Source organism: Paenibacillus sp. FSL R7-0273 (assembly GCF_000758625.1).
Classification (GTDB): domain Bacteria; phylum Bacillota; class Bacilli; order Paenibacillales; family Paenibacillaceae; genus Paenibacillus_AQ.
This window is the reverse complement of sequence record NZ_CP009283.1, coordinates 4,849,078-4,906,748: the sequence shown is the minus strand read 5'-3', so window position 1 is coordinate 4,906,748 and position 57,671 is coordinate 4,849,078. Positions and strand designations below refer to the sequence as shown.

Sequence of the window (57,671 nt, the reverse complement as noted above, 5' to 3'; positions counted from 1 at the left end):
GCTGGGACTGGCTAATATTGCGGCCCTGCCGCCGCTTGAGCCGGTGGCCGAGCCAACCGGTTATTACGGTAAGATGCAGGAGGTATCCGTAGGCAAGGATACGATGACCGGACACTGGGAGCTGATGGGACTGAAGATCGAGGTTCCTTTTAACGTCTATCCGGACGGCTTCCCGGCAGAGCTGATTGAGAAATTCGAAGCGGCAACCGGCCGCAAGGTCATCGGCAACAAACCGGCCTCCGGCACCGAAATTCTGGTTGAATACGGCGAAGAGCAGATGAAGACCGGAGCCTGGATTGTGTACACCTCGGCAGACAGCGTGTTCCAGCTCGCCGCCCATGAGGATGTGATTCCGCTTGAGGAGCTGTACAGTGCCTGCAAAATCGCCCGTGAGCTGACGATGGCTCCGGAATTCTCGGTCGGCCGCGTTATTGCCCGCCCGTATGTCGGCGAGCCGGGAGACTTCAAGCGCACTCCTAACCGTCATGACTATGCCGTTAAGCCCCCTGAGCCTACGGTAATGAACGAGCTGCAGGATATCGGCAAGGATGTCATTGCCGTCGGTAAAATCAATGATATTTTCACCGGGGAAGGGGTTACCGCCTCGTATCCGACCAAGAGCAATGAGCACGGCATCCAGATCACGATTGATGAGCTGCGCAAGCCCTTTGACGGCTTCCTGTTCACCAATCTGGTGGACTTTGATTCCCTGTACGGCCACCGCCGTGATCCGGAAGGATACGGACGTGCGCTGGAGGTCTTTGATGAGGCCATTCCTGAGCTGCTCTCCACCCTGGGCGAAGACGATTTGCTGATTATTTCCGCTGACCACGGCAACGACCCGGTCCACAGCGGAACGGATCATACACGTGAATATGTGCCGCTGCTTGTATATAGCCCGCGGTTCAAGAATCCAGGCAGCCTGGGCATCCGCCAGACCTTCTCGGATGTGGCGGCAACGCTTGCCGACAATTTCGGGGCGAAGGCGCCGCAGTACGGGACAAGCTTTTTGGCAGAACTGAAATAGAACCCAGCCCGGAGCACTCCGGGCATACCCTCAAGGAGGCAACAAACCATGGCAGTAACTCAAAACCATATTCAAGAGGCAGTAGCCTATATTAAAGACCAATGCACAGTAGCGCCGGAAATCGGACTGATTCTCGGCTCCGGACTCGGTGTGCTGGCAGATCTGATTACAGATGAAGTAGTTATTCCGTATAACGAAATTCCGCATTTTCCGGTATCGACGGTTGAAGGACACGAAGGCGAGCTGCTGATCGGCCTGATCGAAGGGCGCCGGGTAGTGATGATGAAGGGCCGCTTCCACATGTATGAAGGCTACGGTCCGGAAACAACGGCTTTCCCGGTACGGGTCATGAAGGAGCTGGGTGTAACTAGCCTGCTCGTGACCAACGCCGCCGGCGGTGTGAACAAGGACTATACCCCGGGCGATCTGATGCTGATTACCGACCATCTCAACCTGACCGGCCGCAATCCGCTGATCGGACCGAACGATAACGCGCTCGGCGTACGTTTCCCGGACATGTCGGCTGCTTACAGTCCTCGTCTGATCGCAGTAGCTAAGGAAGCTGCGGCAGCGCAGAATTTTGAGTTCAAGGAAGGCGTCTATGCCGGCCTGCTTGGTCCTAACTATGAAACACCTGCCGAGATTGTGATGCTGCGTGTTCTGGGCGCGGACGCTGTAGGGATGTCTACTGTTTCGGAGACCATTGTAGCCCGTCATGCAGGCCTTGAGGTGCTGGGCATCTCCTGTATTACCAACATGGCTGCCGGTATCCTGGACCAGCCGCTGAACCATGCCGAGGTTATGGAGACGGCAGAGCGTGTGCGCGAGCGCTTTTTGAAGCTGGTGCTGGCCTTTATCCCTAAGATGTAGGCTGAGCCGTTACCGGCGCATTCTGTTTTAGCTGTAAACTAAATCTACCGGGCTCGTAAGAGCCTTTATCCGTGGGGTGCAAATATAATGCGTGCAGTTGATCTGATTCAGAAAAAAAGAGACGGCGGTGAGCTGAGCCGTGAAGAAATTGCTTTCCTGATCCAGGGCTACAGCAAAGGTGAGATTCCGGATTACCAGATTTCCGCCTGGGCTATGGCTGTGTACTTCCGGGGAATGAACGCGCGGGAAACCGGCGATCTGACACTGGAGATGGCAATGTCCGGGGACCAGGTGGATCTTAGCCCGATCGCCGGTATTAAGGTGGACAAGCACTCCACCGGCGGCGTCGGCGACAAGACGACTGTGGTGCTTGCGCCGCTGGTGGCGGCAGCCGGAGTACCGGTCGCCAAAATGTCCGGCCGCGGGCTGGGACATACCGGCGGTACGCTCGACAAGCTGGAGTCGATCTCCGGCTTCTCGGTGGAGATGGGCCGTGAGCAATTCTTCGCTCAGGTCGGGGAGATCGGCGCGGCCGTTATCGGACAGTCCGGCAACATTACCCCGGCCGATAAGAAGCTGTATGCACTTCGTGACGTGACCGCGACGGTGGAATCCATTCCGCTGATCGCAAGCTCCGTCATGAGCAAAAAAATCGCCGCCGGTGCAGACGCCATCGTGCTTGACGTCAAAACCGGCAGCGGGGCCTTCATGAAAACGCTGGATGATTCAATCGCTCTGGCGCAGGCCATGGTCGATATCGGCACGCATCTCGGCCGCAACACAGTGGCCGTCATCAGTGATATGGACCAGCCGCTGGGCTTCGGCATCGGCAACGCGCTGGAGATCAAGGAAGGCATCGAGACGCTGAAGGGCCAGGGGCCGAAGGACCTGCAGGAGGTCTGCCTCATTCTGGGCAGCCAGATGCTGGTGCTGGGCGGTAAGGCTAAGGATGAAGCAGAGGCACGCTCAATTCTGCTGTCGCACATCGAGGACGGCAGCGCTCTTGAGAAGTTCAAGCAGATTGTATCCGCGCAGGGCGGGGATGTTACGCAGGTGGAAGCACCGGACACGCTGCCGTCGGCGGGCCGCTTCATCGAAGTGAAGGCTGCTTCGGCAGGCTACGTGGAGAGCATCCAGGCTGAGGAGATTGGCGTAGCTGCCATGCTGCTCGGTGCAGGCCGCGAAACCAAGGAATCGCAGATCGACCTGGCTGTCGGCATCCAGCTGTCCCTCAAGGTCGGTGATGCTGTAGCCGCTGGCGACACGCTGGCTGTGCTGCATGTGAACAATGCGGGCGAAAGCAAGGTGCAGGAAGCGGAAGCCAAGGTGCTGGAGGCTTACCGCATCTCTGCTGAGCCGGTTCCGCCGCAGCCGCTGGTGTTCGCACTGGTGACCAAGGACGGCGTTACACGGTACTAGGCTGAAATTTAAAACAAACGTACAGGATAACAATGATCCCGTACGTTCAGACTGCCGGGCGGCTGCCCGGCAGTTTTTTATTTTATTTTCGCAAAATCCACCTGATAGGCCGCCGCCAATTGCTGATCTTCATCCAGATAGATCAATTCGGCGGGTCTGCTGAAATCGATCCTGCTTGTATCGAAATAAGGGATCAGGATTTTGGAGTAGCCTGTGTGTCCGGCCACAGCACTGTCTTCATCAGCCCGTTCATCCTTTCCGGTGATGCTGTCAGGCTGCATTACAGTTGAACCCTGCTTCAGCGTTATGGTGACACGTTCAGTGAAACGGGCGTTATCTCCGGAAGCCTTTACGCTGAACCCCAGCTGCCCTAGGCCGGAAAATTGTTTATTGAGCTTTTTGGCCTCGCTGAGTGTATACTTTCGGCCTTGACTATAAGCATTGTGAGACATCATCGCAATATAGTAAAAGGGCGTATTCACGTTGACTGCCGGCTGCGGACCGGTCATCGAATTTTCGAGTATGGGGAGGCTTTGCCCGGAACGGAATTCCGTGATTGCCTCCGGCTCCTGTTGCCCGATTGCGATGGCTTCCTTCATCTGCCGTCCGGACAGATCAAATATTCTGTTGCGGATCTGCCGGTCAGCAGACCCTTGACCCTCCGCAGTTCGATAGTAGGATTGCGCAAAGGTCAATAAAGACGTGATAAGTGAAAGAATCATGATGGCCATTACCACTTTGTTTTTCACAATGCAGACACCTCAGCCTTCTCTTCCGCTGTTCAGCCAATTTTCCACAGCCTGCTGCATCCGGTAAGCTCCCCGGCTCTCGTTGCAAAGGACTACAGCGGTAGTTCCGCTGACCGGATAGTGGGCGGAGTGGAAGGATACCCCGGGATCATAGCCCATCACATGATATTTATACACACCGCCGTCACGCTTCGTAATCCACACGCCGTAGCCATAGTAATCGTCCTGATCTTCGTGAATATGCGGCGTCAGCAGCAGGGCGGTCATTTCAGGCCCCAGCAGCCTGTGCTGAAGCAGCCCCTCCCACAGCAGCAGCATATCCGGAGCGGTCACGAACGCGCCGCCGTCAGCGCCCCCTTTTACCGGAATGGAGTAGATATTCGTGGTCTGCGTGCCGTCCTCCTTCACAATGTAGCCCAGGGCCGTATTGCCGGGGAGAGCGTCCAGTGTAAAGTATCCTGAATGGTTCATTCCGCACTTTGCAAAAATCTGCTGCTCCACATAACCGGTAAAGGTTAATCCGCTAAGCTTCTCAATCAGCAGTCCGAGCATAATGTAACCGGCGTTATTGTAGTGGAACCTGGTGCCCGGCGGGGACAGCATCGGCAGTCCGCTGAACATCGGCACAAAATCCCGGGGCCCCCGCAGCAGATACATCGGCCGGGTTTTCCAGAGCTCCGCGAAATCCTCCATCGTCTCCTCATCAAAATAATCCGGAATACCGGAGCTGTGCGTCAGCAGCTGATGCACGGTGAAATCCGGACTGAACTGAGGGAAAACGGTCCGGTCCAGCACATCCAAGACCTTGTCTTCGAGCGAGAGCTTGCCCTGCTCAATGATCTGGCAGACAGCAATCGCAGTGAACAGCTTGCAGCCTGAGGCAATGCCGAAGCGTGTGTCAGTCCGGTTGGGGGTTATGTCTGCTTTATTGGCGTATCCGAACGCGCCGGTTATGGCGGTTTTGGTGGTATTTTTTACAAGAAAGGCTCCTGAGAATGCTGCAGCCTCCGCTTCGGATTTCATAGCGGCCTCCAGCTGTTGATGTTGCATGAAATGACCTCCAGACACCTGATTTATTAGGAAGGAATAATTGCTGTCCATATGCTTCTTAAGCTACCATATCACGGCTGTACCTGAAAAGGTATGCCGAGTTCTTGTATAAAACGTCTACGGCCGGTAAGAGAGCATACGCGTGACGTAAGGTTTATCTGCAAAGGACAAGAAACCGGCGATAGTTTTGGCAGGGCGGTACATTGTGGACATTTCGGCATTTAAGCTAGTATAAATTCTAACATTACTATCTTAGAGAATGACATCCGGGGAGGAATTGATATGGCACTTCAGCAAACGATTACGGTAATGAACATTATGGACAGCGCTTATGTAAACGGGGAGCAGGTCAAACAGCTTTTTTCTGCTTATCCGGGGATTGCCGTGGAGGTAAGAAAGGTGGAGGGTGAAAAGGGCAGCACCGAATTTGTCAAAATCACTGTTCCGGGCAGCAGCGGCAAGCTTGGCGGAGGCACTGCGCCTACATTCGGTATTGTCGGACGTCTTGGCGGAATCGGCGCCAGGCCCAGCCGGATTGGAATCGTCTCTGATGCTGACGGGGCGGTTGCGGCAGTTGCTGCGGCGCTCAAGCTGGCGGATATGCAGGCTAAGGGGGATGTTTTAAAAGGAGACGTGCTCATTACGACGCATATTTGCCCGGATGCTCCGACGCTGCCGCATGAGCCGGTGGATTTCATGGATTCTCCGGTGGATATTCTGCAGATGAACGAGCATGAGGTGCTGCCAGAGATGGAAGCGGTCCTGTCAATCGACACAACCAAGGGCAACCGCGTGGTGAACCATAAAGGCATTGCTATCTCGCCTACTGTGAAGGAAGGCTACATTCTCCGGGTCAGCGAGGATCTGCTGCGGATCAAGGAGATGACGACCGGCCAATATCCGGTTACTTTCCCGGTGACGACCCAGGATATCACCCCTTACGGCAACGGCCTGTACCATATCAATTCGATCCTGCAGCCTGCGGTTGCCACATCGGCACCGGTTGTCGGCCTGGCCATTACAGCCCAATCTATGGTTCCGGGCTGCGGCACCGGGGCAAGCCATGAGGTGGATATTGCCCAGGCGGTTCGTTTTGCGATTGAAACGGCCAAAGAGGTGACGCAGGGAACCTGCTCCTTCTATAACGAAGAGGAGTTCGCACGGATTATGGAGCTGTACGGCCCGATGAATGTCCTGCAGACGCTGGGCAAGCCGGCAATGGCATCTATTTAACATTATAGGAGACGGTGGCGCTGAAGCGGTTCAGCGCCATTTGTATATTATAGTGCGGACACCGGCACAGAGCGGAAACAATCACAGAAAACGACAGGAGGGAACAGCTTGAAGCAAATCGGCTTGATCACGATCGGACAGGCGCCGAGGTCTGATGTGGCCCCGATAATCGAACAATATCTGAAGGGGCAGGCAGAGCTGGTGCAGGCAGGTGTGCTGGACGGCTATACCGCTGAGCAGGTTGGTAAGCTTTTTAGCCCGCAGGCCGGGGAGTACGTGCTTACTACCCGCATGGCGGACGGCTCGGCGGCAGTGATTTCACGGGAACGGATCGTATCGGTGCTGCAGGGGAAGATTGATGCCATGGAGGGCGCGGGAATCACTACGATTCTGCTGGCCTGTACCGGTGTATTCCCCGGACTGCACGCAGCCCGGGCCCATTTAATAGAGCCGGACCGGATCATTCCACCTGTTGTGCGGGCTATGCTGGGCGGACGCCGGCTGGGGCTAATCGGCCCGCTGCCGGAGCAGGAGGAGAGCATGAGAGTTAAATTCGCTGCTTCGGGCGGAAGCATTCCCTTTGCCGCGGCTTCCCCGTATACGGGAACGGAAAAGGATTTCCGTGCTGCTGCGGAGCGGCTGCGGGGCGAGGCAGATGTCATAGTACTTGACTGTATGGGCTATGTGGAGCAGCATAGACAGTGGGCAGCCTCCGCAGGCGTGCCCGCAGTACTGTCGAATGCCCTGATGGGCAAGCTGATAGCAGAAATGGTGTAATCAGGAGGAACTTAAGATGAGTGAAGCAAGAATAGTAATCAGCATGAATGTCCTGAAGGATTGTCTGGGGCTCGGCAGCGGCGAGCTGCTGGCAGTTGTAGCCGATGATGACAAGCGTGAGCTTGCCGAATCCGTCTACGAGGCAGGCAAGCGGCTCGGAGCCGAATCGATGCTGCTGATCATGCAGCCGCGCAGCAGATCCGGTGAAGAGCCGCCTGCTCCGGTTGCCGAAGCGATGGCTAAGGCGGATGTGGCGGTATGCATTACGACACATTCGATGACACATACGGCGGCCCGCAAGCAGGCTGCTGCTGCAGGAACCCGGGTGGCGACCATGCCGGGGATGACTGATGATATGTTCAGCCACGGGGCGATTACCGCCGACTACGGCCAGGTCAAGGAGCTGACTGAGCAGGTAGCTGGGCTGCTGTCCGCAGGCCGTGAGGTCCGGGTGGAGAAGGAGGGGCTCAGCCTCAGCTTCTCCATTGACGGCAGAGACGGTGTGCTGAGCACCGGATTATATTTGAATCCGGGCGAATCCGGCAACCTGCCATCCGGAGAAGCTTATATTGCGCCGCTGGAAGGCACTGCGGCAGGGCAGATCAAGGTGGACGGCTCCATCGCCGGAATCGGTGCACTGAACAGCCCGCTGGTGCTGACCGTTGAGCAGGGCCGTCTGACTGCGGCCGAAGGCGACGGCGGGGACAAGCTGCTGGAGATGCTTGGTGCAGGGGACGGGCGCCTGCTCGGGGAATTCGGCATCGGAACAAACAATAAGGCGAGAATTACCGGTGTGGTGCTGGAGGATGAGAAGGTCTACGGGACGATCCATGTAGCCTTTGGCAGCAATAATACCTTCGGGGGAACTGTTGCGGCGGGAGTCCACATTGATGCTGTGGTAATGAAGCCGGATGTTTATATTGACGGTAAGCTTATAATGCGTGCCGGAGAGCTTTTGTAGGCGGTGCTGCTGCATAGTGGATATGGTAGATCGCAGGTTCAGCGTGAACGTAAGTAGCAGAAAATACAGGCTGTGTGTATGTGCGGACGTGATCAGCTGAACAGACATGGTATGGATATGTGAACGTAAACAGCTGAAAGATGGACTGTTAGGATGCTTAAATGGCAGCATTGAAATAGATGGACTGTTGCAGTCTAATCAGGGGGGATAAGGATGCTTGGAATGATACGTGTGATTACGCTGGAGGACGAGCCGGCAGTCCGGCTGCACGGTGCGCTGGTTGAGCAACGGTTCGGCCTGCCGGTGCTCAGCCGCTGTATTCCGGATCAGCCCCGGGGTGTATACAATGAGGAGACGGAGGCAGAGTCGGTGCCGAAGATCATTGAGCTTGCCCGGCAGCTTGAAGCAGAGGGCTGTACAGCAATCGGCATCAGCTGTGCTGCTGACCCTGCGCTGCTGGAAGCAAGGGCAGCCGTTAAGGTTCCAGTATTTGGCGCTGGCTCCTGCGCTGCCCATCTTGCACTGACCTGCAGCAGCAGGATTGGCGTTCTGACGATCCTTACGGAGGTTCCGCCGTTCATCCGCAGTATTCTGGGTGATGCCTATATCGGCATGGACCGCCCGGACGGCGTAACGACGACGCTGGACCTCGGTACGCCAGCCGGGCGGGCCGGTGCCCTTGCCGGAGCAGCGCGGCTCGTCGAGCGCGGAGCCGATGCGCTGGTGCTGGCGTGTACCGGCTTCGCCACCATCGGGCTTGCCGCCGAGCTGGAGGAGAAGCTCGGCATCCGCGCATTCGACCCGATTCTGTCTCTCGGCGCAGCCGCGGCCTCTGCCGCATCCCTGCCGGACATTGTGCGGCGCTGATTGAGCCGTATTCATGTCTTGCTAAATAGTGCCTAATGCGTATCTAATGCGTGCATAGTGAGTGCCGGGGGAGTGCTAGTACGTGCTGAGTGCATGCCAAGTGTGTGCTGGGTGCGTGCTGGGTGTGTGCCGTGTGTGCGTGCCAAGTGTGTGCTGGGTGTGTGCCGTGTGTGCGTAGTGAGTAACAAATGTGTGTCGAATACGTGCCGAGTAAGTATACTAAGTGTGTGCTGAGTGCATACCTGGTGCGTGCGGAGTTAGTAGCAAGCGAATGCGGGTGCGTGCCGAATGCGTGCCAAGCGTTTGCTAAATGCATGCCTAATGCGTACCTAATGCGTACCTAATGCGTACCAAGTGGGTTCTGCGTGCATGCTCAATGCGAAGACCAAGAATACACGTTGTGTAAAGTATAGGAATGGTCTGGTGAAACACTCGCTATGTAAGCATATTGGCTGCTGATGCTTTAGCTCCGCAGCTTGTAGTTAAGCCGTCCCCCGGAATGATTGTCGGGGGACGCTTTTTTGTTGTCAGACAAATTTGAGTTTCTGTGTTGAGCAAGCTTGGAGAGCTATTAGAGTAACTTAACTTGCTATGGCGGGTGGAGGAGAACAGGACGTTGAAGCGGGGCAAAAGGTTAGGAGAGATAGCGCTGTGATCGTAATAATTAGCTTCCTGGGGTGAGGGGCAGGGCAGAACGGCCGGTTACTGAAAAGAATTGGGATATGAGGACTTCAAGTAACTATTAGCTTGTCCCACTCTGCTACCCGGGAGTTTCTTGGCGGCTTTAGCGTTAGTGGTAAAGCTACCGGTGACTCATTACCGCCGAAAAGGCCTAACCGGCTGAAATGAAAGGCAAAAATGCCTCTGAATCCGCGGAATAGCCTAGCCGGCCGAAGTGAAGGGCAAAAATGCCCTTGAATCTGCCGAAATAGCTTAGCCGGCCGAAATGAAGGGCAAAAATGCCCTTGAATCCGCCGAAAAGGCTTAGCCGGCTGAAATGAAGGGCAAAAATGCCCTTGAATCCGCCGAAATAGCCTGGCCGGCCAAAATGAAAGGCATAAATGCCCTTGAATCCGCCCAATGGCCCGCTCCGCGCCGCCGCTACGCCTTTACAGACGGAAAGTCTCTGCAATTTGCTATATTTTCCTGTGGTAAACGGCAGATGTCTGGTACACTAGCGTGACGAATTGCGCAATGGGCGCATGATGAATAGTGTGGCATATTTCAGGAAAAATCATGAAATACTGTAGACAGCAGAGGGAGGCAGAGGCGTTGAAGACACGTGGAATAACATTAAGAGAACTAATGCAGCTGTCCGTGCTCGGCAAGGCGAGGGTAGTGAGCGGTGAGCAGGGGCTGGACCGGGTGGTCCGGTTTGTAGACATCATGGAGGTTCCTGACCTGAAAGGCTGGATCAGCGAAGGGGTTATGCTGCTGACAACTGCCTACTCCATCCGTCATGACCCTTCGCTGCTGGCGGAGCTGATCTATACGCTGGATAATCTGGGCGCGGCGGCACTGGCGATTAAGCCGGCCCGGTTCCTGAAGGAGATTCCGCAAAGTGCAATTGATGCCAGCAATGATTGCGGTCTGCCGATTGTGGAGATTCCCCCGGAGATACCCTATACGGACATCACCCAGCCCGTAACGGAGCTGCTGCTCGGCAGACAGGCGATGCTGCTTCGCCGGGCGGAGGAGGTCTACCGCACTCTGACAACGATGGTACTGGAGAATAGCGGCATCCAGGCGGTAACCGACAATGTGGCAGAGTTTCTGAAGGCACCGGTGGCGCTGGTTGATCCGGAGCGGAAGATTATCGTCTCCTCCCCGGCAGATTATGAATGGCAGCAGGAGTCTGTGCCGCTGAACTGGAGTATCCATGTGGACCGGCGTACGGTAGCCAAGCTGCTGGTGGATAAGGAACGGCTGGATGACATGGAGGAAGTGGGGATTGAACAGGCCCGGCTGGTGTTCGCGCTTGAGCTGATGCGCCGAAAGGTCGCCGAGGATACGGAATTCCGGCTGCGCGGCAATTTCATCGATGAGCTGCTGACCCCGCCGCTGCCTACGCGCCATGAGGTGGAGCGTCGGGCAAGGCAGCTGGGTATGAACCCTGAGCACAAATGGGAGGTAGCAGTCATTGAGGGGGAGACGGCCCCCAGCGAGGAGACGGTGAACCGTCTGCTGGAACAGGAAGCGAAGAAACGCGGCGTCGCCCCCCATGCCGAGTACCGTTCCAGCAGAGCTGTGCTGTTCCTGCCGACGCAGGAGGGACGTAAGCTTACCGCCGCTGAAGATATACAGGAATCGTGGTCCAAGACGCTGGAGGGCTGGCTGCTTGACAAAAGCAACGGCCTCACCAATTACCGGACCGGCGTCGGCACCCCGGAATACCTGTGGGACATTTATACCAGCTACAACGAAGCGCGTAAGGCGCTGTCTGTCTCAAGACGGCTGGGGCAGGGCACGGGCAGCGTCACCCGCTACGAGGAGATGGAAGTGTATCACCTGCTCGAAGGGCTTGGCGGACCGGGCTTTGAGCGCCTGTTCGAGCGCAAGCTGGGCAAGCTGCTGCAGTATGACCAGGAGCATGACAGCAACATGCTGCTGACGTTCTATCATTATCTGGAGTGCCGGGGAAGTCTGATTGATACCGCCAACAGCTTGTACATACACCGCAATTCGGTTAAATACCGGCTGGAGCGGATCCGTGACATAACAGGGTTTGATCTGAATGATCCGCGTGAGCAGTTTGTCTGCCATTTGTGCCTGATCTACTACTATCTGCAGGAAAAATAGGCGGCGCTGGGATTTATATGGAATATGATGTTAGGAAAAGTGACGTTCTCGCGTTGCAGTAGTGCACAACCGACAAATGGTTGTGCTTTTTTTTAGTTAAACGGGACGTAGAGCAGGCGTTGAAATCTATGTAGAATTAGCACAACCACTAAAGATACATTGAAACAGCACAGTACCTGACATGGAACTTTGGTTCCGCCACAAAGATAAGGCTCAGAGCAGCATTGCGACTGATGCCGTAAGGGGGTTGATTCATTGTTTGCTTACACATTAAAAAGACTGGCACAGATGGTTCCGACCCTGCTCGGAATTATCGTCATCACCTTCATCCTTTCAAGAGTACTGCCTGGTGATCCTGCTATTATGCTGGCGGGGGAGCAAGCCCCGGATGAAATTGTGGACAAGATCCGCCAGGATATGGGGCTGGACAAGCCGCTGTATATTCAGTTCTTTTCCTACATCGGGCAGCTGCTCAAAGGGGATATCGGCTACGCATACCATACCGGGCATTCGGTAGCCAGCGATTTGGCCACACGTTTTCCGGCCACAATTGAACTGACACTGGCCAGCATACTGATCGCGATTCTGGTGGCTATCCCCGTCGGGATTGTAGCTGCTACCAAAAAGGAATCGGTTCTGGATCATATCTCCCGGGTGTTCTCACTGATCGGAGCCTGTGTGCCGATTTTCTGGCTGGGCCTCATGTTCATTTATATCTTTTATTCCATCCTCGGCTGGGCGCCGGCACCGATGGGCCGCATTAGCGGCGATCTCAACCCTCCAGTGCATCTGACGGGATTGTACGTGCTGGACAGTATCCTGTCCGGAGACATCATCGCTTTAAAAAGCAGTCTGGCCCACCTTCTGCTCCCGGCGATCTGCCTCAGCACCGGCACCATGGCCATTGTGGCCCGTATGACCCGCTCCAGCATGCTGGAGGTGGTGGATCAGGATTTTGTCCGCACTGCACGGGCCAAAGGCTTGCGTGAATCAGCTGTCGTGTACAAGCATGCACTGGTTAATGCGCTGATTCCTACATTAACTGTACTCGGACTGCAGTTCGGCTTTCTGATGGGGGGAGCGGTTATTACGGAGACGATCTTCTCCTGGCCGGGAATCGGCGGTTACGTTACGGATTCCATTCTGGCTGCGGATTATGCGCCGATCCAAGCGTTTACCCTGGTCAGTGCCGTGCTCTATTGTGCAATTAACCTGGCTGTCGATCTGATCTACGGCTTCATTGATCCACGGATCCGCTATGAATAGCACCGCTTGTGAGGAAGGAGGAGATTTACGTTGAGCACTGCAGCACATTCATCGCATTCATCGCATTCATCACAGGGTAAACCGGCGAAGCCGGCAGCTGCGGCCAAGCCCAGAACCTTATGGTCCCTGCTGCTGCGTAACCGGCTTGCCGCCATCGGGCTGACCTTTATTCTAATCTGGACGGTCATCGCCATTATCGCCCCGTGGATTGCCCCGCATGATCCTTATGCGACCAATATGGCGAACAAGCTTCAGGCGCCTTCGGCCAGCCACTGGTTCGGAACCGACAATTTCGGCCGGGATATTCTCAGCCGGGTGCTCTACGGAGCCAGAATCAGTATCTGGACCGGTCTGATTGCGGTCGGCATCTCCTTCGTAATCGGTGTGCCGCTCGGCGGAATTGCCGCTTACTATGGCGGCCGCACCGGTACCATTATTATGCGCCTGATGGACATCCTGCTGTCCTTCCCGTCGCTGGTCCTGTCCATGGCGATTGCCGCTTCGATCGGAGCCGGCCTGACCAGTGCGATGATTGCCGTCGGGATCGTCGGCATTCCGGAATTTGCCCGGCTGATGTTCGGGCAGACGGTCTCACTCCGCGAGAAGGAGTATATTGAAGCAAGCCGGGCAATCGGCGTGAAAAATACAGTCATCCTGTACCGCCACATTTTGCCGAATGCCCTTGCACCACTGATGGTGCAGGCAACGCTCGGGATGGGCTTTGCCATCCTGACAGCCTCCAGTCTCAGCTTTCTCGGGCTTGGCGTTAAGCCGCCGATAGCCGAGTGGGGCGCGATGATCTCCGAAGGCCGGGAATACATTATTTCCGGGCAATGGTGGCTGGTTACTTTTCCGGGACTGTCCATTGCCACTTCAATCTTAGGCTTTAACCTGCTCGGTGACGGCTTCCGAGATGTGCTTGACCCGCGGTTGCGTTCGGGCAAATAAAGCAGAGGAGGGGGCTAGGTCTCCTTCCTCCGCAGAATCCCGGTAAATATAGATCAGGGAAGCCCATGGCATGGTGCACTACCCGGCCGCCAGCGGCGTATGATCGCAAGCAGCACCCGTGTTATTTTGCAGGCAGGATATAGAAAAGGGAGGAACTACTGATGAAAAGATTCAAACTGATGTCCACGCTCGTCGCTTTTTCCATTATGCTCGCCGGCTGCGCAAGCAGCGCCAATCCTACGAATCCCGCTTCCACAGCGGCTACAGGGAACACAGGAACGGCTGCTGCTGTCAAAAGCAACCTGACGGTTGCCTATTCCGAAGGCGGCACTACGCTTGATCCGGCAGAAGCCAATGACCTTACCTCCGATACTCTCGTGCTTGCCGCATATGATCAGCTGGTCACCTACGGCATCAAAACCGAAGACGGCGCTAACATCGCCAACACCGAAGACATCCAGCCGATGCTGGCTGAGAGCTGGGAAGTATCGGATGACAATACTGTATACACATTCAAGCTGAAGCAGGGCGTGACGTTTCAAAGCGGTAATCCGGTGGATGCCGAGGCGGTTGCGTACTCTTTTGACCGTGTAGCGAACTCAAGCTCCGGCAGCTTCCTTTATGGAATGGCCGCAATTAAATCCGTAGCTGTAGTGGATGATTCCACCGTTGAAGTTACACTGACTAACGCCAATCATAATTTCCTGCAGATCATCGCCATGTACACCTTCTCCATTGTGGATCAAAAGACTGTAGAAGCACAGGGGGCCGACTACCTCAAGACCAATGCAGCAGGCTCCGGCCCGTTCACGCTTGAGAAATGGGACCCGGCAACAGAAGCGGTCTTTACCGCTAACGAGTCCTACTGGCAGGGTGCGCCAAGCCTCAGCAAGGTTACTATGAAGTTCACCAAGGAAGCCTCCAACCGTGTGCTGCTGCTCGATAAAGGTGATGTGGACATGGCGATCGAGATTCCTCCTAAGGACGTAGCTTCCCTCCAGAGCAACACGGACCTGACGGTCGCTTCCAATGCAAGCAACCGGATTCTGTTCTTCGCAATGAACAACAACGTGAAGCCTTTTGACAACGTAAAAGTCCGCCAGGCGATCAATTACGCCATCCCTTACGATGAGCTGCTGAGCGGCGTTATGTACGGACAAGCCAAGCAGATGAAAAGCTCTGTAGCGAGCAACACGCCGGGCTTCACCGATGCAGGCTTCGTCTACGAGCATAACCTTGATAAAGCAAAAGAGCTGCTGGCTGAAGCCGGATATGCTGACGGCTTTACCTTTGACTTCACGCTGGGCTCCGGCTTCGACGACTGGGAGGATGATGCGGTACTGATTCAGGCTGAGCTGGCCAAAATCGGTGTAACGATGAACATCAACAAGCTGGCCCGTGCCCAGTTCCTGGAGCAGCAGAAAACAAATAACCTGACCTCTTACATCTCGAAATGGACATCGTTTGTTAATGACCCTGGCTACCACCTCGGCTTCCTGCTCTATGGCAAAGGCTCTTCTAACTACATCAACTACAGTAATGCAGAAGTAGACAAGCTGTGGGAAGAAGCAAACGTTGAGACAGATGCTGCCAAACGGACAACGCTCTACGAGCAGGCACAGGAGATTATTACAACCGAAGCGCCTTGGGCGTACCTGTACGAATATAACCGCATTGTCGGCATGAGCAATAAGATCAGCGGCTATGCGTTCTATCCGGATGAAGTAATCCGCTTCTACCCGCTGTCGTTTGAACAATAAGAAGGTTGGCTGAAACGGTACCGTCCTATAAAGGGCGGTACAGCCGTTTCTGCTTGCTCAATTTCACAAATTCATATAATCCTCCCTGGCCCCGAGTGTCAGCAAGGAGGACCTAAAGGAGCGCAACAGGCAATGACAGACTGGAAAAGCAAGATACTGCAGGCGATTGACGATGAGCAGGACCAGCTACTGGAGCTGTGCTCACAGCTAATCCGTTTTCCTTCGGAGAACCCGCCGGGCGATTCGCGCGACATCAGTGCTTTTATTATCAGCTATTTAAAAGAGGCCGGGATCGACACGAGCATTCATCCGGCGACCGATACGATGCTTAATCTCGTTTCTACTCTGAGTTCGGGAGCAGATGAGCCGTCCGGCAAAAATCTCATTTTCTGCGGCCACACCGACGTTGTTCCTGCCGGTGACCGCTCCCGCTGGGAGTTTGATCCGTTCTGCGGCGATATTGTTGACGGTTATCTGCTCGGCAGAGGCGCTTCCGATATGAAGGCCGGGCTAGCCGGACTGATCTACGCAACAACCCTGCTGGCCAAGCTGGGTGTTCCGCTAAAAGGCGACCTGTCACTGCTGATCGTGCCGGACGAGGAAACAGGCGGCCATCTGGGTGTGCCGTGGGTGCTGGAGCGCGGGCTGATCTCTGGAACGGCAGCGGTTATCGCCGAGCCGTCCGGTCCGCTGAATCCGACTATCGGGCAGAAGGGCAGCTGCTGGTTCGAATTCACTGTTGAAGGCACGCCGGGCCACGGCAGCCTGTCACCGGTCGTCGGGGATAGCGCGATCGTTAAGGCTGCCAAAGGAATCGAGGCGCTGCAGCGCCTGTGGGACATCAAGCCGGATATTCCGGAGGAAGTCAAGGAGATCATCCGCATCTCGCAGGACTATGTGAAGCAGCGCGAAGAATACGGTGAAGTTGCTTACCAGGTGTTCGATCATGTAACAGTGAACATCGGGACGATTCAGGGCGGAACCAAAGTGAACGTTGTGGCGGACCGCTGCACGATCCAAGTCGATTCCCGAGTACCGTTCGGTGTAGATTACCGTGATGTGCTGGACCGTGCCCGGTCCCTGCTGCTTGAAGCTGGCATTGAATCCGAGGTAAAAGGCTTCGGCTTCCAGGGCAACGCCAACTGGACAGCTCCCGAGGAGCCGGTTGTCAGCGATCTGGTACAGAGCATCTGCGAAGTCAGCGGAGAGGAAGCCTACGGTGTACTGCAATGGGCTTCAAGCGATGCGCGTCATTTCCGGACCCATAACATTCCCGTGCTGCAATACGGACCGGCCGAGCTGTCAACCATCCATAACTTCAATGAAAAAGCGCCGGTCTGGCAGATCATCCAGTGCGCCAAAGTCTATGCGCTCACTGCTCTTAAATATCTGGGTGTGGAAGAAAGCGAATAATGAGCGTATAGATTGAACTTAAAAATTTAAATTAAGGGAAAAGTGGCGGAGGGGAATTTTGGAACTGGAGGAGCGTGAGCGACCGCCTTTGTCTGCGGATTTCAACCGCGAACAGCGGATTAAATCAGGAAATCTGCAGACAACAGCGGCCGGAAGTCCAAACATTCTCTGGAGTCACGGCAATCCCAAAACATAAAGACATCAGTTTAATCTATACGGAATTTTATTATAAGCAAGATACAGAAATAAAGGAGGGGCAATCATGGCAGAACTGCTGGAAGTATCAGGGCTATGCACCGAGTTCAAAACAGCGGCAGGTACAATCCGCGCGGTGGACGGCATCAGTCTGTCAGTGCGCAAGGGGGAGACGCTTGGCATTGTAGGTGAATCCGGCTGCGGAAAAAGCATTACCTCGCTGTCGATCATGCAGCTCCTGCCTAAGCGGATCAGCCGGATCGCCTCCGGCCAGATCCGTTTTGAGGGTAAGGATATGCTGGAGATGCCCGCAAAAGAGGTGCGTAATATCCGCGGTAACCGGATTGCGATGATTTTTCAGGAGCCGATGACCTCACTCAATCCGGTATTCAAGATCGGCCGGCAAATTTCTGAATCGGCCCGCTACCATCTGAAGCTGGGCAGAAAAGAAGCGAACGAACGGGCAATTGAAATGCTGCGCAAGGTCGGTATTCCCCGTCCGGAAAAGATTGCCGAGCAGTATGCCCACCAGCTCTCCGGCGGGATGCGCCAGCGCGTGATGATCGCGATGGCAATGGTCTGTAATCCCCAGCTGCTGATCGCCGATGAGCCGACGACGGCGCTCGACGTAACGATTCAGGCGCAGATTCTCGATCTGATGCGCGAGCTGCAGGAGAAGGAAGGCATGTCCATCCTGATGATCACCCATGACCTCGGCGTCGTTGCCGAGATGTGCGACCGGGTTGTCATTATGTATGCCGGCCAGATCGTTGAAGAGACAGATGTCGCCACCTTGTACAATACGCCGCTGCATCCGTATACCCGGGGGCTGCTGGCTTCGCTGCCCCAGCTTGCCGGAGACAGCGACCGCCTGACCTCGATTCCCGGCCAGGTGCCGAATCCGGCTAATCTGCCGGCGGGCTGCCGGTTTGCGCCGCGCTGTCCGGTTGCGGTTGAGCGCTGCCTGACGGAACGCCCGGAGCTGGTCGAAATCCAGCCTGGCCATACCTGCAGGTGTCTTTTGCAGGAGGAGGGAGTCATATGAGCACATTACTTGAGGTCCGCAATCTGAAAAAGCATTACCCGATTCGCAAAGGCTTCTTCTCGAAGCAGGTCGGCGCTGTCAAAGCGGTGGACGGGATCACTTTATCCGTCGAGCAGGGTGAAACGCTGGCTGTTGTCGGCGAGTCCGGCTGCGGCAAGTCTACGACCGGCCGGGCCATCCTGCGGCTGATTGAACCGACTGAAGGCGAGATTATGTTTAACGGTACGGATGTGCGCAGCCTGAACACGGAGCAGCTGCGCCGCTTCCGGACTGATATGCAAATGGTATTCCAGGACCCTTATGCTTCGCTTGACCCGCGCTGGACTGTCCAGCGTATCCTGGAGGAGCCGCTGCGGACCCATGGCTCCGCGTCCTCCTCCGGCGAGCTGAAAAGCCGCGTCGAGCAGCTGATGGAGGTGGTGGGCCTGTCCCCCTATCAGGCCCACCGCTTTCCCCATGAATTTTCCGGCGGCCAGCGGCAGCGGATCGGGATTGCCCGGGCGCTTGCGCTGAATCCGAAATTCATTGTCTGCGACGAGCCGGTATCGGCGCTGGATGTATCCATCCAGGCCCAGGTGCTGAATCTGATGCAGGATTTGCAGGAGCAGTACGGCCTTACCTATATGTTCATTTCCCATGACCTGTCGGTCGTGAAATTTATCAGCGACCGCGTGGCCGTAATGTATCTTGGCCGGGTTGTCGAGCTGGCCCCGACCAGGGAGCTGTTCGCGAAGCCGCTGCATCCGTACACGCAAGCGCTGATGTCCGCTGTCCCTGTGCCGAATCCGGGCCAGAAAGAGCAGCGGATCGTCCTGACCGGCGACGTGCCGAACCCTGAGACACCGCCAAGCGGCTGCGCCTTCCATCCTCGCTGTCCGTATGCCATGGACAGATGCAAGTCCGAGGCACCGGCGCTGCGTGCGCTGGACACGGGCCATCAGGTGTCCTGCCATTTATATTAAAGCGGCTATGATATACAGCTGGCCCGCATCAAAGAGAGCAGCTTTTCTCCCCGTTCAGGGGAGAAGGCTGCTTTTGTCTTTTGACAGCAAGATAGTATAACAAACTTCGATAAAAGCAATATATTAAAAGATTTGTTGTCATATGTTGAGGTATAGTTAACCCACAGAAAGCAGGCAGCTAACCGTGCAGCCTGCACATAGGAGGTTGATATATTTGAACACAGTCCATTTAACAGATAACCGTCTGGAGCTGTTCACAGGCAGCAAGCCGGTACATATCTACGTGTCTGAACAGGAAAATAGCGCCGTGCAAATCGCCGCAGCTAATCTGATTACAGACATCGGCCGGGTCTTCGGCTGTAAGGCTGTCCTTTCCGGCGAGGTTCATGAATGCGCCATCATTATTGCAACACTGGAGCAGGACGGGCAGATTCCTGCTGCTGTGCAGAATCCTGAGCTGTCCTTGGCGCTGTTAAAGGAAGAAGCAGGGGCTTTGCGCTGGGAAGCTTTTCTCCAGCAGGCCGCAGAAGGCGTGTTCTACATTGTAGGAACCGACCGCCGGGGAACGATCTTTGGCATCTATGATCTGTGCGAGGCAATTGGTGTATCCCCTTGGCATTACTGGGGTGATGTCCCGGTTAAGACTAAGAGCTCGTATAATGTGCCTGCAGATTTTAGCAAGGCTGACTGGCCTTCTGTGCAGTACCGGGGCATTTTCCTCAACGATGAAGAGGAGCTGGAGGACTGGGCCAGGCTGCATACACCGGACGGGACGATCGGGCCGGTGGCCTACAGCCATATCTTCGAGCTGCTGCTCCGCCTGAAGGCGAACTACATCTGGCCGGCGATGCACGTCAATTATTTTAACGGCAATCCGGAGAATGGTGCGCTGGCGGAGCGGATGGGTGTTGTTGTCGGCACCTCCCACTGTGACATGCTGCTGCGCAGCAACCAGAATGAGTGGACGCCTTGGCTTGAAAGTAAGGGCTACACAGATGCCGAATACGATTATTCCATTGAAGGCCGTAACCGGGAGATTCTCCAGGAATACTGGCGGGAAAGCATCGAGCAGAACCGGAATTACGAGGTCTGCTTCACCATGGGGATGCGGGGCATACATGATTCGGGCTTCCATACCCGGGCTATCGATGAGGACGATTCCCTGAGCAAGGAGCAGAAGAAGGAGGCCAAGGTCAAGCTGCTCGGACAGGTGGTCCGTGATCAGCGGCAGCTGCTTTTAGAGGTGCTGGGTGAGGAAAAGGGGCTGGCGGCCCTGCAGACCTTCGTACCCTATAAAGAGGTATTGTCGCTGTATGACCAGGGGCTGGAGCTGCCGGAGGATCTGACCCTGATCTGGGCGAACGACAATTTCGGCCATATGCGCCGTTATCCTTCGGCAGCCGAACGCAGCCGCAGCGGCGGGAACGGGCTGTATTTCCATGGCTCCTACTGGGCCGCTCCGGGTACGGGGATGAGCTACCTGTTCATCAATTCCATCCCGCTCGCGCAGACGGGAAATGAGCTGAAGAAATCCTGGGAATCGGGCATCCGCAAAGTATGGGTGCTGAATGTCGGCGGCTTGAAGCCGGTGGAGCAGGACCTGGAGTATTTTGTACGGTACGGCTGGGAGGCGGGTAAAGCGGAAGGTATAACGAAGGACCCGCAGGCATTCACAGAGCATTGGATTAACTCCAACTTCTCCGGCGGACACGGAGCCGAGGCTGCAGAGCTGTATACAGCCTTTGCCCAGGCGACAAATGTACGCAAAATCGAGCATATGCAGCCCGGTGTATTCTCGCAGACTGCCTACGGGGATGAGGCAGGCCGCAGGCTGCTGCTGCTGGAGGACCTTTACAGACGGGGCAATGCCATTCTGCACAGTCTGCCGCAGAAGGAGCAGGCCGCCTTTTTCCAGCTGCTTCTGATGAAAATCCATGCCTCCTACTACACCAACCATGAGTTTTATTATGCCGACCGCAGTGTGCTGTCCTATGAACGCGGCAACATGCAGGCGGCAGACCGGTATTCGGAGCTTTCGGCGGAGATGCTGGACAATAAGCGGCGGATGCTGCATTTCTATGACCGTAAGCTGAGCGGCGGCAAATGGGAAGGCATGCTTACTCCCGAAAGCTTCCCGCCTCCGCCGACTGCGCTGTACCCGGTGCGGAAGCCGGCTCTGCAAATCTCGGGAAGCAGCCTGCGGACGGACCTCTGGAACGGGGAGGAGTCACTGCGCTTCTCGGTCTACGGCCGGCGGGAGAAGTGGATTGAGCTCGGCAACCAGGGAGCGGGCAGCATTCCTTATACGCTGGAGGTTCAGGAGGGGGCGGACTGGATCGGCTTATCCGAGACGGAAGGGACCCTGCAGACCGAGCAGCGGATTCTGGTTACGGTCCATGAGCCCGCGGCCCATGCCGGTAAAGGTGGTCTCATCGTTATCCGTGATCACAGAAACGGCGCTGTCAGCTCTATTAAGGTGGAGGTTGAAGGGGCTCCGGCCATTCCGGAGGGTTTCGCCGGATATATAGAAGCAGACGGATATGTGTCCATTCCGGCTGACGGCTATCATCACAGCTCCAGTTCAGCTGATCACGCCGGAGAGCTGCAGTCCGCCTGGTTACCGGTTCAGGGTCTGGCCAGATACGAGGGAACTGCAATAATGGCCTGGCATCCCGTAGGTCAGCCTCCGGAAGGAGCGCTGCAGGACAATGCATCCGTAGGGTATGACATTTACGTGGAGCAGGGCGGAGAATACGTTCTGGAAATTCACCGTTTCCTGACACTCAATTCAACAGGCAGAATCCGCTTCGGTGCAGGTATAGATGATGGAGAGCCGGTGCTGGTAGAGTCGGATACGAAAGATGAATGGAAGGGCAGCTGGCAGCAGAGCATTATGGATAACGGGGAAAAGCTGCTGGTGAAGCTGCCGTATATGGAGGCCGGGGCACATACGCTCAAGCTGTACACTGCTGATAATTATGTAACCCTCTCCAAGCTGGTGCTGTATACCGGTGAGAGAGTTGAATCTAATCTGGGTCCGGCAACCAGCGCTTCGGGCCAGCAGCAGGCTGCCGGCAACGGCGCGGAGAGTCCGCAGGTGGACTGGAAGGAAGTAGAGGCGCTGTGCAGCGGGTTTTACAGTACGCAGAAGGAAGAGGTGACGCTGCCGTCGGTCCTGTACACGGACAGAGCCTTTTTTGAGGAACGGTTTGATCTGATCTTCCAGAAGTGCAGTCCTCAACCTCAGACAAGACTGGGGGATGCGCGTTATGATAGGCTGTGGAAGCGTACGGATGAAAAGAATATTGTTGAAGCCTTCGGTTCAGGCAGCTTTACTGAGAAGGACGGTGTAATCGCCATTGAGGCCGAATACGCCCTTGCGGACTCGGAGCATGCATATCTGACGCCTGCCGCAGAGGATAACAGCCTGACCTGGAGCCACCTGCAGGCTGAAACGAACGGCAGAACCGGCTTCGCCATGCATGTAGCTGACGCCGGCTTAAAGTGGGAGGAGCCTGCTGCCGCACCAGGCATGCATTACCGGATCAGCGTCCATACTCCGGGCGTCTATCACGCATGGCTGCTGGTCAGACATCATAACTTCCGGTCCGATTCCTGCTACCTGGCACTTGACGGTGCTGTACAGCCGTTGACGGAGCAGTTCGGCGGCGGAGTGCTGCATACCTACAATACCGCTCAAGTGTATTACTGGTGCCATATCTCTGATCTGGAGATCAGCTCAGGTGAGCACACGCTGTCCATACTGGCCTGCGAATCCCAGCTCCGGGTAGACCGGATCTATCTCACCGCTGGAGATGAGCTTCCGCCGGTGGATGCACAGTGGCAGGATTCAGCCAGACAATAAAAGGCGTTACACTGCCTTTCGCTTCCGTACAGGAAGAATAGCTGAACAGCAGCGGCAGCCTGAGACTTAATAAGTCCGGCTGCCGCTGCTTCATTTTTTATAGAATTAAGGCTGGAGCGGAACTGTGACTTCAAGATCCTGCAGGTAAGTCCGTTCTCCCTGATTATGGATTCCGGGCAGCAGGTTGCCGTTACTGTCTTTCTTTTGCCCGACAATGCTGTGATCATCATTCTTAACGGTTAGCGTAAAGGGTTTAATGGTTACGGACTTTGTTGCAGCGGCAAATGGGGCATACAGCTCATTGACCTGATCTGATGACCCCGGTTTGCTGTTATAAAAGCCGAAGATGTTCGGGTCAAGAGAATTCCCCTGATCATCTACAAGCTCGTAATACACTTTGCTGGCGCTATATTCACCTGTTTGCTCATTAGAATGAGGGACCTCGCCCTGACTGTGTAAAATTAAACGCGTGGACACCGGGGTTACCAGCAGCTCATCGACTGTATAACTAAACGATCCATTCGACCTGGTAATGTCTGGTTTAACCGCTATTGCGTTATCAGTCAGCTTTACAGGTACGTTGAATTCAAAGATTTCATCCACCTGCTTCATCTTGGCCTGAATAGTGAGCGCAAATTCGTCAGGTAAATCGAGGCCATGTGTCAGCTCCGCGCGGTAAGTATTGTCATGATAAGGGACATCGCCTAACATCCCTTTGGTAAATTTGATTGGCTGTCCGTCTGCCAGGAATACCGGAGGTTCAATGATAGCCCCTAAACTTCGCTCGGCAAGGTCCAACCCGCCTTCATACTCCAGCAGGAGGGACAGCCGTGTACCGTCATAGAGCAGATTGGTCAGCTTCAGTGTATTTCCGCCGTGGGTAACACTTTTCTCAGGCTCTGATAATATCCCCCGGGCAATCGCCAGATCTACCGATTGCGGGCTTGTACCTTGATAAATAAGGCTGATGCCCGGAATTTTCTTCAGCGTTTCTGCCATTACCGGCGATACAAAACCTGCACCGATAGTACCTGCGCCAAGCACTACAGCCACGGACGCGGCAATTGCTGTTTTCTTAAGGAATCTGGATTTGGAATTTGAAGCTCTTGCGGTTGTTCTATTCATCTCGCTCTCCCCGATCTTATGCATAATGTAAGTGCTCAATTCCCGCTTGGGTACAACAGACTCGCGGATTCTTTGTTCAATAACATCCATTTCAGAATGGTTTGTTTGCTCCTGATATTGTCCCATGGACCCTCGCTCCTTTTTGGTCTGCGCGTTCTATCAGCTTTTTGCGCAGCCGTTCATATTTTTTGCGGACTGTAGCTGCCCCGATTCCCATAATCCCGCCAATCTCTTCAAAGGTGTATTGCTCTACAGCTTTTAGAAGCAGGATATGACGTTCCTCTATGGTTAGATAGATCAGCAGCTCCTGAGTAATCGAATCGGTTAATGGAACCTGCTGCTGCCTCTGCTGCTCCTTGTAATGCTCAATCAGCCTGAGCCAGCGGCCCTTTTTATGCTTCAAATTCATTAAATGATGATAGGCCAGCTTGTAAATCCAGGCTGAAAAGGAAGTTCTGCTGCTATAGCGGTGAAGGTTTGCATAGGCACGGATAAAGATCTCCTGGACAGCATCTTCTGTTTCCGTATGATTCTTGAGAATATAAAAACAGTAAGTATACATCTGCCGTTCAAACAGCTTAATAATAGTCTCGTAGGACTGCTTGTTACCTGCCTTCACAGCTTCTACAGCCTGCTCAATCATCAGCTTCCTTTCGTCCGCTTCCCCGGGGACGGTTAATTGCACGCTTTTCACCTCCTATGGTCTGATACCTATATAACAAGCCCAGAGCATCGTTTCGTGACATGATTTGTTTTACCGGCAGAGAATGAATGAGGGCACAGAACGTTTCATGCTTCCTATTGCTTAACGGACCGGACGTACATAGATTACAGGCAAAGGTATAGCTCCCGATTAGCCGTGTTAGCCCGGAAAGTGGGCCGAGGCGTGAAAATAACGGTAAAAGTCCCGTTGTTAGCCCGGAAAGTGAGCCAAGGCGTGAAAATAACGGTAAAAGTCCCGTTGTTACGGTGAGACCCCCTTATCCCGGAGTCCTCAGTATAAAACCGGTACTTGTCGTAGCTATGCTCTTTATTTCGCTTTTTTCCTCGGCCAGAAGAAGGCGGACCGGTCTTCTAGGCCCATGACCCACTCTGAAAATTCAACCGGTGGCATGTTGCGAAGGCTGGTGTGCATTCTCCGGTTGTTGTAGAAATCCATGTACCGGTCCACGGCTTCATAGGCCTCGTCGAACGTTTCGAATGCCTCTTTACGGAACAAATCCCGATCAATATTACTGTGGAACGATTCAATAAAAGCATTTAAATCCGGTGTTCGAGGCGGAATGCGTTCATGAGTCATTTCCCAGCTTTCACACATGTCACCAAACAGGTGGCTGACGAACTGTGGGCCGTTGTCGGTGCGGATCACCGGGCGTGCACTGTCCTGGGCGCAGTGCTGCTCCATGGCGCGTCCCAGCGTCTGGCAGGCGTGCTTGGCCTCACACGACGATCCGCGGTGGTAGCCGACGATGACACGGGTAAACACATCGATAATGCTCAGGACGAAGAAATGCCGGTCCCGGCCCGCCACGTACCCGTACTTAATGTCCATCTGCCAGAGCTGACCCGCTCCGGTAATAACCCGGTTCTCCGGCAGCTTCCGGGGATGCTTAAAGCGCTTGTGACGCTGGGGCTGCAGGATCTCCAGCGCCTGACACAGCCGGTAGCTTTTCTTGTGATTGAGCTTAAGGCTGTGCTGGTTCCATAAGCACTTGGCCAGGAGCTTGTACCCGTACACGTGCTCTTCTCCAGCGACCAGTTCCAGAAGCATTTCCTGGATCTGCCCGTCGCTAATCTTCTCTCCAGACTCGGTCAGGGAATAGCCGGGTACGGGTCTTCCGCGCCCCTGAGGTACGGCCTGGGCATCCTGTGACTTGCGTTTCTTACGGTCGTAATACGTAGACTCTGCTAGCCCCACGAGACGTAGTACCAACGCTGCTTTATTCCCCTGCTTAATGAACATATCGGCTACCTCGATTTTTTCGGATAAGCAGGGGTTGGCTTTTTTAGCAGTTCACGCAAAATCTCAATCTCTAGCTCCTTTTCACCGAGGATCTTCACAGCCTTCTCGTATTTCTGCTCGACATCCAGCAGGCGTTTCAGTTCCTCCACCTGATCTTGGGGATACGGATGATCTTGTTCCCCATGGGCTTCCCGGTAATCTCTCACCCACTGATTCACCGTCGATGGGGTCACTCCATACTTTCGGGCAACCACCGCTGCCTTAATGCCAGACAACACCTCTTGCGCGGCCTTCTCTCTTGTTCCTGTTAAGTGTCCCATACCGTTCATCCTCCTCCTGTATCTAGTCTACATTTTTGTGGGGGAGGACTCCAACTTCTTTAGGGGGCTGTGGAGGTTAGCCTGGAAAGTGAGCCGAGGCGTGAAAATAACGGTAAAAGTCCCGTTGTTAGCCCGGAAAGTGGGCCGAGGCGTGAAAATAACGGTAAAAGTCCCGTTGTTAGCCCGGAAAGTGAGCCGAGGCGTGAAAATAACGGTAAAAGTCCCGGTTCTAGGCTCAACGCCTCATTTTTTTGTATATAACAGGTTGTTAACTGAAGTTAACTTTCTGAAACTGCATGAAAATATTCATTAAAATTTGAACAAGTAATTCAATCATTCTATAATTATATTAAAAATAAAACTGGATTGGGAGGAGTTGGAAGGGAAAAGTGGAAAAACGACGTGAGTTATGGATTGATGCCGCCAAGGGCTTCAGCATTATTTTTGTAGTGATGGGACATTCCGGCGATGCCGGTGCCAACCACTATCTGTCCTGGTTCCGGATGCCGCTGTTCTTTCTGCTGAGCGGTCTGGTGTTTAAGCCAATTGAGCCTGAGCGGTACACCGGCTGGGCAGTGAAGCGGACGAAGGGGCTGATGACACCCTATTTTGCCTACGGATTACTGATTGCGGCCGGGATGCTGCTGTATACCCTCAACTTCACCGGATTCCTGGAAAATATCGCGAGGCTGCTCTACGGGGGCTTGACCCTGACGGGACCTTACGGGGTATTCTGGTTCATCACCTGTCTCCTGTTCACACAGCTGCTCTTTGGTTACATTGTCAGATACAGCCGCCGCACCCAAATCCTTCTGATCGCCTCCGCGTACCTTCTATCTCATCTGATCGCACTGACGCCGCTAAAGAGCTTTAACCTCCCCTGGAACATCGACGTTGCCCTGCTCGCCGTAACTTATTATGCGATCGGATTTTACGGTAAAAAAGCCATTCCTGCGCTGATCAGCCGTGCTTACGTGCTGCTGCTGCTGCTGCCGCTGTGTGCACTTGTGCTATGGCTGGAACGCAGCGGATTCATCAGCTACAGCCTTGATATGAAATATAAGGATTACGATGCGCTGCTGCTGGATCTGGCGGTGCCGCTGCTGATCTCGCTGACTATCTGCGCTGCTGTATACCAATTGTCTAAACGGCTTCCGCTCGGCTTCATGGGCAGACTGGGGCGCAACACAATCGCGATTATGTATCTGCATCTGCCGCTGAATTACAGCCTCAAGGTGCTGCTTGGTACAGATTACGGGCTAATCCCGTTTACACTGGTCGGCGTAGTGCTGCCGCTGCTGGCGGCCAAATGGGCAGGGCGTTATCCGCCTGTGTCCAGGCTCTACCTTGGACGCGGCAGCAGCCTGCCGGCTGTAGAATACAGTGCTGCCCGTAGATGAATCTGCTACAGATTTAGGCAAATCTATCAATAGATATGCACAAGCTCTTTTTCATAGTCTTCATATACTGAAGCATACCTATGAAAAGGAGTGATAGATTGTGGTAAAAACACTTTTGGATTACAATGCTCATGTGGTTACCCCCATTACTAACGGTGTTAACATTCCGGTTCCAATTTCCCCTGCAGGTGTACAGATCGCTGGAGTAGGGGTGTATATTGACCCGGCGGTACCGGCGCATTTTCCGAACAAGGTTGAACTCAAGGCGACGATTGGTGTGAATGTGCTGCTCGATACGCCGAACATCCTTGTGCGCATCTGGCGTGCAGGCTCGGAGATTTTTTATGCTCGTGTAGAATATGAAGATCTCTTTAATGATCACGGTATTATCTCCCTGCACATGGTAGACATCAACGTGCCGGCAGGTACGCAAAACTATCAGCTGATCGTTGAGAATCAAGATGCCAATTCTACTGCAACTGTGGTTGGACCGGTTATTTTCAGCGCAATGGCAATCGGGGGCTAATGCTCCTGGTCTTGCCTGGAGTGAACAGCAAAGGGGCTTTCTCTGCAGAATCCGTGAGGACGCAGGGAAGGCCCTTTTTTTATATAGAAAACTGGAATAATTTCCTGCCTTTCTGACCAGACTGGAATACAGTACCTGTGAAATGAAGGTAATGTTCAGGAGGGGAACTATTTTGAGAAAAATACGTATGTTAACGCTTATGCTGTGTATCGCTGTTTCCGTACTGGGAGCGGCCGGAGGTGCTGCAGCGGAGGAAAAGGCTAAAGGCACCGGCAATACCGCCGCTGCTGCAGATCTCGCCCCGAATGCGCGCTCTGCCATCCTGATGGATGCGGGGACCGGCACAATCATTTACGAAAAAAACAGTCACGACAAGCTGCCGCCGGCAAGCATCACCAAAATTATGACGATGCTGCTTACGGTGGAGGCGCTGGATGAAGGCCGTCTGCAATTGACCGACATGGTGCGGACCAGTGAATATGCCGCCTCGATGGGCGGTTCGCAGATTTTTCTGGAGCCCGGTGAAGAGATGAGCGTCGATGAGATGCTCAAGGGCATCGCAATGGCTTCCGGTAATGATGCCTCTGTGGCGATGGCGGAGAAGATTGCCGGATCAGAGAGCGCCTTTGTCGACATGATGAACAGCAAAGCGGAGGAGCTGGGCCTGAAGGATACCCACTTTGCCAACTGTAACGGGCTGCCTGCGGAGAACCATTATTCATCCGCTCATGACATTGCCGTCATCAGCCGGGAGCTCCTGAAGCATGAACGGATCATCAAATATACCGGCTCCTACCAGGACTATCTGCGCAAGGATACGGAGAAGCCGTTCTGGCTGGTTAACACGAACAAGCTGGTGCGTTTTTATACCGGTGCAGACGGCCTGAAGACCGGATATACGTCCGAAGCCAAGTTCTGCCTCTCGGCCACTGCGGCCAGAGACGGGCTGCGCGCCGTTGCCGTGGTGCTGGGGGAACCGAACACCAAGACGCGAAACAGCGAGGTGTCGGGCATGTTCGACTATCTCTTTTCCCAGTATAAGATGCATACGATCTATAAATCCGGAGATGCCATCGGCACCCTGAAGATTGAAAAAGGCGTTAAAAAGGAGCTGCCGGTCACCGCCAAGGAAACGTACAGCGTGCTGCTCAAGAAGGGCGTTACCCAGGAAGGCATCCGCAACGAGGTCGTGCTGCAGGAGGATATCAAGGCGCCGGTCGCCGCAGATCAGACCATCGGGAAGCTGGTTGTCTACCAGGGCACAAGCGTCATCAAGGAGTATGAGCTGAAAGCAGGCGAGGATGTGGCTAAGGCCGGCTGGTGGAAGCTGTTCAAGCGGACTGCAGGCTCGCTGTTTACGATTGATTAATATAGCGTGTATTTTGTAGATTCCCCCTGTGACTTCTGTAGATTCATGGGGGTTTTCTTCTAGTTTTGTCGCGAGGCAGGAATCACTCTTTGCCGTGTAGAAAACCTTGTCCTTGTAGGGGAAAGCAATGGTTACAGGGCGGTTTGAAAGCAACGAAGAGGAGAGTGGCAAGTATGAATTCCCATGTGGAGATGGAGCATCACCGGGGTGTGCTGGTTGTCCGTTTGTATGGAGAGCTGGATCATCACGCAGCCGATTATGTTCGGATGGAAATGGATGAAGCCATTATGCGGGGCCAGGTCGAGCATCTGATTCTCAGCCTGAAGGAGCTGCAGTTCATGGACAGCTCGGGTCTCGGTGTCATTCTAGGAAGGTACAAGCTGATCCGCAGCAAGGGCGGTAAAATGGCAGTCTGCGATGCAACCGCACCGGTGAAGCGGCTGCTGGAAATGTCGGGCCTGTTCAAAATCATGTCCCTATATGACGACGAGAGCGCAGCGCTCTCGGATTTGGAGGTTGCGTTATGACAAAGAGTGAAGCTGGTAACTTCATGAGTGTCCAGTTTGCCGCCCTCTCGGAGAACGAATCGTTCGCGCGTGTCGTCGTAGCGGCCTTCGTCTCGCGGCTTGATCCGACTATGGATGAACTGAATGACCTGAAGACGGTTGTATCAGAAGCGGTCACCAACTGTATTATTCACGGCTATGACAGCAACCCGGAAGGGCTTGTCAGTATCTCGGCCAGAATCGAGCATGAAACCGTCCATCTGACCATTGAGGATCAGGGCAACGGGATTGAGGATCTGGAGCTGGCACAGCAGCCGCTGTACACGTCCAAGCCGGAGCTGGAGCGGTCGGGAATGGGCTTTACCATTATGGAGAACTTCATGGATGGTTTCGAAGTAACCAGCGAGCCGGGCCGGGGCACTTCTATCTCCATGAAGAAAACAATCGTCTCCAAAAAAGCTTTATACAATTAGGGGTTGGAGCCATGGAAGCTGAATCAAAAAAAGCTCCGCCGACCTATTTGGACGATGCGGAGGTCAAACGTCTTATCGCGCTCAGTCAGGCCGGGGATAACCTGGCCCGCGACACGCTCGTAAGCTGCAACATCCGGCTCGTCTGGTCGGTGGTGCAGCGGTTTATGAACCGCGGATACGAGCCGGATGATTTGTTCCAGATCGGTTGTATCGGACTGCTCAAGTCCGTCGACAAATTTGACCTCAGCTATGAGGTCAAGTTCTCCACCTACGCCGTGCCGATGATTATCGGCGAGATCCAGCGCTTCCTGCGCGACGATGGAACCCTGAAGGTCAGCCGCTCCCTCAAGGAGATGGCCAACAAGGTGCGTAAGATGAAGGACGAGATGTCCAAAACGCTGGACCGCCTGCCGACCATCGGTGAGGTTGCGGAGGCGCTTGGTGTAACACCGGAAGAAATCGTGTTTGCCCAGGAGGCGAACAAGCCGCCGACCTCGATCCACGAGACCGTGTTCGAGAACGACGGCGACCCGATCACCCTGATCGACCAGATCGCCGACGAGTCGCAGGAGCGCTGGTTCGACAAGCTCGCGCTGAGCGAAGCCATAGGCGCGCTCACCGAACGCGAGCGCCTGATTGTCTACCTGCGCTACTACCGCGACCAGACCCAGTCCGAAGTCGCCAGCCGCCTCGGCATCTCGCAGGTGCAGGTATCGAGGCTGGAGAAAAAGATCCTCGCGAACATCCGGGAGCAGATTGCCCAGTAAGATGGGCAGGGAGCGTAGCGGATTGGGAGTCACGCAGGAACAATGGTAAGAGCGAAAGTAAAAGTGAGTGCAGGATTGGGACAGTGAGTACAGGTGATTCTTGTGCGTGTAACAACGTAAGAACGATCACTGTGTGGCTAGGAAGCGCAAGACTGAGAGTGTAAGGACATGAGTAACAAGTATCTGGAAAGGCCGAGTGTGATTAGGTCAAGGGTAGAAGTGAGCGTCAATGGCGGAGCAGCCGGGACGAGAGTAGTAAGTAGCATAAGCGTTTAGGTCAAGTGCAGAAGTAAGCGCCAATGCCGGGCAGTTAGGATAAGAGTAGTAAGTAACGTAAGTATTGAGAGTAACCAGTAAGTGTAAAACCGGGTGCGCAGTATGATGCTTGGAGCAAGGTATGGGGAATGATGTGACGGGTGCAGTATACGGTACGGTTTAAACCGCCTCGGGAGGGGCGGTTTTTTTTGCTTTTGGAACTTGGAGAGGAGTCAATACTGCGGTTAGGCGCTTTAGTAACCGAATTCAACGCGGAACCTGTGCTGCATCCGCACTATTGAGCTGGATGCTCCAGCAGCTGAAGAAGGTGCCGGAGGCCGCTAACGGACCGTACAGCCCTTATTTTCACTCTGGAGCACCTTTCAGATTTCTAACGGACCCCAGCGCCGCTATTTCCTCCCAAACCGACGTTCTTGGCGTAAATCACCGCAGATAAGAGCATCTGAGTCCGTTGAAGCTACTAAAGGTTGGTTTTAGCGAAAATAAGAGCGTGTGGGTCCGTTAGAATCTGCTTGTAGTACCCATGTTGCAAGACACTCCTCATCTTCTGCCCGTGTACAGCCCAGCCAGAATAGTTGAAAGAGAAAACATGCGATTGAGCCTTCGCATAGCACAGACACCGGTAAAATCATCGTTTATGATAGGGATGGCCCTTTCTATGTGCATGTATAACAACATCCCGGAGGAACCCCTAATGCTGATGAACTTTCACGACCTTGGCCGTTATCGACGTGCCCGAGTTTGGCTGGATGAACCCCCATTTGCCCCGTACCCAGTGAGGGAGAGGATTGAGCGCGCTTTCCCTTTGATAAACTATACATGTAAAAAGCATTCCATACTCACAGTAGAGCTCGTGCTAGCTGCCCGGATGGTGAGTAATTACGCCTGTATCGGGATTACATATTTTCCGTCAGATTCTGGCGAACTGGTGGTTCAAGCCGGGATAGGCTACAGCGATGATGCGATCATTAAAGATGTAATTGCTATACAGCCAGAGGTAGTCAGAAGGGGAATTCCGAAGGAATATATTGTTGCAATGTTCGATGAAATACATACGGTAACTAAAGATTCCGCTTTCCTGCTGCCCTCAGGAACAATTGCTATTCATACCGGGGCACACGGGGAAATAGGTTCAAGTGTGATCAGCTTCCGGCAAACGATCAATGTGCTTTTACGGCTGTTAACACTGGAAAGTAAGACTCATCTGTCAGTGCAAGATACTGTTATGACTGCGTTAGACAGAATGAATTAACCACTACCAAATCCAAAGGAGCCACACACGCATGTTTGATGATATAGACTTTTCCCCGGGAATTATTACTTATGACGGAACTAAATTTCTAGATCAGGAGGACATCTTTCAGGTGGCCTATCGAGCAGAGTCTTATACACTGGACGTTGGCTGGTACCGGAGATTTTTTAAAGTTGTTGTCATCAAAAATTACGATTGGCAAAAGCCAGCACTGGAAAAAAGATGCACGAACCCGGATCAGCTGCATGAACTGGTGAAGGAATGTGCAGATTTTATTAGAAAGAGGTTGGAGACTGAACGAAATAATTAATAGGATTTGGACATAACCAGAGCAGTGTTTTCCTTAATTATAGGAACGCTGCTCTTTTTTCGCTTACATTTACCTTCATTCACCATAATCTGACTACAAATCCGTACAAGAGAAGGGTTATCCTGTATGGATGTTGAAATTATTTACAGGTAAATTTTTATTTGAATAAAATGGAACTGCGGAGGCGGCGAAGATGATCACATTTACTGCGAACTTTATATACGCACAGGCTGATGACGAGAATGATGTTCTAATGATAGGCTTCGCTGACGACCAGTATGAGCCCGAAGAGTATATCCTCCTCCAACAAACAATGCATCCCGATGAACAGGACCTGGAGCTGGGTTTTGATAAAATCCATATTACTTACAACGATGAGTCACAGTCACAATATGGCGGAATTGAAAAGGTACTGCTTAAACCAGGCTCAATCGAAATTTCTCTGGACGAAGAAGCTGTTGAAGCATTGGACTGTGAATCAGCGGTGGTGCGGATCAACTTTGATCCTGAAATGCTTAATTTAGATGAGCGCAGAGTCTATTTTGAGCAGATGTTTGGAGAGCTACTTGAAATAGACGCTGAAGCGGGGCTGGCATGATCTATTTGCTGCTGTATTCAGACGGGCAAAAATGGTATTTCGAAGCAGATGACAAGGGCGTAGTCTATAGACAAATGCTTTTGGAAGAGGGCAAGGCGAGCAGGATTTCTAATGTGAAAAAAGATGACTTTTTTCTGGCTGAGGGAGAATTGTCTTTGGACGATCCTGAACTTGAGCCCATCCCTAAAGCCGCATTCGAGGCAGTCTGGAATGAACTCATCAAGGAGCAACTGCCGGATTGGCTCGAAACCAAACGTACCTTTACACGGGGCACCACAATATTTAGTTATCTAGAAGTTCTATATCCGCATGGGGTTATTGTGAGCATTCCGGATACTAAAGCGCTTGGACTTGCCGGTTATGACGAATGTGCTGCACATGCCGGGCACCGCAATATACACAAAGGCTTGTTAGTTGAAGCTACTGTCAGCGGATTTGATGAGGTTAATGGCTGGCTTTTACTGGAGGAGCCGCGTGTATGGGGATTTAGAGAGGAGTATAGTATGTCAGACCAATCAGCAACCATCAAAGAACTGGCACTGCTTTATAAGAGTTTACACCGCCCTTTTCCTTACCGGGACTCAGCACGCTTGAAGGAGGATTTTGCAGAAGCCTTTGCACATTTAAAAGAGGAATCGTTCAACGCGGACTTTAATGAATATTGTGCGCTAATCGCTGGAACGGTCAGTTATGTTATGCATAACTCCATTCCCGAGATTCCTGTGAGGCAGCTGAAGCTTTTGCAAAAGAGCTTTTTTGAGCGCTATCCAGCGTATGCTTTTATCCAGAATAGTTTGAATCATTATCCCACAATTTCAGCGGATCTGGAGGATCATGAGCGTGTCAGGGGGATGCTGCTTAGTCTAATACACGATATTGATGGTGGGGCATAACCTATTCGAATAAAAGGAGGCAGAGAAAGTGAATATAAAAGTTCACACGATGCAAAAGCTGATCTCGCTAAGTATTATACTGGTTCTGCTTATCGGCATTTCGCTGTACTCCGGTTATTCCTCGGGCCAGGCTGAGATTAGTTATAGGACAGACATCAAACCAGTCAGCGAGCGGTTTCCCAACCTGGCAGGCATTGATAAAGTTTATTGGAGCGGAAGCAGTATTGGCGGTGATTTTGGACCGACTAATTATTGGATGAGAGGGTATGTGTTTTTGAGCCAGGCTGCTTCTGCTGCGCTTAAACAGGACTTCAACTGGGAGAGTGCGCTAATTATTCCTGAGCTGCAGTATGATTTTAAAGGCAAGCTTCAGCATTGGAGCAGCAGCGATGATTTTGATGCCTATATTAAGAGCTCCAGCTACACGGGCAATTTTTATTTTGACCAGAAGCGGAATGTTCTTTATTTTGATGTGGAGAGGTAGTTTGAAAATAATGAGCAATAAAAATATTCCCCTATGCAGTCTATGTATTCTGCTCTTGTTCCTGCTAACCTCCTGTCAATCGACCCAACCGGCCGAGGAGGCACACATGAGCCTAAACGATGTCACCAAGCTGCTGGCTGAACACAAACTTATTTTTACTGAAGCAAGTACCGCGAACCCTGCCACAATCATTTGCCCAGCTGCTGCAGCACAAGTAACACTTATTTTTCCTCTTACCTACCAAACCCTGCATGTGTACGAGTTTGAGGATTCTCAGGATTTGGCCGATGAGCGGGAGGAGCTGCTTGGAAGGTTTGAAGAAGCTTATTTTGATGCAGAGGTTGCAGAGATTATACATAATAATGTGTACATGGTCACAGCTAAAGATTCTGAGGAAGAGGAGTCGGAGCTGGAGCGGCAGATTAGGGAGGCTTTACATGCAAATTGATCAAATACAAACTATAATGAAAAACCACCATCTGCATGAGATTTTTTCAGTAGGCGTTGTAGACTTGGAGGAAACAGGGCTAGCTGAATTCGTTACCTTAATGGACCGCCTTTTTTTCGAATTTGGGGAAGTGTTGATTAAAATGGAAACGATTGAGCAGTATTCGAAATTGGCACTCACGGCAGTGAATAGTATTCAATTCGAAGTTGATCTGGAAGATGTCATTTTGGCAAAAGCAAGAATCGGCAATTTTGTCTTTAACAACCCTTTGACTGATAATAAGGTAGCGGAAATTGTATTATACAATATGGAAAATAAGGCTGAGGAGCTCATATGCGACGCCTTGAAAATAGTTTTGTTAAATCAGCAGGAAATCTTTATCGATCCGTCCTTTTTAGGTATTAACATCGGAGGGCCTGAGGTTGAAGCCATATGGAGGTATAACCTAGCAGATAACTATACACCTGTCCCAACAATACTTAAAATCAATTCGAAATGATACATATCCCATTCTCCGGATCTGCTAGTACGGTAACCCCTCGGCCCGCACCCATCCTCCCCATTTTGCCCATCACACTCCATATGCTACATTTATTCAACACAAGGTAACCTTGTAGCCTCTAAACGGCACTTATAGATAAGAACATGTGAAAAGAGGTCCGGCAGGCATGGAAACGCGGTGGATTGAGGAAGCACAGCAAGGGGATGGGGAGGCGTTCGGGCGGCTGACGGCGTATTTTCGCGGGATGGCGTTTGCGGTGGCGTATGACAGGCTGAGGGATGTGCATTTGGCGGAGGATGCCGTCCAGGAGGCATTTATTGAGGCCTATACCCATATCGGCAGGCTTGAGCAGCCGGCAGCGTTCCCGGGATGGTTCAAAACAATTGTGATCAGACAATGCCAGCGGACGCTACGGCGCAAACGCCACTCCGGTCTTCCTTTGGAAGAGGCGCTGCAGCTTTCGGAGGAAACGCAAAGTGTAGCAGAGCTGGCCGAGCAAAAAGAGGGCGCGCGCATTCTGCACCAATCGGTGGCTGAGCTGAGTGACCGGCTGCGGGTGCCGCTTCAGCTGTTCTATTTTTACGGCTATTCGCTGCAGGAAATCTCTGCATACCTCGATATTCCGCTGTCCGCGCTCAAAAAACGGCTCTTCGATGCCCGGCGCAAGCTCCGCGGAGCACTTCCTGTCATCGACCTGGCTTCCGTGTTCAACAGCTTATATGAAGGAGGCAGGAACATGCTGCATATCGTTAACGGAGATAGTGTAGGTAACATGCTGAAGCAGGGCATCGTGCAGGGGGATGTGCTGGTTTGGAGAGAGGTATACTCGGCAGGGCCGAATGTTATGAATTCCGCAGGTGACCAAGAGCGCGCCTTCCGGGCAAAAGTACTGGAGCAGTCCATGGGCATCCCGTCAGCAGAATACATCGCAGGCTGTAAGGAGCAGGAAAAGAGGCTGCAGGATTACAGCAGCTACGAGGAGGTGGTGCTGTGGTTCGAGCATGACCTGTTCGACCAGAGCATGCTGGCTTATCTGCTGCACTGGTTCAAGGGACGGAGACTTGGCCGCACCAGGCTCAGCCTGCTCTGCATTGGGGAATTTCCCGGAATCGGGCTGTTTCATGGTCTTGGTCAGCTGACTCCGGAGCAGCTTAGTACGTTGAACGGGACATGGCGGAGCATCGGACCTGATGAGCTTGAGCTGGGCAGTGAGCTGTGGCAGGCTTATGCCGCTGCAGACCCGGAACAAATGGCAGACCTGCTTGAGCTGAGAAAAGATCAGCTGGCAGCATCCGCGCTCCCTTTTGCCTATACTGCCTTCCAGGCCCATCTGTCACGTCTGCCCTCTGTGGAGAACGGACTGGGCATAGTGGAGCAGACAACCTTGCTCAAGGTGCGCGGCGGAGCTGACACTCCACTGAAGCTGTTCCGGCAAGTGACAGATGAGCTGCATGTGCTGGGGATGGGCGACCTGGAATATTGGCTGTATCTGCGGGGCATGGTGCAGGGGCCGAACCCGCTGCTGTACATTGACGGTGCAGAGGCAGCGGACCATTGGGATTTCCGGCAGGTGACGGATTTTCTGAACCGGAAAGTAACGGCTACTACACTTGGCGGACAGGTGCTGGACGGTAAAAAGGACCGGGTGACGGCGCAGGGTATTGATGTGTGGTACGGCGGACTGCATCTGCAAGGCCATTCGGTACCGTGGCGGTGGGACAGCCTGGCGCAAAGACCCGTGCGTATGTAGCTTTTGATGCTATAATAAGGTTCTGATAGGTACCGGGAGGGAGGAGAAGATCATCAGAACCTTAGTGGTCAGCGACATTCATGGCTGTTACAAGGAATTTAACGCGCTTTTGCGAAAAGCGGACTACGTCCCTGACCGGGACAAGCTGGTGCTCATCGGCGATTATGTGGACCGGGGGCCAAACAGCAGGGCCATAGTGGAGCAGGTGATGTCCCTCCATGCGGAATATAGGGCAATTGTACTGAAGGGCAATCATGATAAAATGGCCTGTGACGCGCTGCTCAGCGACGATGAGGACAAGCTCGACCTGCATTGGCTGAACAACGGCGGGTTTTACACGCTGGCGAGCTACGTGGGGGCTGACGCGGATTTTGTGCAGCAGGATCTGGGCTGGGCGGAGTATATCCGGATTAAGCACTGGATCAGGCAGGCATATAAGCAGCATCTGGATTTTTTGGGCTCGCTGCCGCTGTATCATGAGACGGAGGACCATTTGTTCGTGCATGCGGGGATCGATCCGGCGCTGGCGGACTGGAGAACGCAGAAGGATTATGATTTTATCTGGATCAGGGAGCCGTTCTACAAGCATCCGGTAACAAGCACCAGCAAAACCGTTGTGTTCGGCCACACCTCAACCTTCGAGTTCCACGATAACCCCGGCATCTGGTTCAGCCCGCACGGTGACAAAATCGGCATTGACGGCGGCTGCGCCTACGGCGAGCAGATGAACTGCCTGGAAATCGGTGAGGGCGGGTATAAAAGCTATAGTGTGCGGCTGGGTGAGAGCGGCTGAAAAGATATTTTAGGTTGGGGCAGCAGTTAAGTAGTTTATCGGAAATAGCTGCACTCTGTACACTTAAATCCGTCCTTTTTCAGATAAAACCGGGTTTAGTTGTACTTTTTGCAGCTATTTTCAGTGAACGCTGGAGATATGCGGGAATATGCTGATTTTAGTTGCATGGAGTGCAGTTATATTGCTTTTTCTGCGAAAATGGGCCGGACTAGTTGTACAAAATGCAGCTATGTGGATTGCCTAACGGGTTGAAGCCCTCCCCCTGTGAAATATAATACATATTCTTCCTGTTTTTAGATTTATAGTAGGTTTGGAGCGCGAATAGTGAGGTCATTCAAACACCGCTATGCTCCAAATCCGCTACAGACAGGATGCAACGATATGGTGATACTGACCGTGCAGAATCTCGTAAAACAATATAAAGGCAAGGGCAAAAACAATCTGTTCCCGGCACTGAACGGGCTCAACTTTCATGTGGACAGCGGGGAATTCGTGGCCGTTATGGGGCCGTCGGGAAGCGGGAAGACGACGCTGCTCCATATTCTGAGCGGCATTGATACAGAGTACAGCGGCTCGGTCCAGCTGGCAGGCAGCAGCCTGAGCAGCATGAAGAAGGATCAGCTGGCGCTGCTGCGGCGGCAAAGGATGGGGTTTGTGTTCCAGGATTATAATCTGCTGGACAGTCTGACCCTGCGGGATAATATTATGCTGCCGCTGGTGCTGGAAGAGCAGGAGCCGGAGGAGATTGAAGCCAGGACAGCGGAGCTGCTAAGCCGGTTCGGGCTCGAAGAAGCCCAGGATAAGTATCCGTACACCGTGTCCGGAGGACAGCAGCAGCGGGCTGCGATTGCACGGGCGATTATTAACGGCCCGGAAATTGTATTTGCTGACGAGCCTACCGGTAATCTGGATTCCAAATCAGCAGAGACGGTAATGCGGACGTTATCCGGTTTGAACAAGAATCAGCAGGTAACCATTGTTATGGTGACCCATGACCCTTTTGCCGCAAGCTGCAGCAGAAGGGTTGTCTTCATCAAAGACGGGACGGTCAACCATGAGCTCAGCAGAGAAAAGGGGGCATCACGAAAAGCCTTCCTGGGCACGATTCTGGACAGCCTCGCTTTGACAGGGGGCGTAGAAGATGACTTTTAACCGTATGCTGCTGCGGATGTTCCGGGCCAATTTCCGCAGGTACCTGCTGTATTTTTTGTGCAGCAGCTTTGCCGTAATGCTTCTGTTCACCTTTAATTCCCTGTACACCAATCCCGGCTTTAATGACCCGTCCCTGTTAAACGGCAGAATCAGCAGTAATCTGGTGGCGCCCAGATGGGCACTGATTGTATTTTCGGTGCTTTTCCTGCTGTATGCGCAGTCTGCATTGATGAAGTCACGCAAAGCCGAATTCGGTCTTTTTATGGTGCTGGGAATGACTCGCGGTAATATCTGCAGGCTGATTCTAATGGAGAATGCTCTGCTTGCCTTGGGCTCCATGGCTGCGGGCTTTCTCGCAGGGAGCCTGTTTATGAAATTATTCTATTTGCTGCTGACCCGGATTATTGATCTGGGCAGTATTTCAGTGACCTTTTCAAAGGAGAGCTATGTGCAGACAGCACTATTCTTTGCCGTTCTCCACCTGCTGGTTATTGCCGTCAGTGTGCTCTCCGCTCTCCAGCCTGGCATTCTTGCACTGCTGAAATCCGCCAGAACTGCGGAGCGACCGCTGCTACGCGGTAAACTCGCGGGCATGGCCGGTGCTCTGCTGCTGATAGCCTGCCTGTTAGCCGGCTGGTTGGTGAGAGCTGAATGGATATTTCAGTGTACTCTGCTGCTCTGCTGGCCGGCCCTCTATCTGCTGCTTACGGGTCTCGGGGCATGGGCAGGAGCAAGAGCTGCACAGGAGCGCCGGTCGCCACGGAATTACCGGAATATGCTGTTTATCTCAGGCCTCAGGCATACGATTATCCGTTTCCGGAATATCAGCTTTTTGATTACGCTGCTGATGACGATGGCCATTTTTTTGAGCAGCCTAATGTTAGATATCTATATCCGTTCCTGGAATAATGCCTCAGTCAGTAATCCGTACAGCATTGCTTATGCAGAGCTATACGGCAAGAATGCCATCCCTGAGCAGACCCTGCAAAGGATAACCGGCTCATCCCGGACGCCGCTTGTGTCGTCACAGACGCTGGGGGTGCTAAATATGCCTCACCCGAAATTCCTCTCCTCCGAACAGCTTAATGCGGTAGCCGGCACAGATTATCAGGTGGAGCGCGGAAGCTTTCTGAATCTGTTTCTTGTACCGGAGAACGATGGATATAGCCGGATTAACCAGCCGTTAGCCGATTATGATGCTGAGGCAGCCTCCGGCAAGCTGCATCTGGTTTCGGCCGGTACGGTGGAACGGATGCTGTTCAATCTGATACCGGTCATGGGCGACCATTTCCTGATTGTGAACCCGGCCGATTATGAAGTCCTCCGGGCAGACATCCAAAACGGGCTGGGGCAGATACATCTTCTGCAATTTGCCGACTGGCAGCAGACCGGAGCTGTGGACCGGGAGCTGAATGATACACTGGCTGCGTATAACCGTGAGCATACTGAGCCCTGGTACAATCAGGCTTCACTCGAGGAATTTGCGTTCAAAACGAGCTCCAGGATTCATGAGTATAAGGAATGGAAGCAGTCCGGCATATTTGGCCTCACTGTGATGGGCTTTGTTGGACTGATTTTTTATGTGTCATCCTGCGTGGTACTGCATTTCGGCCTATTAAGCGGGCTTGAAGCAGAGCAGCGCAAATACCGGAAGCTGAACCGGATCGGGATAACCTCGCGGGAAGCGGTGCAGCAGATGAAACGTCCGCTAAGGCTGATCTTTTTTCTGCCATATGGGCTTGGGGCGCTGATGGCGGGATGCTTTTTCTGCAGTATCCTTATTAATCTGGAGGCTCCGGATCCGGCTGACGCCGGTCTGATTCTATTAACAGCCCTGATCACGGGAGCCGTTGCTATTCTCCTTCAGCTGGTGTTCTATCTGTTGTATTCGCGCAGGTATACGAGAAGTATGCTGCAACATTTACAGTATTCGACAGACCTCTCGAGCTGAAAATGGTATGGTTAGAGACTTAATAAGCTACGTAGATAAAAAAACGGAGGTAACGCGGATGAAAAAAATATTGTCCAGAATCGGACTGAGTTTATTGCTTCTGCTCATCGTATCCATTGGGGTATGCTTTTATATCGGGGAGTTCAATTACGCCTATTCGCTGATTATTCTGCTGCTGTTCGTGTTCGGCGGCATGGGGGCAATTTATAAACTGCGGAATGACGAGTACATGCATGACAGACACCTGAGCAGCAGACGCAGCGGCAGGAGCGAGTATGAGGAGTATACAAGATAACGATAAAGGGATAGGGTAAACCGGGTGCAAAGGTCTGCACGGGCTGGGGCCAACATACAATGGTAGTAGTCTTCATCTACCCGGCTGCTGCAGGAGGAATGCTTGATGGATGAGAGGATTCAGGCACTTACCGTGTCTATTCAGGGAATTGTAACCGATATCATGGGGCCGTTACGCCGAAAAGTCATTAATGAACCGGCATTTGCCCGGTTATATGCTGCCATGGAGGAGGCGGAGCTGCTGATCCGGCAGGAGCAGCAGATTGACCGGCAGCTGGCTGCGCAGCTGTTCCTGGTCTATTCTCAGCTGGTAACCCAGTCAGGCTATGTGTATGATAAAAGCCGGTTTGTCCCCCATATCGGCAAAATGCAGGGCTTGATCCGCAAAATATTCGGCGGCACGCTGCAAAATGTCTGAGGTTTATCTGCTGCAGTAAGCCCCGCCGTTCTCTGGTCCAGCGGAGAACGGCGGGGCTTTTCTGTGCGCTGAAATAAAGAAAAGCTGGCAATAGACTTTTTTGGAAGGAAGATTGGATTTGTCCATTGCCAAACCATGGCAATCTATCTTACAATATTATAATGATAATGAGAATCAATTTCAGAAGAATGGGTGAGATTCATGAATCAACAGGCAACTGCCGGCAAGGGGCAGATCCGCTCTGCGGATCCTGTGAAGTTTCGTTCACGCCCGTGGGCGGCGACGCTGATCCTGATCGGCGGACTGATTGCCTTGGTATTCGGTATTGCAGTTTCAGTATCGTTTGGAGCGGCGGATATCAAGCTGTCGGTGGTATGGACCGCTGTATTTCAATTTAATCCGGATCTGACGGATCATCAGATAATCCGCGAGCTGCGCATGCCGCGGGTGCTCGGCGCTGCGATGGTCGGGGCAAGCTTTGCCGTTGCAGGCGCTATTATGCAGGGGATGACCCGTAATCCGCTTGCGGACTCGGGCCTTATGGGGATTAACTCAGGCGCAGGATTTGCGCTCGCTGTATGCTTTGCCTTTTTCCCGCAGCTTCCTTTTATGTACGTGATCATGTATTCCTTTATAGGCGCGGGTATGGGAGCAGGTATTGTCTATGGGATCGGCTCCTTATCCAGGGGCGGATTGACGCCTGCCAGGCTGGTGCTGGCCGGTGCGGCCTTCAGTGCGCTGCTCTCTGCGCTCAGTGAAGGGATTGCGCTGTATTTTAACATTGGACAAGATCTGGCCTTCTGGTATGCCGGAGGGGTAGCCGGAACGAAATGGTTCCAGCTCAAGATCATGTTTCCGTGGATTGGCGGAGCGATTATCGGTGCAATCATCCTGTCCAGATCGATATCCATGCTTAGTCTTGGTGAGGATGTCGCAAGAGGACTTGGACAGCGTACAGGGCTGGTCAAGCTGGCAGGGGCATTGATCGTGCTGATTCTGGCCGGAGCTTCCGTATCCGTAGTCGGGGCGGTGGGCTTTATCGGCTTGATTATACCCCATCTGACGCGTTATCTGGTCGGTGTGGATTATAAGTGGATTATTCCCTGCTCGGCAGTACTCGGCAGTCTGCTTGCGATCTTTGCCGATCTGACGGCGAGAATGATTATTCCCAAGCATGAGACTCCATTTGGCGCGATCATTGCGCTGATCGGCGTGCCTTTCTTCCTGTATCTGGCCCGCAAGGAAAGAAGGGAGCTGTGAGCATGCAGAGAACGACAACCATGATGTCCTATGAATCGGCCAGACGCAGACGAGGGCTGTTTATTCTGGCAACGATTTTTGTGCTGATCGTGATTGCCTTTATTATTAGTGTGAATACGGGATACATACGCTTAACTCCGCTGGAGCTGCTGAACACGATGCTGGGGAAGGGCACGGATAAGCAGGAATTGATTCTGTTTGATTTCCGGCTGCCGCGCATCGTCATCTCGCTGCTTATCGGTGCCGGGCTGGCTGTTTCCGGGGCTGTTATGCAGGGGGTGTTCCGCAATGACCTGGCTGATCCGGGTATCCTTGGCATTAATGCCGGTGCCGGACTGATGGTCATGCTGATGGTTTCCTTCTATCCGACAACCAATGCGGCCCCGGTCTTTTTTCTTCCGGTTATCGCATTTGTCGGTGCAGGGCTGACTGCGGCCCTGATCTATGTGCTGGCTTACAAACGGCATGAGGGCATCAAGCCGATCCGCCTGCTGCTTACCGGTGTAGCTGTTGCTGCCGGAATCAGCGCCGCGATGATTGTACTCACGCTGCGCCTCGATCCCGACAAATACCAGTTCGTTGCGACCTGGCTGGCGGGCAGCATCTGGGGGACCAGCTGGAAGTTTGTCCTGTCTCTTCTGCCCTGGATTGTTATTCTGGTACCCTATGTCATCTACAAGGCACGGGTAATGAATGTGCTTAACCTGGGTGAGCAGACAGCGGTTGGCCTGGGAGCCAATGTCAACAAAGAGCAGTTCAAGCTGCTGGCCGCTGCTGTCGGCCTGGCGGCAGCCAGTGTTGCCGTCAGCGGCGGGATCGGCTTTGTCGGCCTCGTCGGACCGCATCTGGCACGCCGCCTGGTCGGTCCCAAGCATCAGCTCATGCTGCCGGCCTCAGCTCTGCTGGGCGCTCTGCTGGTAATCACGGCCGACACTATCGGCCGCTGGATTCTGCAGCCGTCGGAGATTCCGACCGGCATCGTCGTCGCCGTCATCGGCGCACCATATTTTCTGTATCTGCTGGCACGTACGAAGTCATAGACGGCTTGACCAACATCTAACCGGAGGGGATATCAATGAGTGATCAGGAACTGGAATTATATGATGTGACGATAATCGGCGGGGGACCTGCCGGAATGTATACAGCTTTTTACAGCGGGATGAGAGATTTGAAGACGAAGCTGATCGAAGCCAAGGAAGAGCTGGGCGGAAGAATGCTGATCTATCCCGAGAAAATGATCTGGGATGTGGGTGGCGTTACCCCGACCCTCTGCGGTGATCTGATCACCCGGCTGGAGGAGCAGGCGCGAACATTCGAGCCGACCATTGTGCTCGGGCAGCAGATTGTCAATCAGGCCCGCCAGGAAGACGGCACATTTATTCTGACCTCGGCTACAGGAGAGCAGCACTGGACCCGGACCATCATTCTGGCCATTGGCTACGGTATTCTGCAGATGGCCAAGCTGGAGATTGAAGGGGCTGACCGTTACGAGGTAACGAACCTGCACTATACCGTACAGGAGCTGGAGACCTTCCGCGATAAGCATGTGCTGATCTCCGGCGGCGGCGATTCAGCGGTAGATTGGGCTAATGAGCTGGAGAAGATTGCAGCGAGCGTTACAATTGTTCACAGAAGAGACCAGTTCGGCGGACATGAGAAGAATATCTCCCGCATGAAGGCATCCTCAGTTAAGGTCCGGACACCGTATACGGTAAGCCAGCTGCACAGCAGCAACGGTGAAACGATTGACCAGGTGACCATTGCTCATGCCGATTCAGGCGAGAGCGAGCAGTTTGCAGTGGATGCGGTTATTGTAAATCACGGCCTCAAGAGCGACTTTGGACCGCTGCGTGACTGGGGCATCGAGATGGGCGAATGGTGGGCCAAGGTCAGTCCCCGGCTGGAAACGAACCTGCCCGGCATTTTTGCCGCCGGAGATTTTGTTGATTATGACAGCAAGGTGCGCCTGATTGCCGGAACGTTTACGGATGCGGTGCTGGCACTGAACAGCGCCAAGCTGTTCATGGACCCGGATGCACCTAAGTATGCTTATGTATCCTCGCACAATGACCGGTTCAAGGAGAAGAACAAGGCGCTGGGCGTAAGTGATGATCACTAGAAGACAGCCTGTTTTCCGGCTGTACTTCCCATTATAGATTTATAGTTACTTGGGCTGCCGGCCTGTAGGATGTTCTACAGGCCGGCAGCCTTATTTTTTGCTTACAATCCCGCTCATTCCATAAGCTGCATAAAAAAAGTTTCACAGGCAAATAGTATGAGGGGAGGTGCTAAGCATGCCGAATCAGACAACAGAATCCAAACCGGGGGAGCTCAACAACAGTAAGGAGCAGGGACCGCCCATCTATTTGAAGCTTGAAGATAATATTAAGCAGATCTGTGACAGGCTGGGGAACAGCCCGGATCTGATTGTGCGCGCCTATGAATCACCGTTTCAAGATATCCGTGTAAAAACATTGTATATCAACGGTCTTATCGATAAAGAGCTTGTAGAAGATTATATTACACATGCCTTGTCATTTGACTCTTTGCGGCAGGGTATAGAGCCGGCTGCTGAAGAGGCCTTTGCTTATGCCAAGGAAAAAGCCCAGAACATCGGTAAGGAAAAGATAGTAGAGGATCAGAACAGTCTGCTGGAGGGGCTGCTCTCCGGGGATACGATGATCCTTTTTGACGGCCTGGGGAAGGGAATCAGCGTAAGCACAAGCGGCGGTGAAGGCAGATCAGTTACTGAAGCAACTACACAGGTCAATATCCGCGGTCCCAAGGACAGCTTTACGGAATCGCTGGGGACCAATCTTTCGCTTGTGCGCAAACGGATCAAGAATCCGAATCTCTGGATTGAGACCCTGACCATTGGTGCCGTAACCAAAACGGATGTGTCTATTGTACATATTCATGGCCTGGCGAAGGAAGAGACGCTGCAGCAGATCAGAAAAAAGCTGGCGGATATCCATGTGGATTCCATTCTGGAATCCGGCTATATTGAGCAGCTGATTGAAGAAAACAATTATTCGCCGTTTCCTACGCTTTATAACACTGAACGTCCGGATAGTGTGGCCGGAAATCTGCTGGAGGGGAGAATCGCCATTTTTGTGGATGGCACTCCGTTTGTGCTGATTCTTCCGGCTACCTTTTTTATGTTTTTCCATACGGTTGAGGACTACTACCAGCGGTATGATATTTCTTCGATTATCCGGGTGCTGCGGTTTATCTGTCTGCTGGTATCGCTGTTCGGGCCGGCGATCTTTGTCGCTGCGCTTAACTTTCACCAGGAGATGATTCCGACGCCGCTGCTGATTAACTTTGCCTCCCAGCGTGAGGGGGTGCCGTTCCCGGTTGTTATTGAAGTGCTGCTGCTGGAGGTTACTTTCGAAATAATTCGCGAAGCCGGTATCCGTATGCCCTCGCAGATCGGCCAGACGGTCTCTATAATTGGCGGTCTTGTGCTGGGGCAGGCAGCGGTTCAGGCGGGTATCGTCTCGCCGGCCATGGTCATTGTCGTTTCGCTGACGGGGATATCCAGCTTTGCCACGCCAGCCTTCAATATGGCACTGTCCATCCGAATCCTCCGCTTCATTATTACTTTTGTTGCGGCTTATATAGGACTGTACGGAATTGCCATTATTGGGCTTATGCTCGTCGCCCATCTGTGCAGTCTGCGTTCGATGGGTGTGCCGTACATGTCGCCAGTAGCCCCATTTGCTTCGGGTGATCAAAAGGATATCTTTCTGCGGACTCCGCTGCATTTCATGAAGACCCGGCGCCGCCTGATAAGTAAGAACAGCAAGGTGCCGGGAACTACCGCACAGCTCAGCCGGGACAACCGCCATGAAAGCTAAACTCGCGCTGCTGCTTGCAGCCGTTCTGGGCTGCTCCCTGGTGCTGAGCGGCTGCTGGAACAGCCGGGAGCTGAATGAGCTGGCCATTGTCAGCGGGATCGGACTGGATAGCCTGGACGGAAAGCAGGGCTACCGGGTGACCTTTCAGATCATTAACCCGTCCTCTTCCGCACAGACAACGGGATCTGCCAGTAATCAACCGCCGATTATCGTCGTCTCGGCAACAGACCGGACGATCTTTGGAGCGCTCCGCAAAGCGTCGCGGCGGGCAACCCGGCAGCTCTTTTTTGCCCATACCCAGCTGGTGCTGATCGGAGAGTCTCTGGCGGAGAAGGGAATTACCAGCGTCTTTGATATTTTTGAACGGTCCCATGAGCTGCGGCTGAATTCGGCGGTGCTCGTCTCCAAGGGCACGGATGCAGCTTCGGTTCTGAAGCTTCTGACCACGCTGGAGAGCATGCCGTCGATGGGACTCCTGAAAAAAATGCAGAACACCTCCAGAGTATGGGGCGAGAACCGGAAAGTCACGGTGTTTGAAGTGATTAACGGAATAACCGGGGAAAGCGATTTTACAGTTAACGGTGTAGAGATTGTAGGGGATGCCGCAGAGGGGGAGAAAAAAAGCAGTCTGGAGCAGTCTGATCCGATGGTCGGATCACTGATGAGCGGGCTGGGGGTCTTCAAGGAGGGAAAGCTGATTGGCTGGCTGAATGGTCCCCAGTCTAGAGGAACACAATGGGTGCTGGATAAAATCAATGAAACCAGTATTAATATTGATTCGCCGGATATGGAGGAGGATATTGCCGTCAATATCTTTTATTCCAAAACCCGTGTGAAGGTGGAGCTGCAGGAGGGCAAGCCGGTTTTTCATGTCCATATCAGTGAAGAAGGAATCATCAATGAAACCGGGGGATTTGTCGATCTGAGCAAGGAGGACGAGCTTCAGGAGCTGCAAAAAGAAATGGCAGAGAAAACAGCAGCTGAGGTCAGACAGGCGGTTAAGGCTGCACAGGACATGAAAACAGATATTTTTAACTTTGGCAATGAGCTGAAGCGGATCCATCCGCAGTCTTGGGAAACGGTGAAGGAGGACTGGAGTGCCGCTTTTGCCGAAGGGGAGCTGGATCTCAAGGTGGATGCCTACATCCGCAGTACCGGAATGCGGCTCAAGCCGTACATTCCTGCCAAAAAATAAAGCCGGGTTAGGAACGGGGGCGTAGTATGCGTAAGGAAGTCATTGGACCGTTTCAATTATTTGCGATGATCGTTCTGTTTGAGCTGGGGACGGCGGTGGTTGTGCCTATCGGCCTGGAGAGCGGGCATGCGGTATGGATCTCCATCCTGCTGGCGCTGCCCGGCGGCATCCTTCTGTATCTTGTGTACGCCTACCTGTACCGCCAGTTTCCGGATCTCGTAATCAGCGGGTATACGCGGAAAATTCTCGGTAAATGGATCGGCTGGCCGCTCAGCCTGCTGTACCTGCCAGTCTTGACCTACAACGGCTCGCGGAATCTGCGTGAGGCCGGTGATCTGCTGATCTCCTCGTCGTATGACCGGACACCGATTTTTATTATCAACTCGATTATGGTTATTGCGGTTATGTACATCCTGTATCAGGGAATCGAGGTGTTCTCAAGAACGGCAGAAATCTATTTCTGGCTGATTGTCTTTATGGGAATGATTGCGAATTTCGTGGTGATTATAGCCGGCCTGGTGCAGTTCAAGAATCTGTTTCCGATTCATCCCGGGGAGTGGGTGGAGGCACTGAAATCAGCATATCCGAACATCTGGATTTTCCCGTACGGGGAGCTGGTTTGCTTTACGGCAATTCTGCCGCATTTTAATTCGAAAAATAAAATCCGTAAAACCGGCGCCGGTGCCATTGCTCTGAGCTCCATTCTGCTCAGCTTTACGCATGCGGTGGAAATGTCGGTGCTGGGTGAGGATATTTACAGCCGGACCACCTTTCCGATGTTTACGACCATTACGCTCGTTAATGTGGCTAATTTTCTGCAGCGGCTTGACGCTCTGGTCATTCTGACGCTGATTATCGGGGTCTTTTTCAAAATGTCCATTTACTGCTATGCGGCGGTCTCGATTGCGGCCGATTTATTTCATGTCAAAGAGCCCCGGAGGCTCGTTATTCCAGTGGGGTCGGTGGTGCTTTACAGCTCGTTTGTAAGTGCCGAGAATTTTCCGCTGCATATGAATGACGGCAAGGTATTTCTGGAGAACATCCTGCCCCTCCTGTGTGCGGTGATTCCGGTTCTGCTGTTTGTCGTGCATCATATCCGGCGGCGGTTCGGCTGGTACCGGTAGACTTATTTGCGTGTGGGCTTACGGGGTTTGAATAGATCTGCTGCGGCAACAAGAACCGGCAGGGCTGCAAAGACAATCATACAGAAGGCTTCCTGCAGCGTTGTGGTGGCAAATACGGTACTCAGGGAGTGCAGGGAACGGGCCATGGGGGTTCCGCCAAGCATATCCACGCCAACAATCATCCCCATCGTCAAAAGGGCGAGCACCAGATAAACCGCGATGATTTTCATGTCTAACTATCCTCCTCCTGCTGCCAGAGCGGCAGACAAAGGTATTATCCCCATTTGCCGGAAAAGGTAGTCACCTTGCCTTCAGTTAAGTAAGAAGCGTCATAGAAGAGGCAGTCTCTCAAAAAAACACGGCCAGCAAGCCAGTAAAGACCTGTTAGCCGTGTATTGTTATTGTGCTGAAGTGAGCCAGTCAGCCAGCTCTTCAGTCTGGGAGAGGACGGCAATCGGATCATAATACCAGGAGCGCTCTTCCTTCCATACATAAAGCTGACCATTTTTGACCGCAGGCAGACTGCCCCAGACCGGATCCTTTTTAAAATCATCAGCAGTGAGGTTGTTGTCTGTTACGATGAGGTAATCACCCGCGTAGCTGTGCAGCAGCTCTGTAGAAATTTCCGCCCACTGCTTCTCCATAATCTCTTCCGCTACTGCTGCCGGAGGCTTGCGTCCAAGCGCCTGGTAGACAGCCTGTCCGCCGCGGCCAAAGTTGTCGCCGTAAGCCCAGGTAGACTTTTCGGCATGCTCCAGAATACTGAAGGAGGCCTCGGCCGGAATAGCAGCGTCAACTTTAGCTTTGGCTGCGGCAATACGTGTATCATAGTCGGCCAGCCAGTCTTTGGCTTCCTGCTCCTTGCCCAGCAGCTCCCCGAAATAAGTCAGCTCCTCATGGGCATTCTTCAGGTCACCGTAAGGAACAATGACTGTCGGAGCAATCTGGCTCAGTGTTTCATAGCTGTCGGCCATACCTGAGATAATCAAATCAGGCTCCAGTGCAATAATATTCTCCGGAGACATCTTTCCGTAGGTTCCGGTATCTGCAACACCGGCAAGCGCTTCTTTAAAATAGACGTTTTCCAGCGTCAGACCCGGCGCTCCGACGGGAATCGTTCCCAGGGCAATGAGGCTGCCGAGATATTCTTCGGCTACGATGCGTTTCGGCTCCGCAGGTATTTCGATTTCACCGTTGACGGTTGTAACGGTTTTGAAGGCATCAGGTGCAGCCGTTGCTGCCGGCACCGGGGATGCGGTGGCAGTGACGCTGTCCCCTGAATGGGCTGTTTCGTTAGCTGTGGTGCTATTTCCGCAGGCCGATGCTACAAGGGCCAGGGTCAGCAGCAGAGGAAAGAGGATCCAGTATTTTCGTGTTTTGCGGTGTGTGCTGCCGTACTGCCGGTCATTCAAAGTTATTGCCCCCTTATGTATATTGATTATCATTCTCATTTACACTTTACAGATTATGGCCCGTGAAGACTATGGCCGGATGTGATCACGCTCCATGTAAATTTGTGATCTTATCGTTTGCATTAGCGTATTCAGCTGTGCCAGTGAAGACAGGGGATCAAAGCCATAAAACATCTCCGTCTGGTCCACAAGATAAACCCGATTGTTACGGACGGCAGCAAGCGCCTGCCAGCGCGGAGAATGCAGCATGCGGCTGAAGCGCTCGTGTCCGGCAGGCGTAGAAGGGCCGCTGGTAATGAAGATATGGTCTGCGTTATAATCCGGCAGGCTTTCCATTGGAGCCTCAAGATACCCGTTACCGAGCAGGCCTTGCTCAAGTAAGGCGGCAGGCGGACTGAACCCGAGATCACCGTAAAGGATCTGGGACCCGTGTCCATAGCTGCTGCTGTAGCAGTAGGCTGCCGCTCCGCCAACCTCCCAGGCAACGGCGGTCCCGCGCGGGCCGATCAGCCGGTCCAGCTCCCGGTTGGAACGGCAGCACAGCTCATCATACCGGCTGAGCCAGGCTTCAGCCTGGAGCCTGCGGCCGGTGATATCCGCGATGGCTGTGAACTGCTCCCGCCAGCCCATCTGCATATAAGGCAGCTCAATGACCGGAGCCACCGGCAGAAGCTGCTCACGTTCTCCGGGCAGCGCATAGCTGATAATGACATCGGGCTTCGCAGCGGCTACCGAACGGTACAGATCAGTGCCGTTGGTACCTTCTGCCCGCAGTCCGGGGTAGGCCGGCACAAGCTCAAGCTGTTTCATCCAGCCGGAATATACACCCAGCTCAGGCAGAATTTCCAGCGCCCTAAGACTGGCGGTATGATTGAAATTCAGCGAGGCAATCCTTTTGGCCTTGCGGTGATAGGCAGCAGGTGAAACGCCCACCACCTGCTTGAATTTACGGCTGAGATAAGTACCCTCGCTGTAGCCCACCTCAAGTGCCAGCGTGCTGAGGCTCTGTGATTCAGTCAGCAGGCGCTGCTGGACCCGGCGGATCCGCTGCAGGGTCAAATGCTCACTGAAGGAGCGGCCGGTGGCCTTGCGGAAGGTCCTTGAGAAATGCTCCGGGCTGACCCCGGCCAGCTCGGCCAGCTGTGCTCTGGTCAGATCCTCATTGTAATGTTCATCTATGTATTGCAGAACACGGTCAAGCCAGTGCTCCTGCGGATGCAGAATTCGAGCCAGCAGGCTGTAGAGGCCGGCCAGCAGCTCAGTGAACAGCAGCTGGACAGCAAACGGGTTGTCCTCTGACGGCTCATTCCATTTCTGCAGCAGCCTGCAGGCCAGGCTGCAGAGTGCTGCGGGGGCTTCGCTGTGCAGCCTGCTGCTGTTTAAGGGGCTTATGTCTTCCTGCTCCGGCGGGAGTGCCGCGTAATATTCAATCCATACCCCCTGGAGACTGTACTGGGCATTCAGAGAGAACGGCAGGCTGCTTTTGCAGCACAGCATTGCACCTGTGGAGAGGATATGCTCAGTACCTTCTATATCAATAATGCCGCTGCCGCCGGATACGATCATCAGGATAGAGTAAGGTGCCGGGTCACCCGGCCCGCTGCCTGCCGATAGTCCGGACAGATTAACGATCCGGCTGGGGATCTGGAAGCCTGCTGAATGCGGGAAAGGGCTGCCGGAAGGAAGATCGGTCATTTTCATATTCCCTCATTTCATATGATAATAGTTCTCAATTAGAGTATAGCAAGTTTTTTGGCTATTGACGATCCTCCGGCAGATACGTAAAGTTTAGAATAATCCGAGATCAGGGTAAAATGGAGTAATAAGAGGGGGATTGCCTGTGACGACCTGGAACCTGCAAGGAACGGTAAGCCACCTGCTGATCTGTAACGGCAGCAGCTGCAGAAAGAACAAGGGCGAGGAAGTAGCCGAAGCAATCGAAGACGAAATTGACAAGCAGGGAGCCGGAGGCCTTATTCATACAACTGTAACCCGCTGCAACGGGAGATGCTCCGATGCCTGTGTTGTGATCTCATATCCCGATGGGGTATGGTACCGGGAGATGACCCCGAAATCAGGTAAAGCGCTTGTGCGTAGGCTGCTGGAGGGAGAGCGGCTGGAGGACAATATCGTTTATACGTATGACGGCCAGTTCACCGCGGCTTCTGCCAGGGGTACCAAGGGGAAGAAGAAGAAGTGATAAGTTAAGGGTTAAAGGTGAATATTTGACTTGCAGGGCCTGCGTTGACTATGCTTATAGCAAGTGCATTTTATCACACTATTAGATGAAGGATTGTTGCAGGGGGGAGCCAGGGAGATGGAGAGGCTGCAGGTATGGCCCGAACGGTTTAAGCGATTTTTTCTGAATAACAGATTTGTTGTAACATTACTGATTGTACTGCTGATCGGCATTAACATTCTTGTGTTTTCCAAGGTTCCGTTTATATTTAAGCCGGTGTCGGCATTGCTCCATACGGTGGCAGCACCGCTGCTGCTGTCGGGAATTGCCTATTATCTGCTGAATCCGCTAGTAGACCGGATGGAGTCCAGGAGCAGAATCAAACGGGCTTACGGTATAGTCATTCTGTACTTGGCTATTGCCGGGATTGTCACGCTTATTCTGCTGACCGTAATTCCGATTATCCGCACACAGCTTATTGGTTTGATCGATAATTTTCCAAGATACAGCGAGCAGATCCAGGATGAGTTCATTAATCTGACCGGCAGCGAGCTGTTCGGGCGGATTCAGGAAAATGTGGGTGTGGGCACAAGCCTTGATTTTGGAGACTTGATGAGCAGAGCAACCACTTGGGCCACCTCATTCCTTAATGGTGCGGCAAGCGGTGTCGGTAATTTTGTCGGTGCCCTGACGGAGGTCGTTCTGGCTGTGGTGACTACACCGTTTATCCTGTTCTATCTGCTGCGTGACGGTAAGCGCCTGCCGGATTATCTGATGCGGTTTATCCCAAACGCCCTCCAGCCGCAGACCCGTCTCGTTATGAAGGAAATGAACAGCCAGGTGGCTTCTTACATCCGCGGGCAGATCATTGTCAGCTGCTGTATTGGCGCATTGTTGTACATAGGCTATCTGATCATCGGCCTTGAGTATTCACTGGTGCTTGCTATTGTTGCGGCGTGTACCGCAGTTGTCCCTTATCTGGGTCCGGCCATTGCGATTACTCCAGCCCTGATTGTGGCACTGGTCACCTCCCCGTTCATGCTGCTGAAGATGATTTTTGTCTGGACTGCTGTCCAGCTTATTGAAGGGAAATTTATCTCGCCGCAGATCATGGGCAAATCGCTGAAGATTCACCCGATTACTATTATTTTTGTGATCATATTTGCCGGTAAAATGTTCGGTGTGCTCGGTATCATTCTGGCTGTTCCGGGGTATGCCGTGCTCAAAGTTGTCGTTACCCATATTTTTCAGTGGTTCCGGTTCCGTTCCGGGCTATACAGAGTTGAAGCTGCAAAAGAAGTGGAGCAGGAACAGCCTGCCAAGGAATAGCGTGAGAGGATGATTGTTAGATGAACAGACCCGTGGCTCATACAATTTACGGAAAAGTGCAGGGGACGCACAGCGGCGGAGTGAACATCTGGCGCGGCATCCCGTTTGCGGCGCCGCCAGTCGGGGAGCTGCGCTTCCGCGCCCCGCAGCCGCCTGAGCCCTGGGATTTGGTCAGGGATGCGGTGGAATTCGGCCCGGCGGCACATCAGCCGCCGAGCTCAAGCAGCATCCGGTTCGGCGGTACGCAGCCGGTCTTCTCGGAGGACTGCCTGTATTTGAACGTCTGGGCACCGGCCGGAGAGCAGAAGCCTCTGCCGGTGATGGTCTGGATTCACGGCGGGACCTTTCTGACGGGGGCAGGCAGCCAGCCGATGTTCGACGGGACAAGGATGGCTGATGCCGGCCGGGTGATTGTGGTAACCGTCAATTACCGGCTGGGGCCGTTTGGCTTTTTGCATCTGTCACCGCTCGGAGAATATGAATCAAATCTTGGCCTGCTGGACCAGATTGCTGCCCTGCAGTGGGTGAAGGATAATATCGCCGGCTTCGGGGGGAATCCGGAGCAGGTAACGGTGTTCGGTGAATCCGCCGGCAGCATGAGTATTGCCGCGCTGCTGGCGATGCCGGCTGCGAAGGGCCTGTTCACCGGTGCCATTATGCAGAGCGGTGCAGCGCAGACAATGAAGCCGGAGGCCGGCGCACAGATTGCAGCGGCCTTCCTGGCAGAGCTTGGCGGTGATACCGCTTCTCTGCAGGCGGCTCCTGCAGAGGATATTCTGGCAGCTGCGGCCCGGATGGTTTATAAGGTGGCCGGCAATTCGCTCAGCCTGCTGTTCCAGCCGCTGATTGACCCGGCAACCCTGCCGGTGGAGCCGGCTGAGGCCATAGCCGGAGGCGCGGCCGCCGGCATTCCGCTGATGATCGGCACGAATCTGCATGAAGGCCATCTGTTCTTCCGGGGCGACCGCGAGGGGGCAGGCTTTGACCAGTCGCTCAAGGCGCTTGAGCTGATGCTGGGTGTGGATAATTTGGCGGAGCTCGCCAGCCATTATCCGCATAACTGGGAGGGGCAGGCGGAGATGATGACCGACCTGTACTTCTGGGACAGCTCGATTGCCTTTGCGGAGCGGCAGCTGGAGCATGCGCCGGTCTGGATGTACCGGTTCGACTGGACCATCCCCGGCCATCCGCTGCTGGACAAGGCGGTGCACGGTGCAGAAATCTATTACGTGTTCAACACGATAGATTTGCTGCATCAGTACGGCGTGTCCGTCAGCCCTGAGCTCAGTGCACTGGCAGAGCGGATGCAGGCAGCCTGGACTGCTTTTGCGCACCGGGGCAGCCCGGAGGCGGCCGGCCTGAGCTGGCCGGGATACGTGCCCGGCGAGCGCGCTACGATGATCTTCGGGCCGAGCCTTCAGGTGCAGACTGACCCGGACCGCGAGAAGCGCAGACGGCTGCTGTCCGCACTGCAGACTTCCAGGCAGGACTGAAGCTGATGATTGAACAAGAAATCCGCCAGGGAGGTCCTGGCGGATTTCTTTGCGTTTTCAGACTGAATGAACACAGTAAGAAAACAAAATGATAGACTGAAATGTTGCTTTTATGGGCTACAGGCTCCAGAAAACCGTCTATTCCTTTATTTTCTTCCGGTATCCGCTATTCCGCTCCGGCCGCCCGGACCACCCGGAGCCCCTGATCGGGCCCATACCCGCCGGGCTCGAATTTGCCCCGAAACGAAACTGCGTTATTGCTTACATCACCGATCCAGCCGCCGCCTTTTACGATGCGGTAGGCTCCGCCCTCGGCATCCGCTTCGCTGTACCAGTCCCAGCACCATTCCCGCACATTGCCGGACATATCATAGAGCCCGTACTCATTGGGCTTCCTGCCTCCGCCGGTTTTGGTGCTGTTGTTATTGTGCTCAATGACTGGCCAGAGCCAATCTCCCGATAAATAACGGTCGCCGGCATTCCGCCAGTACCACGCCACATCATCTGCATTGTTGCTGCCGCTGTAGGTATAGCCTTGGCTTAACTGTCCGCCGCTTGCGGCATATTCCCATTCGGCCTCCGTCGGCAGCCGGTAGCCGTCCGCGTCCGTGTTGAGCGTTACTGTCCATTTCAGCACATCGCTCCCGCTTTTATTGGCCGGGTCGCGGGTCTTTGTATCGATCACATAATAAGGTTCAAATCCCTCTTGAGTACTCCGTTTATTGCAGTACTCCACAGCGTCATACCAGCTGACCATTTCCACCGGCAGGCGGCTGCCCTTGAATAAGGATGGGTTGCCACCCATGACATCTATCCATTCTTGCTGCGTAACCTCATACTTGCCGATATAGAAATCAGGGAGGGTGACGCCTTGAACAGCGTAATGGGTCAGGGTGCTGACAAATGTTCCGCCTTGTATCAATACCAGGCTGTCCTCCTGGACAGGTTCATCCGTAGGCTTAGGAGGAGCAGACTGCTCCTGCGAACAACCGCAGAGCAGGGCCGTCAGGGCAATCGCGAGGACATGCCACAGTTTGCTCATG

The 57,671-nt window shown here is 53.5% G+C and carries 54 protein-coding genes (1 of these 54 running past the window's edge); 43 read left to right on the top strand and 11 right to left on the bottom strand.

Annotated elements, in window-relative coordinates:
* From deoB to R70723_RS21180, 3 genes are all read left to right on the top strand, one after another.
* A protein-coding gene (deoB, locus tag R70723_RS21190) for a phosphopentomutase (RefSeq protein ID WP_039875155.1) crosses the window boundary here: on the top strand, positions 1 to 1,027 show its 3' portion. Its footprint begins 152 nt before the window's first position; 1,027 of the gene's 1,179 nt are visible here — the last part of the coding sequence; its start codon lies off the left edge, out of view; its stop codon occupies positions 1,025 to 1,027.
* A 48-nt stretch (positions 1,028 to 1,075) separates the two neighbouring features.
* Positions 1,076 to 1,897, top strand: a complete 822-nt coding sequence (locus R70723_RS21185; protein ID WP_039875153.1) for a purine-nucleoside phosphorylase — start codon at positions 1,076 to 1,078, stop codon at positions 1,895 to 1,897.
* Between the two features lie 87 nt (positions 1,898 to 1,984).
* Positions 1,985 to 3,316, top strand: a complete 1,332-nt coding sequence (locus R70723_RS21180; protein WP_039875151.1) for a pyrimidine-nucleoside phosphorylase — start codon at positions 1,985 to 1,987, stop codon at positions 3,314 to 3,316.
* Positions 3,317 to 3,393: 77 nt separating this feature from the next.
* Here the strand turns inward: R70723_RS21180 and R70723_RS21175 are convergent, their stop codons facing one another.
* Positions 3,394 to 4,065, bottom strand: a complete 672-nt coding sequence (locus tag R70723_RS21175) for a hypothetical protein (RefSeq protein WP_039875148.1) — start codon at positions 4,063 to 4,065, stop codon at positions 3,394 to 3,396.
* 12 nt (positions 4,066 to 4,077) lie between these two features.
* Entirely contained in the window at positions 4,078 to 5,115 is a 1,038-nt protein-coding gene (locus R70723_RS21170) for a serine hydrolase domain-containing protein (RefSeq protein WP_039875146.1), read from the bottom strand.
* 282 nt (positions 5,116 to 5,397) lie between these two features.
* On the opposite strand from R70723_RS21170, the gene R70723_RS21165 reads away from it, so the two are divergent.
* From R70723_RS21165 to R70723_RS21150, 4 genes are all read left to right on the top strand, one after another.
* A complete protein-coding gene (locus R70723_RS21165; RefSeq protein WP_039875144.1) occupies positions 5,398 to 6,348 on the top strand; it encodes a DUF1177 domain-containing protein in 951 nt (316 codons plus the stop codon).
* A 108-nt stretch (positions 6,349 to 6,456) separates the two neighbouring features.
* Positions 6,457 to 7,125, top strand: coding sequence for an AroM family protein (locus R70723_RS21160; protein ID WP_039875142.1), 669 nt, complete (start codon positions 6,457 to 6,459; stop codon positions 7,123 to 7,125).
* Between the two features lie 16 nt (positions 7,126 to 7,141).
* The gene (locus R70723_RS21155) at positions 7,142 to 8,086 is read left to right on the top strand and encodes an aminopeptidase (protein WP_039875140.1); all 945 of its coding nucleotides are present in this window, start codon (positions 7,142 to 7,144) and stop codon (positions 8,084 to 8,086) included.
* 213 nt (positions 8,087 to 8,299) lie between these two features.
* Positions 8,300 to 8,953, top strand: a complete 654-nt coding sequence (locus tag R70723_RS21150; protein WP_039875138.1) for an aspartate/glutamate racemase family protein — start codon at positions 8,300 to 8,302, stop codon at positions 8,951 to 8,953.
* Positions 8,954 to 9,785: 832 nt separating this feature from the next.
* Here R70723_RS21150 and R70723_RS21145 read toward each other — a convergent pair.
* Positions 9,786 to 10,034 (bottom strand): hypothetical protein, encoded by a 249-nt coding sequence (locus tag R70723_RS21145; RefSeq protein WP_039875136.1) that lies wholly within the window; start codon positions 10,032 to 10,034, stop codon positions 9,786 to 9,788.
* 191 nt (positions 10,035 to 10,225) lie between these two features.
* On the opposite strand from R70723_RS21145, the gene R70723_RS21140 reads away from it, so the two are divergent.
* The 8 genes from R70723_RS21140 (at position 10,226) to R70723_RS21105 (ending at position 23,206) form a co-directional block, all read left to right on the top strand.
* Complete coding sequence (locus tag R70723_RS21140) at positions 10,226 to 11,752, top strand: PucR family transcriptional regulator (RefSeq protein ID WP_052421410.1); 1,527 nt, start codon at positions 10,226 to 10,228, stop codon at positions 11,750 to 11,752.
* A gap of 255 nt (positions 11,753 to 12,007) precedes the next feature.
* The gene (locus R70723_RS21135) at positions 12,008 to 13,018 is read left to right on the top strand and encodes an ABC transporter permease (protein WP_179088098.1); all 1,011 of its coding nucleotides are present in this window, start codon (positions 12,008 to 12,010) and stop codon (positions 13,016 to 13,018) included.
* 30 nt (positions 13,019 to 13,048) lie between these two features.
* Positions 13,049 to 13,966, top strand: a complete 918-nt coding sequence (locus R70723_RS21130; protein WP_039875133.1) for an ABC transporter permease — start codon at positions 13,049 to 13,051, stop codon at positions 13,964 to 13,966.
* Between the two features lie 161 nt (positions 13,967 to 14,127).
* Positions 14,128 to 15,726, top strand: a complete 1,599-nt coding sequence (locus R70723_RS21125) for an ABC transporter substrate-binding protein (protein ID WP_179088097.1) — start codon at positions 14,128 to 14,130, stop codon at positions 15,724 to 15,726.
* 132 nt (positions 15,727 to 15,858) lie between these two features.
* On the top strand, positions 15,859 to 17,139 hold the full coding sequence (locus R70723_RS21120; protein ID WP_039875128.1) for a M20 family metallopeptidase: 1,281 nt from the start codon (positions 15,859 to 15,861) through the stop codon (positions 17,137 to 17,139).
* Between the two features lie 262 nt (positions 17,140 to 17,401).
* The gene (locus tag R70723_RS21115; protein WP_039875126.1) at positions 17,402 to 18,379 is read left to right on the top strand and encodes an ABC transporter ATP-binding protein; all 978 of its coding nucleotides are present in this window, start codon (positions 17,402 to 17,404) and stop codon (positions 18,377 to 18,379) included.
* Positions 18,376 to 19,341 (top strand): ABC transporter ATP-binding protein, encoded by a 966-nt coding sequence (locus tag R70723_RS21110; RefSeq protein WP_039875124.1) that lies wholly within the window; start codon positions 18,376 to 18,378, stop codon positions 19,339 to 19,341. The genes R70723_RS21115 and R70723_RS21110 overlap by 4 nt, the downstream gene beginning before the upstream one ends.
* 214 nt (positions 19,342 to 19,555) lie before the next feature.
* Complete coding sequence (locus R70723_RS21105) at positions 19,556 to 23,206, top strand: glycosyl hydrolase 115 family protein (protein ID WP_047171184.1); 3,651 nt, start codon at positions 19,556 to 19,558, stop codon at positions 23,204 to 23,206.
* A gap of 105 nt (positions 23,207 to 23,311) precedes the next feature.
* Here R70723_RS21105 and R70723_RS21100 read toward each other — a convergent pair whose 3' ends face one another.
* The 4 genes from R70723_RS21100 to R70723_RS21085 all read right to left on the bottom strand — a co-directional run bounded on the left by R70723_RS21100 (position 23,312) and on the right by R70723_RS21085 (position 26,614).
* A complete protein-coding gene (locus R70723_RS21100; RefSeq protein WP_039875122.1) occupies positions 23,312 to 24,457 on the bottom strand; it encodes a DUF4179 domain-containing protein in 1,146 nt (381 codons plus the stop codon).
* Complete coding sequence (locus tag R70723_RS21095) at positions 24,423 to 25,016, bottom strand: RNA polymerase sigma factor (protein WP_039875121.1); 594 nt, start codon at positions 25,014 to 25,016, stop codon at positions 24,423 to 24,425. The genes R70723_RS21100 and R70723_RS21095 overlap by 35 nt, the downstream gene beginning before the upstream one ends.
* A 345-nt stretch (positions 25,017 to 25,361) precedes the next feature.
* Positions 25,362 to 26,294, bottom strand: coding sequence for an IS3 family transposase (locus R70723_RS21090; protein WP_052421140.1), 933 nt, complete (start codon positions 26,292 to 26,294; stop codon positions 25,362 to 25,364).
* Between the two features lie 5 nt (positions 26,295 to 26,299).
* On the bottom strand, positions 26,300 to 26,614 hold the full coding sequence (locus R70723_RS21085) for a helix-turn-helix domain-containing protein (RefSeq protein WP_052421141.1): 315 nt from the start codon (positions 26,612 to 26,614) through the stop codon (positions 26,300 to 26,302).
* 389 nt (positions 26,615 to 27,003) lie between these two features.
* Between R70723_RS21085 and R70723_RS21080 the strand changes: the two genes are divergently transcribed.
* The 25 genes from R70723_RS21080 (at position 27,004) to R70723_RS20960 (ending at position 50,215) form a co-directional block, all read left to right on the top strand.
* On the top strand, positions 27,004 to 28,014 hold the full coding sequence (locus R70723_RS21080) for an acyltransferase family protein (protein ID WP_039875120.1): 1,011 nt from the start codon (positions 27,004 to 27,006) through the stop codon (positions 28,012 to 28,014).
* 100 nt (positions 28,015 to 28,114) lie between these two features.
* On the top strand, positions 28,115 to 28,540 hold the full coding sequence (locus R70723_RS21075) for a hypothetical protein (protein ID WP_052421409.1): 426 nt from the start codon (positions 28,115 to 28,117) through the stop codon (positions 28,538 to 28,540).
* A 172-nt stretch (positions 28,541 to 28,712) separates the two neighbouring features.
* Positions 28,713 to 29,909 (top strand): D-alanyl-D-alanine carboxypeptidase family protein, encoded by a 1,197-nt coding sequence (locus R70723_RS21070; protein WP_372238242.1) that lies wholly within the window; start codon positions 28,713 to 28,715, stop codon positions 29,907 to 29,909.
* A 173-nt stretch (positions 29,910 to 30,082) separates the two neighbouring features.
* Positions 30,083 to 30,436: an anti-sigma F factor antagonist gene (gene spoIIAA, locus R70723_RS21065; RefSeq protein ID WP_039875119.1), complete on the top strand. Its 354-nt coding sequence runs from the start codon at positions 30,083 to 30,085 to the stop codon at positions 30,434 to 30,436.
* Entirely contained in the window at positions 30,433 to 30,888 is a 456-nt protein-coding gene (gene spoIIAB, locus R70723_RS21060; RefSeq protein ID WP_039875117.1) for an anti-sigma F factor, read from the top strand. Before spoIIAA ends, spoIIAB begins: the two co-directional genes overlap by 4 nt.
* Before the next feature lie 11 nt (positions 30,889 to 30,899).
* Positions 30,900 to 31,655, top strand: coding sequence for an RNA polymerase sporulation sigma factor SigF (sigF, locus tag R70723_RS21055; RefSeq protein WP_039875115.1), 756 nt, complete (start codon positions 30,900 to 30,902; stop codon positions 31,653 to 31,655).
* 970 nt (positions 31,656 to 32,625) lie between these two features.
* Positions 32,626 to 33,183 (top strand): hypothetical protein, encoded by a 558-nt coding sequence (locus R70723_RS21050; RefSeq protein ID WP_039875114.1) that lies wholly within the window; start codon positions 32,626 to 32,628, stop codon positions 33,181 to 33,183.
* A 31-nt stretch (positions 33,184 to 33,214) separates the two neighbouring features.
* Entirely contained in the window at positions 33,215 to 33,493 is a 279-nt protein-coding gene (locus R70723_RS21045) for a hypothetical protein (RefSeq protein ID WP_039875112.1), read from the top strand.
* Between the two features lie 193 nt (positions 33,494 to 33,686).
* Entirely contained in the window at positions 33,687 to 34,091 is a 405-nt protein-coding gene (locus R70723_RS31670) for an Imm10 family immunity protein (protein ID WP_047171182.1), read from the top strand.
* Positions 34,088 to 34,984, top strand: a complete 897-nt coding sequence (locus R70723_RS33010) for a YxiJ family protein (protein WP_052421408.1) — start codon at positions 34,088 to 34,090, stop codon at positions 34,982 to 34,984. Before R70723_RS31670 ends, R70723_RS33010 begins: the two co-directional genes overlap by 4 nt.
* Positions 34,985 to 35,012: 28 nt before the next feature.
* Complete coding sequence (locus R70723_RS21030; RefSeq protein ID WP_144027083.1) at positions 35,013 to 35,468, top strand: hypothetical protein; 456 nt, start codon at positions 35,013 to 35,015, stop codon at positions 35,466 to 35,468.
* A gap of 106 nt (positions 35,469 to 35,574) precedes the next feature.
* On the top strand, positions 35,575 to 35,916 hold the full coding sequence (locus R70723_RS21025) for a hypothetical protein (protein WP_039875109.1): 342 nt from the start codon (positions 35,575 to 35,577) through the stop codon (positions 35,914 to 35,916).
* Complete coding sequence (locus R70723_RS21020) at positions 35,906 to 36,415, top strand: hypothetical protein (protein WP_039875107.1); 510 nt, start codon at positions 35,906 to 35,908, stop codon at positions 36,413 to 36,415. Before R70723_RS21025 ends, R70723_RS21020 begins: the two co-directional genes overlap by 11 nt.
* Before the next feature lie 169 nt (positions 36,416 to 36,584).
* Complete coding sequence (locus R70723_RS21015; protein ID WP_039875105.1) at positions 36,585 to 38,168, top strand: sigma-70 family RNA polymerase sigma factor; 1,584 nt, start codon at positions 36,585 to 36,587, stop codon at positions 38,166 to 38,168.
* A 64-nt stretch (positions 38,169 to 38,232) separates the two neighbouring features.
* A complete protein-coding gene (locus tag R70723_RS21010; protein ID WP_305954260.1) occupies positions 38,233 to 38,961 on the top strand; it encodes a metallophosphoesterase family protein in 729 nt (242 codons plus the stop codon).
* 381 nt (positions 38,962 to 39,342) lie between these two features.
* A complete protein-coding gene (locus R70723_RS21005) occupies positions 39,343 to 40,113 on the top strand; it encodes an ABC transporter ATP-binding protein (RefSeq protein WP_039875102.1) in 771 nt (256 codons plus the stop codon).
* Positions 40,103 to 42,064 carry an FtsX-like permease family protein gene (locus R70723_RS21000; protein WP_039875101.1) on the top strand — a complete coding sequence of 654 codons (1,962 nt, stop codon included), beginning with the start codon at positions 40,103 to 40,105 and terminating at the stop codon, positions 42,062 to 42,064. Before R70723_RS21005 ends, R70723_RS21000 begins: the two co-directional genes overlap by 11 nt.
* 58 nt (positions 42,065 to 42,122) lie before the next feature.
* Positions 42,123 to 42,359, top strand: coding sequence for a hypothetical protein (locus R70723_RS20995; RefSeq protein WP_039875099.1), 237 nt, complete (start codon positions 42,123 to 42,125; stop codon positions 42,357 to 42,359).
* A gap of 105 nt (positions 42,360 to 42,464) precedes the next feature.
* Positions 42,465 to 42,776 carry a hypothetical protein gene (locus R70723_RS20990; protein ID WP_039875097.1) on the top strand — a complete coding sequence of 104 codons (312 nt, stop codon included), beginning with the start codon at positions 42,465 to 42,467 and terminating at the stop codon, positions 42,774 to 42,776.
* Positions 42,777 to 42,977: 201 nt separating this feature from the next.
* On the top strand, positions 42,978 to 44,036 hold the full coding sequence (locus R70723_RS20985) for a FecCD family ABC transporter permease (RefSeq protein ID WP_039875095.1): 1,059 nt from the start codon (positions 42,978 to 42,980) through the stop codon (positions 44,034 to 44,036).
* 23 nt (positions 44,037 to 44,059) lie between these two features.
* Entirely contained in the window at positions 44,060 to 45,076 is a 1,017-nt protein-coding gene (locus R70723_RS20980) for a FecCD family ABC transporter permease (RefSeq protein ID WP_372238245.1), read from the top strand.
* Positions 45,077 to 45,111: 35 nt separating this feature from the next.
* A complete protein-coding gene (locus R70723_RS20975) occupies positions 45,112 to 46,155 on the top strand; it encodes an NAD(P)/FAD-dependent oxidoreductase (protein WP_039875091.1) in 1,044 nt (347 codons plus the stop codon).
* A 175-nt stretch (positions 46,156 to 46,330) separates the two neighbouring features.
* A complete protein-coding gene (locus R70723_RS20970) occupies positions 46,331 to 47,896 on the top strand; it encodes a spore germination protein (RefSeq protein WP_039875090.1) in 1,566 nt (521 codons plus the stop codon).
* Positions 47,886 to 49,091, top strand: coding sequence for a Ger(x)C family spore germination protein (locus R70723_RS20965; RefSeq protein WP_039875088.1), 1,206 nt, complete (start codon positions 47,886 to 47,888; stop codon positions 49,089 to 49,091). The genes R70723_RS20970 and R70723_RS20965 overlap by 11 nt, the downstream gene beginning before the upstream one ends.
* 26 nt (positions 49,092 to 49,117) lie before the next feature.
* Complete coding sequence (locus R70723_RS20960) at positions 49,118 to 50,215, top strand: GerAB/ArcD/ProY family transporter (RefSeq protein WP_039875087.1); 1,098 nt, start codon at positions 49,118 to 49,120, stop codon at positions 50,213 to 50,215.
* A gap of 2 nt (positions 50,216 to 50,217) precedes the next feature.
* Here R70723_RS20960 and R70723_RS20955 read toward each other — a convergent pair whose 3' ends face one another.
* From R70723_RS20955 to R70723_RS20945, 3 genes are all read right to left on the bottom strand, one after another.
* Positions 50,218 to 50,445 carry a YczF family membrane protein gene (locus R70723_RS20955; protein ID WP_039875086.1) on the bottom strand — a complete coding sequence of 76 codons (228 nt, stop codon included), beginning with the start codon at positions 50,443 to 50,445 and terminating at the stop codon, positions 50,218 to 50,220.
* Between the two features lie 168 nt (positions 50,446 to 50,613).
* Positions 50,614 to 51,627, bottom strand: a complete 1,014-nt coding sequence (locus R70723_RS20950) for an ABC transporter substrate-binding protein (RefSeq protein WP_039875085.1) — start codon at positions 51,625 to 51,627, stop codon at positions 50,614 to 50,616.
* A 69-nt stretch (positions 51,628 to 51,696) separates the two neighbouring features.
* A complete protein-coding gene (locus tag R70723_RS20945; RefSeq protein ID WP_081957445.1) occupies positions 51,697 to 53,328 on the bottom strand; it encodes a helix-turn-helix domain-containing protein in 1,632 nt (543 codons plus the stop codon).
* 139 nt (positions 53,329 to 53,467) lie between these two features.
* Here R70723_RS20945 and R70723_RS20940 point away from each other — a divergent pair, with 139 nt between their 5' ends.
* The 3 genes from R70723_RS20940 to R70723_RS20930 all read left to right on the top strand — a co-directional run bounded on the left by R70723_RS20940 (position 53,468) and on the right by R70723_RS20930 (position 56,628).
* Positions 53,468 to 53,827, top strand: coding sequence for a (2Fe-2S) ferredoxin domain-containing protein (locus R70723_RS20940; protein ID WP_039875083.1), 360 nt, complete (start codon positions 53,468 to 53,470; stop codon positions 53,825 to 53,827).
* 117 nt (positions 53,828 to 53,944) lie between these two features.
* Complete coding sequence (locus R70723_RS20935) at positions 53,945 to 55,135, top strand: AI-2E family transporter (protein WP_039875082.1); 1,191 nt, start codon at positions 53,945 to 53,947, stop codon at positions 55,133 to 55,135.
* 20 nt (positions 55,136 to 55,155) lie between these two features.
* Positions 55,156 to 56,628 (top strand): carboxylesterase/lipase family protein, encoded by a 1,473-nt coding sequence (locus R70723_RS20930; protein WP_039875079.1) that lies wholly within the window; start codon positions 55,156 to 55,158, stop codon positions 56,626 to 56,628.
* A gap of 166 nt (positions 56,629 to 56,794) precedes the next feature.
* Here the strand turns inward: R70723_RS20930 and R70723_RS20925 are convergent, their stop codons facing one another.
* The gene (locus R70723_RS20925) at positions 56,795 to 57,670 is read right to left on the bottom strand and encodes a formylglycine-generating enzyme family protein (RefSeq protein WP_039875077.1); all 876 of its coding nucleotides are present in this window, start codon (positions 57,668 to 57,670) and stop codon (positions 56,795 to 56,797) included.
* Position 57,671: the final 1 nt, after the last annotated feature.

Coding starts and splice junctions, on each gene's coding strand:
- R70723_RS21185 (WP_039875153.1), top strand. CDS start 1,076: ATGGCAGTAACTCAAAACCATATTCAAGAGGCAGTAGCCTATATTAAA.
- R70723_RS21180 (WP_039875151.1), top strand. CDS start 1,985: ATGCGTGCAGTTGATCTGATTCAGAAAAAAAGAGACGGCGGTGAGCTG.
- R70723_RS21170 (WP_039875146.1), bottom strand. CDS start 5,115: ATGCAACATCAACAGCTGGAGGCCGCTATGAAATCCGAAGCGGAGGCT.
- R70723_RS21165 (WP_039875144.1), top strand. CDS start 5,398: ATGGCACTTCAGCAAACGATTACGGTAATGAACATTATGGACAGCGCT.
- R70723_RS21155 (WP_039875140.1), top strand. CDS start 7,142: ATGAGTGAAGCAAGAATAGTAATCAGCATGAATGTCCTGAAGGATTGT.
- R70723_RS21150 (WP_039875138.1), top strand. CDS start 8,300: ATGCTTGGAATGATACGTGTGATTACGCTGGAGGACGAGCCGGCAGTC.
- R70723_RS21125 (WP_179088097.1), top strand. CDS start 14,128: ATGAAAAGATTCAAACTGATGTCCACGCTCGTCGCTTTTTCCATTATG.
- R70723_RS21120 (WP_039875128.1), top strand. CDS start 15,859: ATGACAGACTGGAAAAGCAAGATACTGCAGGCGATTGACGATGAGCAG.
- R70723_RS21115 (WP_039875126.1), top strand. CDS start 17,402: ATGGCAGAACTGCTGGAAGTATCAGGGCTATGCACCGAGTTCAAAACA.
- R70723_RS21110 (WP_039875124.1), top strand. CDS start 18,376: ATGAGCACATTACTTGAGGTCCGCAATCTGAAAAAGCATTACCCGATT.
- R70723_RS21100 (WP_039875122.1), bottom strand. CDS start 24,457: ATGGGACAATATCAGGAGCAAACAAACCATTCTGAAATGGATGTTATT.
- R70723_RS21090 (WP_052421140.1), bottom strand. CDS start 26,294: ATGTTCATTAAGCAGGGGAATAAAGCAGCGTTGGTACTACGTCTCGTG.
- R70723_RS21085 (WP_052421141.1), bottom strand. CDS start 26,614: ATGGGACACTTAACAGGAACAAGAGAGAAGGCCGCGCAAGAGGTGTTG.
- spoIIAA (WP_039875119.1), top strand. CDS start 30,083: ATGAATTCCCATGTGGAGATGGAGCATCACCGGGGTGTGCTGGTTGTC.
- spoIIAB (WP_039875117.1), top strand. CDS start 30,433: ATGACAAAGAGTGAAGCTGGTAACTTCATGAGTGTCCAGTTTGCCGCC.
- sigF (WP_039875115.1), top strand. CDS start 30,900: ATGGAAGCTGAATCAAAAAAAGCTCCGCCGACCTATTTGGACGATGCG.
- R70723_RS21050 (WP_039875114.1), top strand. CDS start 32,626: ATGCTGATGAACTTTCACGACCTTGGCCGTTATCGACGTGCCCGAGTT.
- R70723_RS21045 (WP_039875112.1), top strand. CDS start 33,215: ATGTTTGATGATATAGACTTTTCCCCGGGAATTATTACTTATGACGGA.
- R70723_RS31670 (WP_047171182.1), top strand. CDS start 33,687: ATGATCACATTTACTGCGAACTTTATATACGCACAGGCTGATGACGAG.
- R70723_RS33010 (WP_052421408.1), top strand. CDS start 34,088: ATGATCTATTTGCTGCTGTATTCAGACGGGCAAAAATGGTATTTCGAA.
- R70723_RS21025 (WP_039875109.1), top strand. CDS start 35,575: ATGAGCCTAAACGATGTCACCAAGCTGCTGGCTGAACACAAACTTATT.
- R70723_RS21020 (WP_039875107.1), top strand. CDS start 35,906: ATGCAAATTGATCAAATACAAACTATAATGAAAAACCACCATCTGCAT.
- R70723_RS21015 (WP_039875105.1), top strand. CDS start 36,585: ATGGAAACGCGGTGGATTGAGGAAGCACAGCAAGGGGATGGGGAGGCG.
- R70723_RS21005 (WP_039875102.1), top strand. CDS start 39,343: ATGGTGATACTGACCGTGCAGAATCTCGTAAAACAATATAAAGGCAAG.
- R70723_RS21000 (WP_039875101.1), top strand. CDS start 40,103: ATGACTTTTAACCGTATGCTGCTGCGGATGTTCCGGGCCAATTTCCGC.
- R70723_RS20995 (WP_039875099.1), top strand. CDS start 42,123: ATGAAAAAAATATTGTCCAGAATCGGACTGAGTTTATTGCTTCTGCTC.
- R70723_RS20990 (WP_039875097.1), top strand. CDS start 42,465: ATGGATGAGAGGATTCAGGCACTTACCGTGTCTATTCAGGGAATTGTA.
- R70723_RS20985 (WP_039875095.1), top strand. CDS start 42,978: ATGAATCAACAGGCAACTGCCGGCAAGGGGCAGATCCGCTCTGCGGAT.
- R70723_RS20980 (WP_372238245.1), top strand. CDS start 44,060: ATGTCCTATGAATCGGCCAGACGCAGACGAGGGCTGTTTATTCTGGCA.
- R70723_RS20975 (WP_039875091.1), top strand. CDS start 45,112: ATGAGTGATCAGGAACTGGAATTATATGATGTGACGATAATCGGCGGG.
- R70723_RS20970 (WP_039875090.1), top strand. CDS start 46,331: ATGCCGAATCAGACAACAGAATCCAAACCGGGGGAGCTCAACAACAGT.
- R70723_RS20965 (WP_039875088.1), top strand. CDS start 47,886: ATGAAAGCTAAACTCGCGCTGCTGCTTGCAGCCGTTCTGGGCTGCTCC.
- R70723_RS20960 (WP_039875087.1), top strand. CDS start 49,118: ATGCGTAAGGAAGTCATTGGACCGTTTCAATTATTTGCGATGATCGTT.
- R70723_RS20955 (WP_039875086.1), bottom strand. CDS start 50,445: ATGAAAATCATCGCGGTTTATCTGGTGCTCGCCCTTTTGACGATGGGG.
- R70723_RS20945 (WP_081957445.1), bottom strand. CDS start 53,328: ATGAAAATGACCGATCTTCCTTCCGGCAGCCCTTTCCCGCATTCAGCA.
- R70723_RS20935 (WP_039875082.1), top strand. CDS start 53,945: ATGGAGAGGCTGCAGGTATGGCCCGAACGGTTTAAGCGATTTTTTCTG.
- R70723_RS20930 (WP_039875079.1), top strand. CDS start 55,156: ATGAACAGACCCGTGGCTCATACAATTTACGGAAAAGTGCAGGGGACG.
- R70723_RS20925 (WP_039875077.1), bottom strand. CDS start 57,670: ATGAGCAAACTGTGGCATGTCCTCGCGATTGCCCTGACGGCCCTGCTC.